This window comes from Streptomyces sp. NPDC050625, assembly GCF_040654755.1.
Taxonomy (GTDB): Bacteria; Actinomycetota; Actinomycetes; order Streptomycetales; family Streptomycetaceae; genus Streptomyces.
Genome location: NZ_JBFAIQ010000015.1, coordinates 57,672 through 113,141, shown reverse-complemented (window position 1 = coordinate 113,141; position 55,470 = coordinate 57,672). Strand labels below are relative to the sequence as shown.

At 69.9% G+C, this 55,470-nt stretch carries 53 protein-coding genes and 3 pseudogenes (2 of these 56 running past the window's edge); 22 read left to right on the top strand and 34 right to left on the bottom strand.

All coding sequences use genetic code 11. The features are described 5' to 3' along the window. The 3 genes from AB0I54_RS28870 to AB0I54_RS28860 all read left to right on the top strand — a co-directional run. Positions 1-254, top strand: partial view of an acetylxylan esterase gene (locus AB0I54_RS28870; RefSeq protein ID WP_363299083.1) — the end only. It extends 715 nt beyond the left edge of the window; 254 of the gene's 969 nt are visible here — the last part of the coding sequence; its start codon lies off the left edge, out of view; its stop codon occupies positions 252-254. 139 nt (positions 255-393) lie between these two features. Further along, positions 394-1,560, top strand: a complete 1,167-nt coding sequence (locus tag AB0I54_RS28865; protein WP_363299082.1) for a serine hydrolase domain-containing protein — start codon at positions 394-396, stop codon at positions 1,558-1,560. A 145-nt stretch (positions 1,561-1,705) separates the two neighbouring features. After that, positions 1,706-2,449: a GntR family transcriptional regulator gene (locus tag AB0I54_RS28860; protein WP_363299081.1), complete on the top strand. Its 744-nt coding sequence runs from the start codon at positions 1,706-1,708 to the stop codon at positions 2,447-2,449. A 27-nt stretch (positions 2,450-2,476) separates the two neighbouring features. On the opposite strand, the gene AB0I54_RS28855 is transcribed toward AB0I54_RS28860, so the two are convergent. After that, positions 2,477-3,202, bottom strand: coding sequence for a class I SAM-dependent methyltransferase (locus AB0I54_RS28855; protein WP_363299079.1), 726 nt, complete (start codon positions 3,200-3,202; stop codon positions 2,477-2,479). A 100-nt stretch (positions 3,203-3,302) separates the two neighbouring features. On the opposite strand from AB0I54_RS28855, the gene AB0I54_RS28850 reads away from it, so the two are divergent. Beyond that, positions 3,303-3,701, top strand: a complete 399-nt coding sequence (locus AB0I54_RS28850) for a nuclear transport factor 2 family protein (RefSeq protein ID WP_363299078.1) — start codon at positions 3,303-3,305, stop codon at positions 3,699-3,701. Here the strand turns inward: AB0I54_RS28850 and AB0I54_RS28845 are convergent. Next, on the bottom strand, positions 3,670-4,920 hold the full coding sequence (locus tag AB0I54_RS28845; protein WP_363299159.1) for a cytochrome P450: 1,251 nt from the start codon (positions 4,918-4,920) through the stop codon (positions 3,670-3,672). The genes AB0I54_RS28850 and AB0I54_RS28845 overlap by 32 nt on opposite strands. A 489-nt stretch (positions 4,921-5,409) precedes the next feature. Here AB0I54_RS28845 and rho point away from each other — a divergent pair, with 489 nt between their 5' ends. Together rho and AB0I54_RS28835 are read left to right on the top strand one after the other, a co-directional pair. Then, a complete protein-coding gene (gene rho, locus AB0I54_RS28840) occupies positions 5,410-6,558 on the top strand; it encodes a transcription termination factor Rho (RefSeq protein ID WP_363299077.1) in 1,149 nt (382 codons plus the stop codon). Positions 6,559-6,660: 102 nt separating this feature from the next. Further along, positions 6,661-7,512: pseudogene (locus AB0I54_RS28835) on the top strand (D-alanyl-D-alanine carboxypeptidase); the annotation flags it as partial. A gap of 11 nt (positions 7,513-7,523) precedes the next feature. On the opposite strand, the gene AB0I54_RS28830 reads toward AB0I54_RS28835, so the two are convergent. The 15 genes from AB0I54_RS28830 to AB0I54_RS28760 form a co-directional block, all read right to left on the bottom strand. Then, on the bottom strand, positions 7,524-8,900 hold the full coding sequence (locus AB0I54_RS28830; RefSeq protein ID WP_363299076.1) for a glycosyltransferase 87 family protein: 1,377 nt from the start codon (positions 8,898-8,900) through the stop codon (positions 7,524-7,526). Beyond that, positions 8,897-10,291, bottom strand: a complete 1,395-nt coding sequence (mptB, locus tag AB0I54_RS28825) for a polyprenol phosphomannose-dependent alpha 1,6 mannosyltransferase MptB (RefSeq protein WP_363299075.1) — start codon at positions 10,289-10,291, stop codon at positions 8,897-8,899. The genes AB0I54_RS28830 and mptB overlap by 4 nt, the downstream gene beginning before the upstream one ends. 137 nt (positions 10,292-10,428) lie before the next feature. Continuing rightward, positions 10,429-11,358, bottom strand: coding sequence for a glutaminase (locus tag AB0I54_RS28820; protein ID WP_363299074.1), 930 nt, complete (start codon positions 11,356-11,358; stop codon positions 10,429-10,431). A 59-nt stretch (positions 11,359-11,417) separates the two neighbouring features. Beyond that, a complete protein-coding gene (gene aspA / locus AB0I54_RS28815; RefSeq protein WP_363299072.1) occupies positions 11,418-12,830 on the bottom strand; it encodes an aspartate ammonia-lyase in 1,413 nt (470 codons plus the stop codon). 132 nt (positions 12,831-12,962) lie between these two features. Next, positions 12,963-13,979, bottom strand: coding sequence for an asparaginase (locus tag AB0I54_RS28810; RefSeq protein ID WP_363299071.1), 1,017 nt, complete (start codon positions 13,977-13,979; stop codon positions 12,963-12,965). Positions 13,980-14,023: 44 nt separating this feature from the next. Beyond that, positions 14,024-15,463: an amino acid permease gene (locus AB0I54_RS28805; RefSeq protein WP_363299070.1), complete on the bottom strand. Its 1,440-nt coding sequence runs from the start codon at positions 15,461-15,463 to the stop codon at positions 14,024-14,026. After that, a complete protein-coding gene (locus AB0I54_RS28800) occupies positions 15,460-16,137 on the bottom strand; it encodes a FadR/GntR family transcriptional regulator (protein ID WP_363299158.1) in 678 nt (225 codons plus the stop codon). The genes AB0I54_RS28805 and AB0I54_RS28800 overlap by 4 nt, the downstream gene beginning before the upstream one ends. Positions 16,138-16,319: 182 nt before the next feature. Next, positions 16,320-17,156, bottom strand: a complete 837-nt coding sequence (locus AB0I54_RS28795) for an undecaprenyl-diphosphate phosphatase (protein WP_363299069.1) — start codon at positions 17,154-17,156, stop codon at positions 16,320-16,322. 72 nt (positions 17,157-17,228) lie between these two features. Then, positions 17,229-17,603, bottom strand: coding sequence for a fluoride efflux transporter CrcB (gene crcB, locus AB0I54_RS28790; RefSeq protein ID WP_363299068.1), 375 nt, complete (start codon positions 17,601-17,603; stop codon positions 17,229-17,231). A 2-nt stretch (positions 17,604-17,605) separates the two neighbouring features. Continuing rightward, complete coding sequence (locus tag AB0I54_RS28785; RefSeq protein WP_363299067.1) at positions 17,606-17,980, bottom strand: DUF190 domain-containing protein; 375 nt, start codon at positions 17,978-17,980, stop codon at positions 17,606-17,608. Further along, complete coding sequence (gene crcB, locus AB0I54_RS28780) at positions 17,977-18,438, bottom strand: fluoride efflux transporter CrcB (protein ID WP_363299066.1); 462 nt, start codon at positions 18,436-18,438, stop codon at positions 17,977-17,979. The genes AB0I54_RS28785 and crcB (AB0I54_RS28780) overlap by 4 nt, the downstream gene beginning before the upstream one ends. A 77-nt stretch (positions 18,439-18,515) precedes the next feature. Continuing rightward, positions 18,516-19,484 carry an SMP-30/gluconolactonase/LRE family protein gene (locus tag AB0I54_RS28775; protein ID WP_363299065.1) on the bottom strand — a complete coding sequence of 323 codons (969 nt, stop codon included), beginning with the start codon at positions 19,482-19,484 and terminating at the stop codon, positions 18,516-18,518. A 63-nt stretch (positions 19,485-19,547) separates the two neighbouring features. Next, positions 19,548-19,835 carry an ArsR family transcriptional regulator gene (locus tag AB0I54_RS28770; protein WP_363299064.1) on the bottom strand — a complete coding sequence of 96 codons (288 nt, stop codon included), beginning with the start codon at positions 19,833-19,835 and terminating at the stop codon, positions 19,548-19,550. Between the two features lie 212 nt (positions 19,836-20,047). Continuing rightward, on the bottom strand, positions 20,048-21,610 hold the full coding sequence (locus AB0I54_RS28765) for a glycosyl hydrolase 53 family protein (RefSeq protein ID WP_363299063.1): 1,563 nt from the start codon (positions 21,608-21,610) through the stop codon (positions 20,048-20,050). A gap of 112 nt (positions 21,611-21,722) precedes the next feature. Beyond that, positions 21,723-23,744: a beta-galactosidase gene (locus tag AB0I54_RS28760; protein ID WP_363299062.1), complete on the bottom strand. Its 2,022-nt coding sequence runs from the start codon at positions 23,742-23,744 to the stop codon at positions 21,723-21,725. A gap of 237 nt (positions 23,745-23,981) precedes the next feature. Between AB0I54_RS28760 and AB0I54_RS28755 the strand changes: the two genes are divergently transcribed. The 4 genes from AB0I54_RS28755 to AB0I54_RS28740 are packed head-to-tail and all read left to right on the top strand — an operon-like array spanning position 23,982 to position 28,154. After that, the gene (locus tag AB0I54_RS28755) at positions 23,982-25,301 is read left to right on the top strand and encodes an extracellular solute-binding protein (RefSeq protein ID WP_363299061.1); all 1,320 of its coding nucleotides are present in this window, start codon (positions 23,982-23,984) and stop codon (positions 25,299-25,301) included. Further along, positions 25,298-26,224, top strand: coding sequence for a sugar ABC transporter permease (locus AB0I54_RS28750; protein WP_363299060.1), 927 nt, complete (start codon positions 25,298-25,300; stop codon positions 26,222-26,224). Before AB0I54_RS28755 ends, AB0I54_RS28750 begins: the two co-directional genes overlap by 4 nt. After that, entirely contained in the window at positions 26,221-27,126 is a 906-nt protein-coding gene (locus AB0I54_RS28745; RefSeq protein ID WP_363299059.1) for a carbohydrate ABC transporter permease, read from the top strand. Before AB0I54_RS28750 ends, AB0I54_RS28745 begins: the two co-directional genes overlap by 4 nt. Next, the gene (locus tag AB0I54_RS28740) at positions 27,123-28,154 is read left to right on the top strand and encodes a LacI family DNA-binding transcriptional regulator (protein ID WP_363299058.1); all 1,032 of its coding nucleotides are present in this window, start codon (positions 27,123-27,125) and stop codon (positions 28,152-28,154) included. Before AB0I54_RS28745 ends, AB0I54_RS28740 begins: the two co-directional genes overlap by 4 nt. A 327-nt stretch (positions 28,155-28,481) precedes the next feature. On the opposite strand, the pseudogene AB0I54_RS28735 reads toward AB0I54_RS28740, so the two are convergent. Together AB0I54_RS28735 and AB0I54_RS28730 are read right to left on the bottom strand one after the other, a co-directional pair. Then, positions 28,482-28,658: pseudogene (locus AB0I54_RS28735) on the bottom strand (response regulator); the annotation flags it as partial. Between the two features lie 65 nt (positions 28,659-28,723). Then, complete coding sequence (locus AB0I54_RS28730; RefSeq protein WP_363299057.1) at positions 28,724-28,954, bottom strand: hypothetical protein; 231 nt, start codon at positions 28,952-28,954, stop codon at positions 28,724-28,726. A 519-nt stretch (positions 28,955-29,473) separates the two neighbouring features. On the opposite strand from AB0I54_RS28730, the gene AB0I54_RS28725 reads away from it, so the two are divergent. Together AB0I54_RS28725 and AB0I54_RS28720 are read left to right on the top strand one after the other, a co-directional pair. Beyond that, positions 29,474-29,824, top strand: coding sequence for a VOC family protein (locus AB0I54_RS28725; protein ID WP_363299056.1), 351 nt, complete (start codon positions 29,474-29,476; stop codon positions 29,822-29,824). Positions 29,825-29,911: 87 nt separating this feature from the next. Next, positions 29,912-30,319: a MarR family transcriptional regulator gene (locus tag AB0I54_RS28720; RefSeq protein WP_363299055.1), complete on the top strand. Its 408-nt coding sequence runs from the start codon at positions 29,912-29,914 to the stop codon at positions 30,317-30,319. Here the strand turns inward: AB0I54_RS28720 and pqqB are convergent. Beyond that, positions 30,316-31,212 (bottom strand): pyrroloquinoline quinone biosynthesis protein PqqB, encoded by an 897-nt coding sequence (gene pqqB / locus AB0I54_RS28715; RefSeq protein WP_363299054.1) that lies wholly within the window; start codon positions 31,210-31,212, stop codon positions 30,316-30,318. The genes AB0I54_RS28720 and pqqB overlap by 4 nt on opposite strands. Before the next feature lie 58 nt (positions 31,213-31,270). After that, positions 31,271-32,383, bottom strand: coding sequence for a hypothetical protein (locus AB0I54_RS28710; protein WP_363299053.1), 1,113 nt, complete (start codon positions 32,381-32,383; stop codon positions 31,271-31,273). Between the two features lie 519 nt (positions 32,384-32,902). Here AB0I54_RS28710 and AB0I54_RS28705 point away from each other — a divergent pair. Continuing rightward, positions 32,903-34,330 carry a family 2B encapsulin nanocompartment shell protein gene (locus tag AB0I54_RS28705; protein ID WP_363299052.1) on the top strand — a complete coding sequence of 476 codons (1,428 nt, stop codon included), beginning with the start codon at positions 32,903-32,905 and terminating at the stop codon, positions 34,328-34,330. Here AB0I54_RS28705 and AB0I54_RS28700 read toward each other — a convergent pair. Continuing rightward, positions 34,327-34,962, bottom strand: coding sequence for a MerR family transcriptional regulator (locus AB0I54_RS28700; RefSeq protein WP_363299051.1), 636 nt, complete (start codon positions 34,960-34,962; stop codon positions 34,327-34,329). The two genes, AB0I54_RS28705 and AB0I54_RS28700, sit on opposite strands and share 4 nt — an antisense overlap. 121 nt (positions 34,963-35,083) lie before the next feature. On the opposite strand from AB0I54_RS28700, the gene AB0I54_RS28695 reads away from it, so the two are divergent. Next, entirely contained in the window at positions 35,084-35,542 is a 459-nt protein-coding gene (locus AB0I54_RS28695) for a DUF3291 domain-containing protein (protein ID WP_363299050.1), read from the top strand. Positions 35,543-35,545: 3 nt separating this feature from the next. On the opposite strand, the gene AB0I54_RS28690 is transcribed toward AB0I54_RS28695, so the two are convergent. Next, positions 35,546-36,520: a threo-3-hydroxy-L-aspartate ammonia-lyase gene (locus tag AB0I54_RS28690; protein WP_363299049.1), complete on the bottom strand. Its 975-nt coding sequence runs from the start codon at positions 36,518-36,520 to the stop codon at positions 35,546-35,548. Between the two features lie 118 nt (positions 36,521-36,638). On the opposite strand from AB0I54_RS28690, the gene AB0I54_RS28685 reads away from it, so the two are divergent. Further along, positions 36,639-37,322, top strand: coding sequence for a helix-turn-helix transcriptional regulator (locus AB0I54_RS28685; RefSeq protein WP_363299048.1), 684 nt, complete (start codon positions 36,639-36,641; stop codon positions 37,320-37,322). Between the two features lie 77 nt (positions 37,323-37,399). On the opposite strand, the gene AB0I54_RS28680 is transcribed toward AB0I54_RS28685, so the two are convergent. Continuing rightward, positions 37,400-39,031, bottom strand: coding sequence for a sigma-70 family RNA polymerase sigma factor (locus AB0I54_RS28680; protein WP_363299046.1), 1,632 nt, complete (start codon positions 39,029-39,031; stop codon positions 37,400-37,402). 347 nt (positions 39,032-39,378) lie between these two features. Here AB0I54_RS28680 and AB0I54_RS28675 point away from each other — a divergent pair, with 347 nt between their 5' ends. The 3 genes from AB0I54_RS28675 (at position 39,379) to AB0I54_RS28665 (ending at position 41,340) form a co-directional block, all read left to right on the top strand. Then, on the top strand, positions 39,379-39,504 hold the full coding sequence (locus AB0I54_RS28675) for a hypothetical protein (protein WP_363299165.1): 126 nt from the start codon (positions 39,379-39,381) through the stop codon (positions 39,502-39,504). Between the two features lie 132 nt (positions 39,505-39,636). Continuing rightward, positions 39,637-40,632 (top strand): hypothetical protein, encoded by a 996-nt coding sequence (locus tag AB0I54_RS28670; protein WP_363299045.1) that lies wholly within the window; start codon positions 39,637-39,639, stop codon positions 40,630-40,632. Positions 40,633-40,845: 213 nt separating this feature from the next. Further along, positions 40,846-41,340, top strand: a complete 495-nt coding sequence (locus tag AB0I54_RS28665; protein WP_363299044.1) for a hypothetical protein — start codon at positions 40,846-40,848, stop codon at positions 41,338-41,340. Positions 41,341-41,705: 365 nt separating this feature from the next. Here the strand turns inward: AB0I54_RS28665 and AB0I54_RS28660 are convergent, their stop codons facing one another. The 5 genes from AB0I54_RS28660 to AB0I54_RS28640 all read right to left on the bottom strand — a co-directional run bounded on the left by AB0I54_RS28660 (position 41,706) and on the right by AB0I54_RS28640 (position 45,441). Further along, a complete protein-coding gene (locus tag AB0I54_RS28660) occupies positions 41,706-42,179 on the bottom strand; it encodes a sigma factor (RefSeq protein ID WP_363299043.1) in 474 nt (157 codons plus the stop codon). Between the two features lie 204 nt (positions 42,180-42,383). Then, a complete protein-coding gene (locus tag AB0I54_RS28655; protein ID WP_363299042.1) occupies positions 42,384-42,563 on the bottom strand; it encodes a hypothetical protein in 180 nt (59 codons plus the stop codon). Between the two features lie 216 nt (positions 42,564-42,779). Further along, complete coding sequence (locus tag AB0I54_RS28650) at positions 42,780-43,571, bottom strand: alpha/beta hydrolase (RefSeq protein WP_363299041.1); 792 nt, start codon at positions 43,569-43,571, stop codon at positions 42,780-42,782. Positions 43,572-44,368: 797 nt separating this feature from the next. Next, positions 44,369-44,809, bottom strand: a complete 441-nt coding sequence (locus tag AB0I54_RS28645; RefSeq protein ID WP_363299040.1) for an Rrf2 family transcriptional regulator — start codon at positions 44,807-44,809, stop codon at positions 44,369-44,371. A 425-nt stretch (positions 44,810-45,234) separates the two neighbouring features. Further along, a complete protein-coding gene (locus AB0I54_RS28640) occupies positions 45,235-45,441 on the bottom strand; it encodes a hypothetical protein (RefSeq protein ID WP_363299164.1) in 207 nt (68 codons plus the stop codon). Between the two features lie 92 nt (positions 45,442-45,533). Here AB0I54_RS28640 and AB0I54_RS28635 point away from each other — a divergent pair. Beyond that, positions 45,534-45,662: pseudogene (locus AB0I54_RS28635) on the top strand (ABC transporter substrate-binding protein); the annotation flags it as partial. Positions 45,663-45,859: 197 nt separating this feature from the next. Here AB0I54_RS28635 and AB0I54_RS28630 read toward each other — a convergent pair. Together AB0I54_RS28630 and AB0I54_RS28625 are read right to left on the bottom strand one after the other, a co-directional pair. Further along, positions 45,860-48,187 (bottom strand): MMPL family transporter, encoded by a 2,328-nt coding sequence (locus tag AB0I54_RS28630; RefSeq protein WP_363299039.1) that lies wholly within the window; start codon positions 48,185-48,187, stop codon positions 45,860-45,862. A gap of 85 nt (positions 48,188-48,272) precedes the next feature. Next, entirely contained in the window at positions 48,273-48,731 is a 459-nt protein-coding gene (locus tag AB0I54_RS28625) for a group III truncated hemoglobin (RefSeq protein WP_363299038.1), read from the bottom strand. Positions 48,732-50,296: 1,565 nt separating this feature from the next. Between AB0I54_RS28625 and AB0I54_RS28620 the strand changes: the two genes are divergently transcribed. Next, positions 50,297-50,710, top strand: coding sequence for an SsgA family sporulation/cell division regulator (locus AB0I54_RS28620; RefSeq protein WP_363299037.1), 414 nt, complete (start codon positions 50,297-50,299; stop codon positions 50,708-50,710). A gap of 225 nt (positions 50,711-50,935) precedes the next feature. Here the strand turns inward: AB0I54_RS28620 and AB0I54_RS28615 are convergent, their stop codons facing one another. Then, positions 50,936-51,166: a hypothetical protein gene (locus AB0I54_RS28615; RefSeq protein ID WP_363299036.1), complete on the bottom strand. Its 231-nt coding sequence runs from the start codon at positions 51,164-51,166 to the stop codon at positions 50,936-50,938. Positions 51,167-51,310: 144 nt separating this feature from the next. Then, a complete protein-coding gene (locus AB0I54_RS28610) occupies positions 51,311-52,549 on the bottom strand; it encodes an FAD-dependent oxidoreductase (RefSeq protein ID WP_363299035.1) in 1,239 nt (412 codons plus the stop codon). A 152-nt stretch (positions 52,550-52,701) separates the two neighbouring features. Between AB0I54_RS28610 and AB0I54_RS28605 the strand changes: the two genes are divergently transcribed. Beyond that, positions 52,702-53,169, top strand: a complete 468-nt coding sequence (locus tag AB0I54_RS28605; RefSeq protein ID WP_363299034.1) for an Rrf2 family transcriptional regulator — start codon at positions 52,702-52,704, stop codon at positions 53,167-53,169. A 272-nt stretch (positions 53,170-53,441) separates the two neighbouring features. Here AB0I54_RS28605 and AB0I54_RS28600 read toward each other — a convergent pair whose 3' ends face one another. Further along, complete coding sequence (locus tag AB0I54_RS28600) at positions 53,442-54,347, bottom strand: ROK family protein (RefSeq protein ID WP_363299033.1); 906 nt, start codon at positions 54,345-54,347, stop codon at positions 53,442-53,444. A gap of 200 nt (positions 54,348-54,547) precedes the next feature. Between AB0I54_RS28600 and AB0I54_RS28595 the strand changes: the two genes are divergently transcribed. Continuing rightward, positions 54,548-55,470: the 5' portion of a Gfo/Idh/MocA family oxidoreductase gene (locus AB0I54_RS28595; protein ID WP_363299032.1), read on the top strand. The gene runs 148 nt beyond the window's last position; 923 of the gene's 1,071 nt are visible here — the first part of the coding sequence; its start codon is at positions 54,548-54,550; its stop codon lies off the right edge, out of view.

The following is a 55,470-nucleotide window of genomic DNA, read 5'->3' as shown; positions in this document are numbered from 1 at the left end:
GCGGCCGGTTCGACGACGTGCTGCGTACGCTCTCCTACTTCGACGGCGTCCACTTCGCGTCCCGCGGCCGTACCCCCGCGCTGTTCTCGACGGCGCTGGAGGACCAGACGTGCCCGCCGTCGACGGTCTTCGCCGCCTTCAATGCCTGGGCGCACGACGACAAGGCCATCGAGGTGTACGACTTCAACGACCACGAGGGCGGCGGCCCCTTCCACCAGGCCGAGCAGATGCGCTGGCTGCGGTCGCACGCCTGAGCGGCGCACGACGGGCAGGGGAAGCCGTTGTTCCTCTGACCGGCCGGCACCTTCCCTCCAGTCCGACCAGTCGGTACGTTCAGGGGGCCCGGACCGCAGCAGCGCGGCCCGGGTTTCCCCCTGCGACGACGGAGGGCCCATGTCCGAGCACGAGCCAGACGTTCACGGTCACTGCGACGCGCGCTTCGCGGCGGTGCGGCTGGCGTTCGAGGAGAACTTCCGGGACCGGGACGAACTGGGTGCCGCGGTGGCGGTGACGGTCGACGGCGAGACGGTGGTCGACCTGTGGGGCGGCTGGGCGGACGCGGCACGCACGCGCGCGTGGGAGCGGGACACCGTGGTCAACGTCTGGTCGACGACGAAGGGCCCGACGGCGCTGTGCGCGCACATCCTCGCCGACCGGGGACTGCTCGACCTGGACGCGCCGGTGGCCGCGTACTGGCCCGAGTTCGCCGCCGCAGGCAAGGAGAAGGTCCTCGTACGGCATCTGCTGTCGCACCGGGCCGGGCTGTCCGGCCTGCGTGAACCGCACTCCCTGGAGCAGCTCTACGACTGGGAGCTGACGACTGCGCGGCTCGCGGCGACGGAGCCCTGGTGGGAGCCGGGGACCGTGTCCGGGTACCACGCCCTGACCTACGGCCACCTCGTCGGCGAGGTCGTACGGCGGGTCTCGGGGCTGCGCCCCGGGGCCTTCCTGGAGCGGGAGGTGACCGGGCCGCTCGGTATCGACTTCACCATCGGCCTGCCGCAGAGGGAGTCCGGGCGGGCGGCCGAGCTGGTGCATCCGCGGGCGGTGAACTCCAGCGAACAGGCCGCGATCTTCAGCCAGTTGACGCCGGCCGCAATCGCGGCGCTGGCCAATCCGCTCGCCGGCGCCGCCGAGGCCAACACGCCCGCGTGGCGGGCGGCCGAGATCCCGGCCGCCAATGGCCACGGCACGGCGCGGGCCGTGGCCGCGCTGTACGGCGTCTTCGCCGGACGGGGCAGCCACGGCGGCCGGCGCATCCTGTCCGCCGAGGCGGCCGAGCGGGTGCGCGAGGGGCAGGGCAGCTGCCGCGACCTCGTACTCGGGGCCGGTTTCGAGCACGAGACGGAGGTCGGGCTCGGCCTGTGGCTCAGCGGACCGAACGGTTCGTACGGACCCGATCCGCGGGCTTTCGGACATGACGGCTTCGGCGGCTCCTGCGGTCTTGCCGACCCGGACGCCGGGGTGTCGATGGGCTACACGATGAACCGGATGGGGCCTCATATCGCCGACGACCCACGGAAGATGGCACTGGTCGACGCCCTGTACCGAGCGCTCTGACACGGACCGCGCGCGGTTCGGTTTCGGCCGAACCTCCGGGCTGCTCTTCCCTGATGGTTTAGACCAATGCTAGATGTGGTCGCGCAATGAGCCCGCACGGCTACGTCGTGTGACCAAACGTCTTGTGACCAACAGGAGGCGCGGCATGGCCCGCACCACCCCTCACGACCACCCGCAGACCGACGACCAGCCCCTGTACTGGCGGATCGCGACGAAGCTCCTGGCGGAGCTGCGCGACGGAACCGTACCGCCGGGTGAACGGCTGCCGGGCGAGCGGCAGTTGGCCGAGCACTTCGGGGTCAGCAGGGAGACCGTCAGGCAGGCGCTGGAGGTGCTGCGGCGGGACGGTCTGGTCGCCACCGACCGCCGCGGCAGCCACGCCACACTGGCCGGGCGACCGGTGGAGGACCCGGTCTCCCTCGCCTTCCCGGTGGGCGTTCGGAGCGCGGACCCGTGTGCGGTGGACCGGGCCACCGTGACCTGGGAGGCACCGCCGCCGGAGCATGCCGCGGCCCTGGGGCTCGCCCCGCACCGGCCGACGCTGGTGCACCGCTACGAGTCGGCCGCGCCCGACGGCCGCACCCTGCGCGCCGCGGTGACGTCCTTCTCGGCGGTGGCGCTGTCCGAGGTGGAGGAGCTGGGCCGGTACCGCGACCGCGCCGACGGGTCGGCCGCCGCGCAGCTGCGACGGGCCTACGACTGGATGCGCAGGGCGGGCCTGGCCCTGCACCACCGGGACTCCATCACCCAGGCCACCGACGCCGCCTCGGTCCGGGTGACCCGGCGCGTGCACGATCAGTACGCCCGCCCGCTGGAGATCACCGACCTGGTGGTGGACGCCCAACAGGACGCGCTGATCTACGAGTTCACCCTGCCGGCGGCGGGCTGACCACGCCCGCGCCAGGCACGCCGCGGGCTACGGCAGCCGTCGCGCCGCCACCAGCCGGGCGCGGGGGCTGCCGTCCTCGCGCCGTCCGAACTCCGGCAGGGGGTACAGGTCCACCGCGAATCCGGCGCGCTCCAGCTCCCGCAGCACACTCCCGAACCGGAACGCCCGGTAGTACATGACGAAGGGCGGCCGCCACACCGCGTTGCGCACCCGCATGACCGCGTCGAAGCCGAGCAGGATCCAGAAACCCGGACGGGACGGACGGGGCGGGGCGAGCACGGGGAACGCGAAGCGACCGCCCGGCCGCAGTACCGAGCGGACCTGGGCGAACAGCCCCGGCAGCTCGCGCGGCAGAAAGTGGCCGAAGGCCCCGAAGCTCACCACCAGGTCGAAGGCGGAGGCGAAGGGCAGGGCACGGGCGTCCCCGCGCACCCAGGCGATCCGCGGCTCCTCCGGACGGGGCTGCCGCCGGGCGACGTCGAGCATCCCGGCACTGAAGTCGACGCCCGTGACGCTCTCCCGGCACACCCGCGCCAGCACGTCCGTCCCGGCGCCGGTGCCGCAGCACAGGTCGAGCCCGTCCGTGAAGGGGCCGAGCCCGGTGAGCGCCTCGGCGACGGATTCCAGCACCGAGTCCGGCGTACGGAAGGGGGTGTGGTCGAACTTGGGCGCCAGCAGGTCGTAGCCGCGCTCGACGGACGACAGGGCCTGGACGGCGAGCTCGCGGAGGCTGGGTCCTTCGGGGCTGAACATTCGGCCAGCCTAGGGGGCGGTGCTGTTCCTGTGGACACGATAACGAGCGCAGCCTATTCTCATCGGCATCTAATCAACTAATTGACTATGAGGTGAGCCGATGCGAGCGTTCCGTGAGGCGGTCGAGGCCCGCGATCTCGATGCCGTCGAGGCGCTGCTGGCGCCGGACGTCGTCTTCACCAGCCCGGTCGTGTTCAAGCCCTACTCCGGCAAGGCCATCACGGCGGCGATCCTGCGCGGGGTCCTGCGGGTCTTCGAAGACTTCCGGTACGACCGTGAGCTCGCCGGCGCCGACGGCCGCGACCACGCGCTGGTGTTCACCACCCGGGTCGGCGACCGGGAGATCAACGGCTGCGACTTCATCCATGTGAACGAGGACGGCCTGATCGACGAGTTCATGGTCATGGTGCGCCCGCTGTCGGGCGCCCAGGCCCTGGCGGAGGCCATGGGCGCGCAGTTCGACCTGATCACCGAGGAGGCGGAGGCGCGATCGGCGTGAGCGCAGCGCCCCGCAGACGCACGGGAAGCGTCCGCACACTGTTGCCGACGAAACTGGCGTGACGGGTCAGCTCTCTCTCGGGCACGGCGAGGGCCAGGCCGGGGAAGCGGGTGAACAACCGCTCCAGTGCGACGGTGGCCTCCAGCCGGGCCAGCGGCGCGCCCAGACAGTAGTGGGCGCCGTGCCCGAGCGAGAGGTTCCGTGCGGCGTCCGGGCGGGCGGCGCGGGTGACGTCGAACCGGTCGGCGTCCGGCCCGTGCGCGGCGCGGTCGCGTCCCGCGGCGGAGTACCCGGCGAGCACGGGCGTGCCCCGGGGGATGAGGGTGCCGTCCAGGGGCAGGTCCCGTACGGGATACCGGAACGGGAAGTAGCTGACGGGAGCGTCCCAGCGCAGCGTCTCCTCGACGACGTCCAGCCAGCTCGCCTCCCCCTTCCGGACGAGCGCGAGCTGACCGGGGTGGCCGCACAGGGCCCGTACGGCGTTGGTGATCAGGTTCAGCGTGGTCTCGTGCCCGGCGATGATCATCAGCACCAGGGTGCCGATCAGCTCCTCCTGGCCCAGCCGGTCGCCGTCCTCGTCGCGGGCGGCGATCAGGGCGCTGGTGAGGTCGTCGCCGGGCCGCTCGGCCTTGGCCGCGGCGATGGCGGCCAGGATGCCGACGAGTTCACGGTTGGCGGCGACGGCCTCACGGGGTCCGATGTCGGTGGCCACGACCTGGCTGCACAGTCGGTGCAGCCGGTCCCGGAACTCCGCTTCGACGCCGAGGAGTTCACTGATGACACCCATCGGCAGCGGCAGCGCGAAGTGCCGCCTGAGATCGGCGACGCCGTCACCCGCCTCCGCGGCCCGCGCAAGGTCGTCGAGCAGCGAGGCCGTCAACTCCTCGATCCGGGGCCGCAGTTCCTCGACCCGGCGGGGGGTGAAGGCCCGGCTCACCAGCGACCGCAGCCTGCGGTGGTCGTCGCCGTCGGCGGTGGTCATGCCTCGCACGGTCGCGAAGGTCGCGAGCGGCCAGCCCTCGGCGATCCGTCCCTCGCGCAGTGCGGTGAAGTGCCGTGCGTCCTTGGCGACATCGGGGTGCTGAAGGAACTCCCTGAGCGCCTCGTGCCCGAGTACGGCCATCCCCTCGATGTCTCCCGGCAGCACGACCGGCGCCACGGCACCGCGCGCCAGCAACCGCGCGTTGTCGGCGTGCGGGCAGCCGCCGCCGGGGTCCATGCGGTGCGGCGGTATGGCGGGCGAGGTCTCCACCGGGTGCTCTCCTGAGGGCCGTACGACCGGACGCGACGTGCCCGATCGTAAGCTCACCCGACCTGTTTCCGAACCGGGATTCACGACAACTCGTCCGGCTCGTCCGAGTCATCCGGCTCATCCGACTCATCCCGCCGACAGGGGAATAGCTCGCGCCGACAGCGCGTTGAAGACAACTGACCGGCGTGCCGCCGCATCGAGTGGTACTCTGCGGGCAGCACTTGTGTACGCCCCCTTGTGGGCGCCGGTGCCAGTTTCTCCTCATCGCCCCGATCCGTCCGTCGATCCCGGTCGGCGCGCATCGGTTTCCCAGCACCACCTCGCGTCTCTCGTGGCCAAGCGTGTCCGAGCGCGTCCGAGGTGCTGTTCCCGCCGCCCGGAGGCATGGACGTACGCCTCCCTCTCGCGGCCCTCTCCCCCTTTTCCTCATGTCTTCCGTCCGTGAAGGGACCATCGATGACCACCACACTCGAACAGCCCCCTGTACAGCAGCAGCCCGCGACACCCCGGACCGTCACCGGTGTCCTCGACATCGACGCCGGCGGAAAGGGGTACCTGCGCGCCGAGAGCTGCCTGCCCTCACCCTCCGACCCCCAGGTCGGGGCCGCACTGATCCGCCGTCACGGTCTGCGCAAGGGCGACCTCGTCGAGGGCGTCCGCGGAGCGCAGCGCTCGCTCACCGAGGTCGGGCGCGTGAACGGCCGTACGCCCGAGGAACTGCGCGGCCGCCGGCACTTCCGGGACCTCACTCCCCTGCACCCGCGCGAGCGGATCCGCCTCGAACACCCGGCCTCCGGCCTGGCCGGACGCGTCACCGACCTGTTCGCGCCCGTCGGCAAGGGCCAGCGCGGGCTCGTCGTGGCCCCGCCGAAGACCGGCAAGACCGTGCTGCTCCAGCAGATCGCGGCCGCCGTCGCCGGCAATCACCCCGAGTGCCGCCTGATGGTGGTGCTGCTCGACGAGCGCCCCGAGGAGGTCACCGAGATGCGGCGCTCCGTGCGCGGCCAGGTGTACGCCTCGACCTTCGACCGTGCGCCCAAGCAGCACATCGCGCTCGCGGAACTCGTGATCGAACGGGCCAAGCGGCTCGTCGAGGACGGCGAGGACGTCGTCGTCCTCCTCGACTCCCTCACCCGGCTGTGCCGGGCCCACAACAACGCGGCGGCCTCCGGTGGCCGCACCCTGAGCGGCGGCGTCGACGCGGCGGCGCTGCTCGGCCCCAAGCGGTTCTTCGGCGCCGCGCGCCGGGCCGAGGAGGGCGGCTCGCTCACCATCCTCGCCACCGCCCTGGTGGACACCGGCTCCCGTGCCGACGGCTTCTACTTCGAGGAGCTCAAGAGCACCGGCAACATGGAGCTCCGCCTGGACCGGGAGCTCGCCTCCCGCCGGGTGTTCCCGGCCGTCGAACTCGGCACGTCCGGCACCCGCCGCGAGGAACTCCTGCTCTCCCCCGCCGAGTTGACCGCCGTACGGGGTCTGCGCCGGGCCCTGCAGTCCCGGGACGGCGGTCCGGCGAACCTGGAGACCCTGCTGGAGCGGATGCGCGCGACCCCGGACAACGCGACCTTCCTGCGCCGCGTCCAGCCGACGCTGCCGACGGGCTAGCGCGCGGGTTCGCCGTACGGCCCGTGCGGCATCCGGGTTGTCGCTGACACCGTCCGGCCCTGGCAGCGCGCTGAACAGCGGCACCGTTTCTACGTTGACCATATGACTATCGGATTCTCATCCCGGGTGGCCGTGTCAGCCTGTGCCCTGTGCGTGGCGGGCGTCCTCGCGCTCACGCCCGCCGCGGCCGCATCCCGCACCGGAACGGCGGTACCGCAGCCGGCGGTCCTGTACCGGTCCGGCACACAGGTCAGAGCGCACCCCGGGGTGCCCGAGGTCCCGGCGGTCTCCGCGCTGTCGTGGCTGGTGGCCGACGCCGGCACCGGCGAGGTGCTGGCCGCGAGCGACGCGCACCGCAAGCTGCCGCCCGCCAGCACCCTGAAGACGCTGTTCGCCCTCACCGTGCTGCCCGTCCTGCCCGGCGGCATCCAGCACACGGTGCGGCCGGAGGAACTGGCGGACGTCGGCGAGGGCAGCAGCCTGGTCGGGGTGGTGGAAGGACGGACGTACCGGGTGGCCGACCTGTGGCGCGGGGTCTTCCTCAGCTCGGGCAATGACGCCGTGCACGTGCTGGCCTCGCTCAACGGCGGCGTGCGCGGCACCGTCGCCGGCATGCAGGCCAAGGCCCGCGCCCTGGGAGCCCTGGACACCCATGTCGTCTCGCCCGACGGCTACGACGCGCCCGGCCAGGTGTCCTCGGCCTACGACCTGGCGGTCTTCGGCCGGGCCGGACTGCACAACGCCGACTTCGCCCGGTACTGCTCCACCGTCGACGCCCGGTTCCCGGACGGCGCTGGGTCCTTCGACATCGAGAACACCAACCGGCTGCTCACCGGCGAGGACGGCGTGGCGCGCTACCCCGGTCTGATCGGCGTCAAGAACGGCTACACCAGCAACGCCGGCAACACCCTGGTCGCCGCCGCCCACCAGGGCGGCCGCACGCTCGTGGTGACGGTGATGAACCCTCAGGAGGGCGGCGGGTTCGCCGTGTACGAGGAGGCGCGCGCACTGCTGGACTGGGGTTTCGCGGCCGCCGGGCGGGTCGATCCGGTGGGCTCGCTGGACGGGCTGCGGGCGAAGCCCTCATCGGCCACGGGCGCGGTGGCGGCGGCCGCGTCCTCGGTTCCCGACGGCGATTCCGACTGGCCCGGCACCGGCGTCATCGCCGGCGCCGCCGGTCTCGGCGCCGGGGCCTTGGCGCTGGCGCTGCGGGTCAAGGGCGGCCGGTCCGCGCGCGGCTGACCGGCCGGCAGCCCGAGGAGCAGGCCCAGTGTGATCCACGTATAGACGTTGCTGCCGAGGAATCCGTCGATGCCGGAGGCGTCCTCGAACCACAGCCACACCACGCTGGTGCACAGCACCGCGTACAGGGCGCCCGCCACCCGCGGGTGCCCGGCCCGGACCAGCACGGCGAAGGACGGCAGCAGCCACACCAGGTGGTGCACCCAGGTGATCGGGCTGACCAGACAGGCGGCGAGACCGGTGAGGGCGAAGGCGGCCGTCCAGTCCCCCGCCGTGACGGCCCGGCGCGTCCGCCACGCCCACACGCACAGCACGAGCAGGACCGCCGTCGCCCACAACGGGCGGTCCGCGGCGCCCAGCCGGGCAAGTACGCCCTGCAGCGACTGGTTGGACACATAGTCGAGGCGGCCCACCCGGCCGGTGTCCCACAGCGCTTCGGTCCAGTAGAAGCGCGAGGCCCCGGGATCGGCCAGGGCCGCGAGCGCAGTCGCGGCCACGGCGACCCCGGTGGCCAGACCCGCGGCCCGCCACCGGCGGGCGAGCAGCAGCAGCCCGATGAAGAGGGCGGGCGTGAGCTTGATCGCGGCGGCGAGGCCGATCCCGGCACCCGCCCAGCGGCTGCGGCCGGTCGCCAGCAGCAGTCCGTCGCCCAGCACGAGTGCCAGCAGCAGGAGGTTCACCTGGCCGAAACTGAAGGTGTCACGGAGCGGTTCGTACAGCGCGAGCCCGCAGGCGGCCAGCGCCCAGCCGTACCAGCCGTACCGTCGCCACTCGGTTCCGGCCAGGATGCGCAGCACGAAGGCCAGCGCGGCCAGGTTGAGCAGCACGGAGGCGACGATCGCCGTGCGCAGTCCCACGAAGGCCATCGGCAGCATGACGAGCGCGGCGAACGGCGGGTAGGTGAAGCCGTAGGCCGTCCCGGGCACCAGGTAGTCGTAGATCCGGCCGCCGTGGTGGACCCAGGTGTTCACCGTTCCGTAGTAGACCCGCAGGTCGAACCAGTCGCGCAGCAGTGGCACGGTCGCCGTGAACACGGTGACGACGGCGGCGAGGACGACGATCAGGACCAGCCGGCCGCGTTCGGTCTGGGGCGCTCTCATGCCGTACGTCCCAGCGCCGGGGCCTGCGCCGCCTGGTGGGCCTGCCACAGGACGACCACCGCCAGCACGCCGCCGGAGACGGCGAGCACCAGTTGGCCGATGTCCGCGGGCCCGCCGCTGGGCAGGACGGCGAGCGCGAGCACCCCTGCCAGGGCGGCCACCCGGTGCCGTACCGACGTGCTCGGCGCGGCGGCCGCGATCAGGAACAGGCCCCACAGGGCGTACCAGGGGCGGATCGCCGGGCCGAAGGCGGCCACCGCCAGCAGGCTCAGCCCGAGCGCGTACACCGGTCGCGGACGCAGCCGCAGCCAGATGAACAGGACGGCGACGGCGGTGACCACGAGGCCGAGCGTGTGCCAGACGGGAATGGCCAGCGGCGCCAGATCGCTGCCGAGGTGGTCGAGCAGGGCGCCGGTGGCCCGGCCGAGCAGGCTGGTGAGCGCCCAGTTGTGCGCGGACACCGGGGTGTCCAGGGCGCCTATCCAGCCGTAGCCCGTGCCGGCGACGGCTGTGGCGGCGACCGTGGTGGCACCGGCCGCGGCGCTCGTCGTCAGGACCGCCCGCACCGGACTTCGGCCCGCCCGCGCCTGGACGACCACGATCGCCAGCAGGCCGAGCGCGGCGGGTGCCTTGACCAGCGCGGCAAGGGTCACGAGCACGGCGCCCAGGACGGGCCACCGGCCGAGCGCGGCGACCAGGCCGACCCCGAGCAGGCCCAGCATGATGGCGTCGTTGTGGGCGCCCGCGACCAGGTGCAGCAGGACCAGCGGGTTGAGGGCGCCCAGCCACAGGGCCGCGGCCGGGTCGGCGCCGCTGTGCCGGGCCAGCCGCGGCAGTGCGGCCGCCATCAGGGCCACCCCGAGCAGGGCGACCAGCCTCATCCCGACGAGCCCGGCGGGCAGTTCGCCGCGGGTCAGTCCGGACAGGGCCGAGGCCATGGCCAGGAACGCGGGGCCGTACGGGGCCCCGGTGTTGCGCCACACGGGGGCGACCTCGTCGGCCAGCGGACCGCCGAGCACGGCGGGCCCGTGCGCATACACGTCCATGTGCGCGTCGACCATGGCACCCTGCGCGAGATAGCTGTACACGTCCCGGCTGAACAGCGGCGGTGCGAGCAGCAGCGGGGCCGCCCAGACGGCCAGGACGAGCAGCAGGGCGCGCGGGGCCGGCGGCTCGGCGCCGCGGACGAGACGGCCGAGCAGCACCCAGGCCGCGATCAGCAGGACGACGCCGAAGTACACCCCGACCAGACCCAGGGCCGCCTGCGCCGAGGCGGGGGCCAGCAGTTCCCGGACGGGCAGGGCGCCGGCGGTCTCACCCCCCAGCGCGAGGAAGGCGGTGCCGGCCAGACCGAGTATCTGGCAGCGGCGGAGATCGACGGGAAAAGCCATGGCCAACACTGGGGAAGCGTGTCAACGCCGAATGGCCGGAAGGCGACGCCCCACCCTCCGGCGGGCGGCCTGCACGTGACCGGAGCGTGATCGGCGACGGAAAACGGCTGGAACGCCGCAACGGAAAGGCTCGTGGATCAGAACACCGACAGTCCGGTGAGTGTCGTGAAGCGGTCGAGGGCCGCCACTCCCGCGACCGAGTTGCCGCGCTCGTCGAGCCCCGGGCTCCATACGCACAGCGTGCACCGGCCCGGTACGACCGCGATGATTCCGCCGCCGACACCGCTCTTGCCGGGCAGGCCGACCCGGTAGGCGAATTCGCCCGCGGCGTCGTAGGTACCGCAGGTGAGCATCACCGCGTTGACCTGCTTGGCCTGGCTGCGGGTGAGCAGCCGGGTGCCGTCGGCGCGGATGCCGTGACGGGCCAGGAAACCGGTGGCCAGGGCGAGGTCGGCGCAGGAGGCGGCGATGGAGCACTGCCGGAAGTACTGGTCGAGCAGGACCGGCACCGGGTTGTCGATGTTGCGGTACGACACCATGAAGTGGGCGAGGGCGGCGTTGCGGTCGCCGTGTGCCGTCTCGGAGGCGGCGACCTCCTTGTCGAAGTCCAGGGCGGGGTTGCCGCTCTCCGCGCGCAGGAAGGCCAGAAGCTCACCGGCCGCGTCTGAGGTACGGGTCTGGAGGCGGTCGGTGACCACCAGGGCGCCCGCGTTGATGAAGGGATTGCGCGGGATGCCGTTCTCGTACTCCAGCTGGACCAGGGAGTTGAACGGGTTGCCGGAGGGCTCGCGGCCCACGTGCTCCCAGAGTTCGTCACCTTCGCGGGCCAGGTCCAGGGCGAGGGTGAAGACCTTGGTGATGGACTGCGCCGAGAACGGCTGCCGCCAGTCCCCCACCCCGTAGACCGTGCCGTCCAGCTCGGCGACGGCCATGCCGAAACGGCGTGGGTCGCAGGCCGCGAGCACCGGGATGTAGTCGGCGGGACGCCCGCGGCCGGGCGTCCGCTCCATCTCCTCGGCGATGCGCTCCAGGACCGGCAGGAAGGTGCGGGACGACGTCGTTGTCATGATCGCTATTGTGCCTCCGTGCCGGTCCCGGCGCGTAGTCGCCGGTGCGGATCAGCAGGTCAGGGGCGGGGTGCGCCGCTGCCCGCGAGGATCTCGGGACGCAGCAGGTCCGCGAGGGTCTCGGCGGGCAACAGTCCCTTCTCCAGGACGAGTTCGGCCACGCCCCGGCCGGTGACGAGGGCCTCCTTGGCGATGTCGGTGGCCGCCGAGTACCCGATGTGCGGGTTGAGGGCGGTGACCAGGCCGATGGAGTTCTCGACGCTCGCGCGCAGCACCTCGGTGTTGGCGGTGATCCCGTCCACACAGCGCTCGGCGAGCGTGACGCACGCGCTCTGCAGGTGGGTGATGCTCTCCGACAGGGAGTGCAGGATGATCGGCTCGAAGGCGTTCAGCTGGAGCTGGCCGGCCTCGGCGGCCATGGTGATGGCGACGTCGTTGCCGATCACCTCGAAGGCGACCTGGTTGACGACCTCGGGAACGACCGGGTTGACCTTGCCGGGCATGATGCTCGAACCGGCCTGCACCGGGGGCAGGTTGATCTCGCCGAGGCCCGCGCGCGGCCCGGAGGACAGAAGACGCAGGTCGTTGCAGCTCTTGGAGAGCTTGACGGCGATCCGCTTGAGCACGCCGGACATCTGGACGAAGGCGCCGCAGTCCTGGGTGGCCTCGACCAGGTTGGCGGCGGTCACCAGGGGCAGCCCGGTGATGCCGGCGAGGTGCCGGCGGGCGGACTCGGCGTATCCGGCGGGGGCGTTGAGCCCGGTGCCGATCGCGGTGGCGCCCAGGTTGATCTCATGGATCAGCTCGACCGCTTCCGCGAGCCGGCTGCGGTCCTCGTCGAGCATGACGGCGTACGCCGAGAACTCCTGCCCGAGCGTCATGGGCACCGCGTCCTGGAGCTGGGTGCGCCCCATCTTCAGGACGTCCCGGAACTCGACGGCCTTGCGGGCGAAGGAGTCCTGCAGCAGCGCCATGGCCTTGAGCAGTCCGCGGACGGCGAAGACGGTCGCGATCTTGACGGCGGTCGGGTAGACGTCGTTCGTCGACTGGCCGAGGTTGACGTCCTCGTTGGGGTGCAGGTGCCGGTACTGGCCCTTGTCGTGCCCGAGCAGTTCCAGCGCCCGGTTGGCGACGACCTCGTTGGCGTTCATGTTGGTCGAGGTGCCGGCGCCGCCCTGGATGACGTCCACGACGAACTGGTCGTGCAGCTTGCCGGACCGGATCTCGCGGCAGGCGGCGACGATCGCGGCCGCCTTCTTCGGCTCCAGCAGGCCGAGTTCCTCGTTGGCGAGGGCGGCGGCCTCCTTGACCGCGGCCAGCGCGTCGATCAGATGCGGGTAGACGGAGATCGGCGTGCCGGTGATGGGGAAGTTCTCGGTCGCGCGCAGGGTGTGGACGCCCCAGTACGCGTCGGCGGGGACGTCACGGTCGCCGAGCAGGTCGTGTTCGCTTCGGGTGGCGACGGTCGTCATGGTGGTGCGGCCTCTTTCTGAGGGATGGGGACGAGCGCCCCGGAGGGGGCGCGGGGTACTGCGCGACCGGCCATGGACACCGGCCCTGGCCTGTCCGCGGTCGAGAAGGTGGCTGTCGTTTGCGGCGGAGCGCTACGCGCAGGCCGGCAGCTGGACCGGATCCAGCGCCCGCACCGGTCGTACGCAGCCGACCGGCTCCCCTCCGCCGAGCAGCGGTTCGCCCGCGAACTCGGTGAGGAGCGCGGGGTCGACCCCGGCGCGGGCGAGGGCGGCCGCGGCGACGGGGACGCGGGCGCGGTCGGCGCCGTCGGCGATCTTGACGGCGACGGCCCAGCCGTCCGGCAGGGCCGCGACCTGGACGCCCTCGAAGCCGTCCTTGGCGAGCAGCCCGGGCACGGCCCGCATCAGCGCGGCCACGTCCCGGCCGGAGCCGGAGGCCATCTCGGCGTGCTCGCGCATCGCGTCGGCCACCCGGGCCTCGGGGGTGCCGGGCGGCGCGGTGGTGATACGGGCGAGCGCGCGAGCCAGGCCGTGCAGGGAGACGGAGAACAGCGGGGCGCCGCAGCCGTCGACCGTCACGCGGGCGATGCGCTGGCCGGTGAGGTCCTCGACGATCTCGGCGATGGCCTGCTGGAGGGGGTGGGCCGGGTCGAGGTAGTCGTCCAGGGACCAGCCGTTGAGCTTGGCGGTCCAGAGCATCGCCGCGTGCTTGCCGGAGCAGTTCTGGGCGAGCCGGGAGGGCAGCCGGCCCTCGCGCACCCAGGTGTCCCGGACGACGGGGTCGTACGGCATGTCGGGCACGTTGCGCAGGTCGTCCTCGGCGAGGCCGGCCAGTTCGAGCATCCGCCGGGTACCGGCGAGGTGGAGTTCCTCGCCGGAGTGGCTCGCGGCCGCCAGCGAGAGCAGGTCGCCGTCGAGCGGCAGACCCGCCCGGAGCATGGCCACGGCCTGGACGGGCTTGAGGGCCGAGCGCGGGTAGAAGGCGGCCTCGATGTCGCCGAGCTGGAACTGGACCTCGCCGTCGGCGCCGAGGACGACGACGGAACCGTAGTGGATGCCCTCCACGACCCTGCCGCGTATCAGGTGGGCGACGGGAGCGTGGAGGGGCTCACGGACAAGGGGTGCGTCCGCGGGTGAACTGCTGTACATGACTGCCCGGATCACTGGTGGGTTGGAGTGGACCGGCGCGGGGTTCACGCGCCGGTTCCGGCGGACTTGCGCGCCGTGCGGCCGCGGACGGCGTACCAGCCCGCGACCAGCGCCCCGACGATCAGCGGCAGGCACAGCACGGTGGTGCGTCCGGCGCCGCCGTCGGCGTACATGAGGACCAGGACGGAGGCGAGGAAGGCCAGCGTCACGAGTTCGGTCCAGGGGGAACCCGGCAGTCGGTAGCCGGGCCGGGTCAGCTCGCCGTTCTGGGTCTTCCGCCAGAACAGCAGGTGACAGAGCATGATCATGCCCCAGGTGGAGAGGATGCCGATCGCCGCGAAGTTCAGCACGATCTCGAACGCGTCGGCGGGGACCACGAAGTTGAGGCCGACACCGAGGACGCAGATGCCGCTGGTGAGCAGGATGCCGCCGTACGGGACCTGGCTGCGGCTCATCCTCGCCGTGAACCGCGGGGCGGAGCCGTTGACGGCCATCGACCGCAGGATGCGACCGGTGGAGTAGAGGCCGGAGTTGAGGGACGACATCGCCGCGGTCAGGACGACCAGGTTCATCACGCCGCCGGCCGCCGGGACACCGATGTGGGAGAGGACCGTCACGAAGGGGCTCTCGCCGGCCGTGTACTTGTTCCAGGGCAGCAGCATCGAGAGGAGGACGACCGAGCCGACGTAGAAGAGGCCGACTCGCCACATGATCGAGTTGATCGCCTTCGGCATGATCTTCTCGGGGTTCTCGGTCTCACCGGCCGCGACGCCGACCAGCTCGACGGAGGCGTAGGCGAAGACGACGCCCTGGATGATCAGCAGCATCGGCAGCAGGCCGTTGGGGAACACGCCGCCGTTGTCGGTGATCAGGGACGGGCCGGGGGTGGCGCCGTCGACGGGGTGCTGGGTGACCAGCAGGAAGATGCCGATGCACATGAAGACGACGAGCGCGCCGACCTTGACGATGGCGAACCAGAACTCCAGTTCGCCGAAGATCTTCACCGAGATCAGATTCACGGTGAGCACCACGGCCAGGGCTATCAGCGCGATCACCCACTGCGGGATGTCGGAGAACATGCCCCAGTAGTGGGTGTAGGTGGCCACCGCGGTGATGTCGGCGATGCCGGTGGTGGCCCAGTTGAGGAAGTACATCCAGCCCGCCGTGTACGCGCCCTTCTCCCCCAGGAATTCCCGGGCGTACGACACGAAGGCGCCGGAGGAGGGCCGGTACAGGACGAGTTCGCCGAGGGCCCGCACGACGAGGAAGGCGAAGATGCCGCAGACCGCGTACGCGATGAAGAGGGAGGGTCCCGCGTCGGCGAGCCGGCCGCCCGCGCCGAGGAAGAGGCCGGTGCCGATGGCCCCGCCGATGGCGATCATGTTGACGTGCCGGGACTTCAGGGACTTGCTGTAGCCGGTGTCTCCGGCGTCGACATGACCGGACGACGGGCGCGTCTCGTCTTTGAGGTGCTGCTCGCTCACGCCTCGGCTCCGCCTTTCGTGGGGGTGTCCGTGCGCCCGGAGCGCACGATGTCGGTCAGGGTGGTCTCGACGCGGTCGAGGTGGTGGGACATGGCCTCCACCGCGTCGAGCTCCGAACCGTCGGTCAGCGCCTCGACGATGGCCCGGTGCTCCCGGTTGGACTGCTCGCGGCGGCCGCCCAGTTGGTTGAGGAAGGCCGACTGACGCGCCAGTGCGTCCCGGATCTCCTCGATGACCCGGCGGAACACCGGGTTCTGGGCGGCCTCGGCCACGGCCAGGTGGAAGAGGGTGTCCATCGCGACCCACGCGGTGGTGTCCGTCTCCCGCTCCATGCGGTCCAGCAGGTGGGCCAGGTGGTCCAGGTTCTCGGGGGTGCGGCGCAGGGCCGCGTACCCGGCGACCGGGACCTCGATGTGGCGGCGCACCTCCAGCAGGTCGCTGGCCGCGTAGTCGCCGAAGGTGGGGTCTTCGACGGCGCTCGCCACCACGAAGGTGCCCTTTCCGGTCCTGGAGACCGTCAGGCCCATCGTCTGCAGGGCCCGCAGGGCCTCGCGGAGCACGGGGCGGGAGACTTCGAGGGTGCGGCAGAGCTCCGCCTCGGAGGGGAGCTTGTCGCCGATGGCGTAGTCGCCGCGCTCGATGGCACCGCGGAGGTGGGCGAGGACCGCTTCCATGGCGCTGACGCGCCGCGGTCCCGCTCCACCTGTCTGGCTGTCTGACAGGTTCACGGGAGAGATGTTCCGGGTGGGCGACGCCTGATGTCAAGGGAGCCGAAAGGAAAAATTCAACGGGCGTGAAGCCTGTAAGCAGACTTCACGCCCGGGGCGCGGGGCCGACCGGATCCGGCGGCCGCGGATCAGCTGTCGATGACACCGCCCGCGAGCAGGCCGAACAGCGCCACGCCGACGACGATGCGGTAGAGCACGAAGGCGTTGAAGGAGTGCTTGGCGACGAACTTCAGCAGCCAGGCGATGGAGGCGTAGGCGACGACGAAGGAGACGACCGTGCCGACGACCAGTGGAGCGGCGCCCACGCCGGCGCCCAAGGCGTCCTTCAGCTCGTAGAGGCCGGCGCCGGTCAGGGCCGGGATGCCGAGGAAGAAGGACAGGCGGGTGGCGGCCACACGGTCCAGGTCCAGGATGAGCGCGGTGGACATGGTGGCGCCGGAGCGGGAGAAGCCGGGGAAGAGCAGGGCGAGGATCTGCGAGCAGCCGACCAGCATCGCGTCCTTGAACGAGGTGTCGTCCTCACCGCGCTTGTGGCGGCCCATCTGGTCCGCCGCCCACATCACGGCACTGCCGGCGATCAGGGAGCCCGCGACCACCCAGAGCGAGGCGAGCGGACCCTCGATGAGAGGCTTGGCCGCAAGGCCGACCGCGACGATCGGAATCGTCGCGTAGATCACCCACCAGGCGAACTTGTAGTCGTGGTGGTAGCGCTCCTGAGGGTTGCGCAGACCGCGGCCCCAGGCGGAGACGATCCGCACGATGTCCTTGAAGAAGTACACGAGCACGGCGGCGATGGCGCCGACCTGGATGACCGCCGAGAAACCGACGACGGACTTGTCGTCGACGGGGATGTTCATGAGCCCCTCGGTGATCTTGAGATGACCGGTGGAGGACACGGGAAGGAATTCGGTCACCCCCTCGACGACTCCGAGGACGACGGCCTGACCGACAGAGATGGCGCTCATGGGTTCCAGTTCTGAGGAGTTGGTCGACAGTGCTGTAGACAGTCTCACTGTGCGCGGGCGTCTGACAAATGCCTACGCCCACAGCACTCCGGCGATCGACACTCCGGCGAAGGCCGCCCCGAGACCCGCCACCACGCTCGCGACGACGTTGGCGGCAGCGTAGAGCCCCGCACCCGCCTCGGAAAGCCTGAGCGTCTCGTAGGAGAAGGTCGAATAGGTCGTCAGGGCCCCGCACAGCCCCGTCCCCAGCAGCAGTTGCAGGTGCGGGCCCGCGGCGCCCGCCGAGACCGCGCCGGTCAGCAGGCCCAGGATCAGACAGCCCGTGACATTCACCACGAAAGTGCCCCAGGGGAAGACCGAGTCGTGCCGGGACTGCACGGTCCGGTCGGTGAGATAGCGGAGTGGAGCGCCGACCACGGCCCCGAGGACGACCAGCAGCCAGTTCACAACTACTTCTTACCCTTCGAGTCCGTTTTGCCCGGACTGTCCGCACGGCCGACGTACCGGATGACCTCGCAGTCGTCGAGGGTGACCAGCCCCTCGCCGACGAGTTCGTCGAGCTGCGGCAGGAACGCCCGCACCCGCTCCTCGGTGTCCACGATCACGACCGCGACCGGCAGGTCCTCGCTCAGCGACAGCAGCCGCGACGTGTGGATCATGGACGAGGCGCCGAAGCCCTCGACGCCGCGGAAGACGCTGGCGCCCGCGAGACCGGCCGCGCGGGCGCGGTGCACGATCTCGGCGTAGAGCGGCCGGTGGTGCCAGGTGTCGTTCTCGCCGATGTAGACGGTCAGGCGCAGGGCGCGGCCCGTCAGCCTGGTCATGGCTGCCTCCAGGTCAGGACACGGCGGGCCGCGACGGACGCGAGCCACACCGCGGCGAGGGCCGCGACCGGGGTCGCGGCGAGATAGGCCAGCCCCGTGGCGGGGTGGCCGCTGTCGGCGAGCTTCTGGATGTCGACGGTGTACGTCGAGAAGGTGGTGTAGCCGCCGAGAACTCCGGTGCCGAAGAAGGGCCGCACCAGCCGATGGGCGGCCCAGACGTCCGTGATGATCACCATGAACACGCCTATCACGGCGCATCCGACGACATTGGTCACGAACGTCGCCCAGGGGAAGCCGCCGGGCTGCGTGGGCCACCACAGGGTCAGGGCGTAACGGGCCGTCGCGCCGAGCGCGCCGCCGAGCGCGACCACGGCGACGACGGGGACCTGGGCGCGGCGGGCCGAGCGCCTCGCGGGGCTCGGCCGGACGCGGAGGCTCTCGGCTTCCGGGGCGGTCATGGTCGTTCGTCTCCTGTTCGGCCCCACTGCCGGGTGATCACGGCGGGTGAACAGGGTACCGCCCGGCCTGTGCCGGGTCACTTCGCGACGGGACCCTCGCACACCGCCACGCCGCGTTCCCAGATGCTCCCCAGGATCAGGTGTCCGTCGGTCTCGCAGACGCTGGTGACCATGCGGTAGCCGGAGTGGCGGCGGGCGAGGTGGTGGACGACCCGGCCCTCGTCGTCGAGCGCCAGGACGCCGATCGTGCCGGTCGGGCGGTACGGGGCGCGTACCGCGACCCGGGCCGCGGCTCGGCGCACGGCGGGCGGGGTCCGGTGCAGCAGGTCCAGCGGGGGTACGCGCGGTCCGGCGAGGGCCACCCAGATCGGGCCGCCCCGCCGGTCGCGCCAGAGGTTGTCGGGCATGCCCGGCAGGGCGTCGGCGAAGGGTTCGCCGCGTCCGGCGTGGGGTCCGGTGAGCCAGTAGCGGGTCAGGCGGTACGCGCTGGTCTCGGCGACGACCAGGAAGGACTCGTCGTCGGCGACCGCGAGGCCGTTGGCGAACTGAAGCCCCTCCAGCACCACTTCGGGGGTCCCGCCACCGGGCGGGAGCCGCAGCAGGCGTCCGGTGCCGCTGTGCTCGACGACGTCGCCGATCCAGTGCTCCAGGGGGTGGCGGCGGCTGGAGACGGTGAAGTACACGCTGCCGTCCAAGAGGGCGACGGCGTTGCTGCAGAACCGCAGCCGCTCCCCCGCGACCGAGTCGGCGAGGACGCGGACGACGCCGTCGCCGAGGCCGACGCGGAGCAGGCCGCGTTCTGCGTCGCAGACCAACAGGTCGCCGTCCGGGAGGAGTTCGAGGCCGAGCGGACGGCCACCGGTCTCGGCGAGCACCTCCACGCGGGCCGTGGCCGGGTCGGTGAGTCCGTCGAGGCGCAGGATGCGGCCGTCCTCGACACCGGTGAGGACGCGGCCGCGGGCATCGGTCACCACGTCCTCGGGGCCGTGGCCGCCGATCGCGACATGGTGGCGGGGGACGAGTGGGGTGGGACGGTCCTGGCCCATGTGCGCCTGCCCTTCACGGTAGGAGGTCCGCCCATCCTGGCAGCCGATCCGTGCGGCCGAGGGCTACCAGCCCTTCTCGAAGATGCGGGCCACCTCGGCGACACGGACGTCGTCGCGGCGGTAGTACGTGCGGTACCGGACCCTCTTGGTCCGCAGAAGGCCCAGGCGGGTGAGGAGCCCGAGGTGTGTGACGGCGACGCGGCGGGGCACGCCGAGCTTGACGGCGACGGCCCGTGCGGTGACTCCGTCCTCGGCCGGGTCGCCGTGGCGCTGCGGCGGGAAGTGTGCGGCCGGGTCCTTCAGCCACTCAAGGATGTCCAGGCGCCTTACGCCGACGGGATTCCTCAGCAACTCGTCGCCTCCGTCCTGGCCTCGTACGCGCCTGTTCCACTGTCCCGCAGTACGGTCCGCCGCGTCCGGGACTGCGCGACCCTTGTCCGGTACCGAACCGTCGTACGGCAGAAAGCTGTTCTGTCCTGGTACCCAGGACCGGCGCCGGTACCCGGGAGGACGCCGAAGGGCCCGGCCGTCCCCTATTACGGCCGGGCCCGGTCGGTGATGGCTCAGCGGTGGCCGAACCACGTCATGGAGGAGAGCGCCCTGTCGTCGTAGCCGAACAGCGCCTGGTTCTCCCAGCCGTTGCCGGAGGTGGCGTCGGCCGGGTCCCAGCCGTTGCCGGTGACGGCGGTCCAGGTGGCCTCCCAGTAGAAGACGCCGAGGCCGCGGCCGTTCGGGACGGCTTCCACGATGCTCGCCACGTCGTTCATCCACTTGGTCTGGCCGGCCACGGTCGCCGGGTAGCCGGAGACCAGCTCACCGGTGGTGTCGATCTGGTTGGTGAGCGCGTCGTCGCTGTCCAGGCGGAAGGGGTAGGCCGTCTCGGCGACGAACACCGGCTTGCCGTAGCGGGCGGCGGCGTCGTCCAGGGTGGTCTGGAAGTCGGAGAGCGGGCCGTGCCAGTAGCCGTAGTAGGACAGGCCGATCGCGTCGAACTTCACGCCCTTGGCGACCGCGTTGTCGAACCACCACTCGGTGCCGGCCTTGTCACCGCCCTTGGCCAGGTGCAGCGCGACGACCGTGGACGAGTTGACGGCCTTGACCGCGTCGTAGCCGGAGTTGAGCAGACCGGCGAGCTGCGTCCAGTTGCCGGTCGACCCCTCGGACCACAGCATGCCGCCATTGATCTCATTGCCCACCTGGACCATGTCGGCCGTGGTGCCTTGAGCCTTCAAGGCGTTCAACACGTCGTACGTGTGGTTGTACACGTCTGTCTTGAGTTGACTGTACGAGTGGCTCGCCCAGGCGGCCGGCTTGGTCTGTGCGCCCGGGTCGGCCCAGGTGTCGGAGTAGTGGAAGTCGACCAGGAGCTTCATGCCCTGGGCCTTGATGCGCTTGGCCATGGCCAGCACGCGTGTCTTGTTGTTGTAGCCGTCGGCCGGGTTCACCCAGACCTTCAGCCGGGCGTAGTTCATGCCGTACGACTTCAGGATGGCGAGGGCGTCCCCGGTGCTGCCGGAAGCGGTTCGGTAGACGCCGCCCTTGGCCTCGCTCTTGGCGAGGGAGGAGATGTCGGCACCGTGGATCGACGTACTCGTCGTACCGGACGTGAAGGTCAGATCGTCAACATTGATCCAGTTGCCCGCGTTCGCGTCACTGTTGACGCTGATCGTGCACTGGTTGTTGGTCACCTTGATCGGCGTGACGATACGGATCCAGCCACTGGACGAGATCGGCAGATCGGTGCGCTGTTCCGAACTGCCGCAATTCCTGAGGGCTATGTAGGCCGAGTTCTGCCCGCCGCCGGAGCGGACCCAGGCGGTGAGGGTGTAGGTGCCGTTGGTCAGACCCGACAGGTACTGGTAGGTCTCCACCTTGTAGGCGGAGGACGCGTAGTGGGTCAGCCGGTAACTCCCGCCGTGACCACCGGACTCGGTGAACGAGGCTGCGGTGTCGCCGTACTCCGACCAGCCGCTGGGCACGGCCGCGCCGGTGCCGTCGGACTCGAAACCGCCGTTGGTCAGGGTGCTCGCCGCCTGGGCGCTCTGGGCGGGCAGGGCGGTGAGGGCGAGCCCGGCCGCGAGCGGCAGCAGCAGGGCTCCGATGGTGCGTCCGGGATGGAACTTCATCGTCCGTCGTCCCTTCGACGTAACTGGGGTGGGGGTGTGCTCCGATGGGGGCCGGAGGACAAGCCCCTCCGCCCGCGGCTCGACCGGCTCGCGCGGGCGGAGGGAAGCCGGCTCAGCCGTCGAGGCGTACGACCCGCACGGCCCCCGCGGGAACGGCGAGGCGGCCCGCGGCGCGTTCGCCCGTCAGCAGTTCGGTGCCGTGCGCGTCCAGCGGCACCTTGGCGTCGGTGGCGGTGTGGTTGATCGCGAACAGGAAGCTGCCGGACTCGCCGCTGCGGCGCACCACCTCGACGTCGCGCGGCAGATCGGCGCAGGGGGCGATGCGCGCGTCCTCGGCAGCCCAGCCGATCAGGGCGTCCAGGCCGTGCGCGTCGAGGCGGGTCGACACGTACCAGGCGGTGCCCTCGCCGAGCCGGTGCCGGGTGACGGCCGGGTGACCGGCCGCGAGCCCGTCGGCGTACGTCCACACCGTCTCGGCGCCGCGCGGCACCACGAACTCCGTCCACACGTCCCCCGTGAGCTCGGAGCTGTCGCGTCCGGTGACCCGCACCCGCTCGTCCTGGAGCAGCGGCGAGAACTCCTCCACGGTCAGGCCCAGGACCTCGCGCAGCGCACCCGGGTAGGCGCCCCGGTGGACGGCGTCGTGCTCGTCGACGATGCCGGAGAAGTAGGAGACGACGAGCGTGCCGCCGTTCTCGACGTACTCCCTGAGGTTGTTCCCGGCCGCCTCCGTCATCAGGTACAGCGCGGGAACGACGACAAGGGGATAGGCCGACAAGTCGGCTTCCGGGTGGGCGAAGTCGACCGTGAGGTGGCGGTCGTAGAGGGCCTCGTAGAAGGCGTCGGCGCGCTCGCGCGGGTCGTGGTCCTCGCTGGGGCGCCACTGGAGGTTCTGCGCCCACCAGGACTGCCAGTCCCACAGGACGGCGGCATCGGCCCGCGTACGGGTGCCGCGGACCGGCGCCAATGAGTCCACAGCGGCGCCGAGTTCGACCACTTCGCGCCACACCCGTGTCTGGGTGCCGCCGTGCGGCAGCATCGCGGAGTGGAACTTCTCGGCGCCGCGCCGCGACTGACGCCACTGGAAGAACATGGCGCCGTCGGAGCCTCGCGCCACATGGCCGAGGGAGTTGCGGGCCATCTGGCCGGGGGCCTTGGCGGGGTTGCGGGGCTGCCAGTTGACACCCGAGGTGGAGTGTTCGAGCAGCAGCCAGGGGGCGCCGCCGGCGACGGAGCGGGTGAGGTCTGCGGCCATCGCCAGGTTGACGTGGGTGCGACGGCCGTCGGTGATCAGGTAGTGGTCGTTGGTGACGAGGTCGACCTCACGGCCCCAGGCCCAGTAGTCCATGGAGTCGCACTGGCTGAGCGCGGTCATGAAGTTGGTGGTGACCGGGATGCCCGGCGAGAGGCGGTGCAGGATGTCCCGCTCCGTGCGGAAGTTCTCGCGGACGGTGGCGTCGGCGAACCGCCGGTAGTCGAGCGCCTGGGCGGGGTTGCCGACGGTCGGGGTCGCGCGCGGCGGGTTGATCTGCTCCAGGTCCGTGTAGTGCTGTCCCCAGAAGGCGGTGCCCCAGGCCTCGTTGACGCCTTCGACGCTCCCGTAGGTGTCCGCCAGCCAGCGGCGGAAGTGGGCGGCGCAGGGGTCGCAGTAGCAGGCCGAGACGGGGACGCCGTACTCGTTGTGCACGTGCCACAGCGCGAGCGCGGGGTGGTCACCGTAGCGCTCGGCGAGCTTCGTGGTGATGCTCGCGGCGGCCGCGCGGTAGTCGGCGTTGCTGTGGCAGATGGCGCCGCGGGAGCCGAACTCGTAGCGCACGCCCTCGGCGGTCACCGGCAGTGCCTCGGGGTGGGCCCGGTAGAACCACGCCGGGGGCACCACTGTGGGTGTGCCGAGGTCGACGCGGATGCCGTTCTCGTGCAGCAGGCCGAGGATCCGGTCCAGCCAGCCGAAGTCGTACGCGCCGGGTGAGGGCTCCAGCAGCGCCCAGGAGAAGATCCCGACGCTGACCATCGTGACGCCGGCCTCCCGCATCAGCCGGACGTCCTCCTGCCAGACGCTCTCCGGCCACTGCTCGGGGTTGTAGTCCCCACCGAAGGCGAGCCTGGTGAGGCCCCTGGGGGTGGTCTCCGGCATGGATCTCTCCCGTTTAATCGATCATTTGGGAACGTGCACACACATCATTGGCGGCGCGAGCCCAACATAACCGCACAGCAACAACCATTGACAAGTGTCTGGGATGTTTCTCTACTGTGAACGCTCACAGAAGCAGGACAGGGACTCGCGGCAGTCGAGGACCCGTCTTATGTGAACGCTCACATCTGCATGGCAGGTCTCCGCAGCGGGCGGGGACCCAGGTCAGGGGAGAGATCCATGCCGCACACGAAGCGCCGTCGCCTCGTGACAACCGCCGTCGCCGTCTCGCTCGGCGCCTCCGCCCTCGCCGCCTGCGGCTCGTCCGACAGCGACAGCAAGACCGAGTCCGGTCCGGTCTCGCTGACGTACTGGACCTGGACGCCCGGCATGGACAAGGTCGTGGACCTGTGGAACGCGGGGCCGGGGAAGAAGGACCGGATCACGGTCACGGTGAAGAAGCAGGCCTCCGGCGACTCGCTGGTCACCAAGATCCTCACCGCGCACAAGGCGAAGAAGGCGCCCGACCTGGTGCAGGCCGAGTACCAGGCGCTGCCGACCCTGGTGAGCAATGACGCGCTGGCGGACATCTCCAAGGACGTCGGCGACGCGAAGAACAAGTTCGCCGACGGCGTCTGGCAGCAGACCACGCTGGGCACGGACGCCGTCTACGCGGTGCCGCAGGACATCGGCCCGATGATGTTCTACTACCGCCAGGACCTGTTCAAGAAGTACGGCCTCAACGTCCCCACCACCTGGGAGCAGTTCGCCGAGACCGCCCGCACGCTGAAGAAGAAGGCCCCGGACAAGTCCCTGACCACCTTCTCCGCCAACGACTCCGGCCTCTTCGCGGGGCTCGCCCAGCAGGCCGGCGCCAAGTGGTGGACCACCTCCGGCGACAAGTGGAAGGTCGCCATCAACGACGCGGCCACCCAGAAGGTCGCCAAGTTCTGGGGCGGGCTGGTCAAGGACGGTGTCATCGACAACCAGCCGATGTACCAGCCGGCCTGGAACAAGGCGCTCAACACGGGCAAGGAGATCGCCTGGGTCAGCGCCGTGTGGGCACCGGGCACGCTCACCACGGCCGCGCCCGACACCAAGGGCAAGTGGGCCATGGCCCCGCTCCCCCAGTGGTCCGGAACCGAGAACGTCACGGGCAGCTGGGGCGGCTCCTCCACCGCCGTGACCACCGACTCCACGCACCGGGCCGCCGCCGCCAAGTTCGCCGCGTGGCTGAACACGGACGGCGAGGCACTCAACGCCCTGGCCAAGGAGGGCGGCATCTACCCGGCCTCCACCTCCGCCCAGCTCAGCGGTGCGTTCGTCGCCCCGCCGGAGTACTTCTCCAACCAGGCGGACTTCTACGCCAAGGCGGCCGACATCGCGAAGACCACCGCGCCGTCCGCATGGGGCCCGAACGTGAACGTCGCCTACGCGACCTTCAACGACGCGTTCGGCGTCGCCGCCAAGGACAAGTCGGACTTCGTGGCCGCCCTGGACAAGATGCAGGATGCCACGGTCGCCGACATGAAGAAGCAGGGCTTCGGGGTCTCTCAGTGACACGCGCCGCAAGCCGGAAGGCATACGGGGTCAAGGGGGCCCCGTATGCCTTCCTCCTCCCCGCGACGATCCTCTTCGCGCTGTTCTTCGCGCTGCCCATCGGGTACGCGGTCTGGCTCAGCTTCCGCAAGGTACACGTCTCCGGCCTCGGCCTCGGGGCGCACGCCCGCAGCGAGGTCTGGGCCGGCTTCGAGAACTACACCGGGGCGTTCCACGACAGCGAACTGCTGCACGGCGCGCTGCGCGTGCTCGGCTACGGCTGCATCGTCGTCCCGGTGATGCTCGGCCTCGCGCTGCTGTTCGCGCTGATGCTGGACTCCGACAAGGTGCGGCTCGCCCCGTTCACCCGGCTCGCGATCTTCCTGCCGTACGCCATCCCCGGCGTGGTGGCCGCGCTGATGTGGGGCTTCCTGTACCTGCCGGACGTCAGCCCCTTCTACTACGTGCTCGACAAGCTCGGCCTGCCGCAGCCCGGCCTGCTCGACGGCGGTCCGCTCTATCTCGCCCTGTCGAACATCGCGGTCTGGGGCGGCACCGGCTTCAACATGATCGTCATCTACACCTCGCTGCAGGCCATCCCGGCCGAGGTGTACGAGGCGGCGAAGCTGGACGGCGCCACCCCGCTGCAGATCGCGCTGAAGATCAAGATCCCGATGGTGGCGCCCTCGCTGGTGCTGACCTTCTTCTTCTCGATCATCGCGACGCTCCAGGTGTTCAACGAGCCGACCACCCTCAAGCCGCTCACCAACTCCATCAACACGAGCTGGAGTCCGCTGATGAAGGTGTACCAGGACGCCTTCCACCGCGGCGACATCTACTCCGCCGCCGCCGAGGCGACCCTGATCGCGCTGGCCACGCTGGTGCTGTCCTTCGGGTTCCTGCGGGCCGCGAACCGTCGCAACAAGCAGGAGGCAGCGCGATGAGCTCTCTTGCCGTCCGCAAGGCGGCCCCGGCCGCCGGCACCACCCCCGGCACCGCACAGGGCCCACCGCTGCGCCGCCGGATCGCGCTGGTGCCGACCGTCACCCTGCTGATCGGCGCCGTCTACACGCTGCTGCCGGTCGCCTGGGTGGTGATCGCGGCCACCAAGTCCGGGCGCGAGCTGTTCTCCACCTTCACCTTCCTGCCCGGCACCGGTTTCACCGACAACATCAAGGACCTCGACGCCTACCGCGACGGCATCTACTGGCAGTGGATGGGCAACTCCGCCCTGTACGCCGGGCTCGGCGCCCTGCTGTCCACCGCCGTGTCGGCGTTCAGCGGCTACGCGCTCGCGACCTACCGCTTCCGGGGCCGCGAGACGATGTTCAACGTGCTGCTCGCGGGCGTGCTGATGCCGCCGGTGATCCTCGCCGTTCCGCAGTACCTGCTGCTGGCCAAGGCCGGCCTCACGGACTCCTACGTGTCCGTGCTGCTGCCGCAGGTCCTCTCGCCGTACGGCGTCTACCTCGCGCGGATCTACACGGCCGCCGCGGTGCCCGCCGATGTGGTCGAGGCGGGACGGATGGACGGGGCGAGCGAGTGGCGCATCTTCACCCGGGTCGCGCTGCCGATGATGATCCCCGGCATGGTCACGGTGTTCCTGTTCCAGTTCGTGGCCGTGTGGAACAACTTCCTGCTGCCGTACATCATGCTCAGCGACGACGAGCGGTTCCCGCTCACGCTCGGTCTGTACACGCTCCTGGAGCAGGGCTCCAACACCCCGGCCCTGTACACGCTGGTGATCACCGGCGCGTTCCTGGCGGTCCTCCCGCTGATCGCCCTCTTCCTGGTCATTCAGCGGTTCTGGAGTCTGGATCTGCTGTCCGGAGCCGTAAAGTCATGACCATGGGCAATCCGGGGGGACGGCGGAAACCGCCGACGATCCACGACGTGGCGCGCGAGGCGGGCGTCTCGCGGGGCACCGTCTCGCGTGTGCTCAACGGTGGGCACTACGTCAGCCCCGCCGCGCAGGAGGCGGTGAACGCCGCCATCCGCAGGACGGGGTACGTCGTGAACCGGCACGCCCGCTCCCTGATCACCGGACGCTCGGACTCGGTCGGCTTCCTGCTGACCGAGCCGCAGGAGCGGTTCTTCGAGGACCCCAACTTCAATGTGCTGCTGAGCGGCTGCACCCAGGCGCTGGCCGCGCACGACATCCCGCTGCTGCTGATGCTGGCGGGCACGAAGGACGAACGGCGGCGCATCACCCGGTACATCACGGCCGGGCATGTCGACGGTGTGCTGCTGGTCTCCAGCCACTCCGGCGACCCGGTCGCGGAGGAGCTGCGCGAGGCGGGGGTGCCGCTGGTCGCCTGCGGCAAGCCGATCGGGCTGGGCTCCAAGGTGAGTTATGTGGCCGCCGACGACCGGGACGGCGCCCGTGACATGGTGCGCCATCTGCTGTCGCTGGGCCGGCGCAGGATCGGCGTGGTCACCGGCCCGCTGGACACCCCGGGTGGTGTCGAGCGCCTGGCCGGGTACAAGGAGGTGCTCGCCGAGGCGGGCGTCGAGATCGACGAGCGGCTCATCGTCTCCGGGGACTACAGCCGGGCCAGCGGTGAGGCGGGCGCGGAGCTGCTGCTCGACCGGGCGCCGGACATGGACGCCGTGTTCGTCGCGTCCGACCTGATGGCACAGGGCGTGCTCACCGTGCTGCAGCGGGCGGGCAGACGGGTGCCGGACGACATCGCCGTCGGCGGTTTCGACGACTCCCCGGCGGCCACCGCGGTCAGCCCGGCCCTCACCACGATCCGCCAGCCGTGGGACCGGATCAGCAACGAGATGGTCCGTGTACTGCTCGCTCAGATCGGGGGCGAGGACCCGGCGGCGGTGATCCTGCCGACGGAACTGGTGCGCCGCGAGTCGACCTGACGGGCGGGTTCCGTGTTGGACAGACCGCGGTCCATCAGGGTCGGCACCTCCAGTTCCCTCGGGCTGAGCGCGGCGAGGCCGGTGGGTACGGTGGGCCCACGCTCGCCCTTCGCGGCACAGCGCTCGACGAGCCGCGGGGTGATCGACGGCCGCTGTCAGGCCCCGCCGATGGCGACGAGCCGTACGGCCGCCGCCAGAGGTTCCGGGGTGACGTCCTTCGGCAGGCAGCCGCTCGCCCCGAGCGAGAGTGGAGCGGCCCAGGTCAGAGGTCGCCAGCATCAGCACGCGGCCGTCCGGGTCCTGTTCGAGGATGCGCCGGGTCGCCTCCAGGCCGTCCATGGTCGGCATGCGGATGTCCATCGGGACGACGTCCGGCCGCAGCTCAGGCGCCGCGGCCACCGCCTCCGCGCCGTCGACTGCCTCGGCCACCACGTCGAGGCACCGGGCCGTCGGAATCAGCCGGAAACCGGTCCTGGTCAGCGTCCGGTCGTCGACGATCAGCACACGCGGCACCCGCTCGGGCCCGGCCTTGGGCCGCCTGGGCGGGCCTTCCGCATGCGCGGCGGCTGTCACGGGCGACCCACAGGCATGCGTACCCGGACAGGGCAGCCGCCGCCGAGGCGTCGGCGGGCGTCCAGGTCACCGCCGTACACCGCGACCCGCTCCCACGGGCCCAACAGGCCGAGCCCCGCGCCGTCGTGGCGCCCGGGCACGGGCGGCCGCACGGTGGCGGAGCCGGTCAGCACGCTGGTGCCGGTGCTGAGGACCTCCACGCGCAGGGCGTGGCCGTCGTCGCGCAAGCTCACCTCCGCCCTGCCGCCGTCGCCGCCCCGCGGGAAAGGGCGCAGGTCGACGGCGATCCGTACCTCGACAGACAGTCCCGCGCACGCTGGGGCCGGTGCTGAGGACCTCCACGCGCAGGGCGTGGCCGTCGTCGCGCAAGCTCACCTCCGCCCTGCCGCCGTCGCCGCCCCGCGGGAAGGGGCGCGGGTCGACGGCGATCCGCACCTCGCCGGACAGTCCGGCGCACGCTGGTGCCGGTGCTGAGGACCTCCACGCGCAGGGCGTGGCCGTCGTCGCGCACGCTCACCTCCACCCTGCCGTCGTCGCCACCCCGCGGGAAGGGGCGCAGGTCGCAGGAGATCCGCACCTCGCCGGACAGTCCGGCGCACGAGATCCGGTCCACCAGCGGCCCCAGCCTGTCTGGGGCGAAGGCGGGAACCGGTCAGGATCGGAGAAGCGGCCCCGCACTCCCCGGCTCTAGCGTGGGACCACCGACGGATCACGTCGGTCCCGCACCACGAAGGAGTGAGTTCACCATGACCGCCGGCCTCCAGACGATCATCTACCCCGTCAAGGACATCGCGCGGGCCAAGGCCCTGTTCAGGGCGCTGCTCGAAGTCGAGCCCTATGCGGACGAGCCGTACTACGTCGGCTTCAAGGACGCCGGGCAGGACGTCGGCCTCGACCCGAACGGGCACGCCAAGGGCATGACCGGGCCCGTGCCGTACTGGCACGTCTCCGACATCCGGGCGCGGCTCGCGAGCCTGCTGGAGGCGGGCGCCGAGCTGCTGCAGGACGTGCAGGACGTCGGTGGCGGCCGGCTGATCGCCTCGGTGAAGGACGCCGACGGCAACCTCGTGGGGCTCCTCCAGGACGCGGCCGCCTGAGTCCCCCCGCCCGGGCGTCGGACGTCTGCTTGCACCCGCACTAGTTGCACACTCAACGATTGGCCGAATCGGTGTTACCGTGCGGGTATGGCAGTCACAACGGCCGAGTCCCGGCTCGAAGAGCGCTGGCGGGACATCCTGTCCGTGCACGCGCGCACGATGTGCGAGATCGACCGGGCCCTGCACCCGCACGGCCTGGGCGCGAGCGACTTCGAGGTGCTCGACATCCTGGCCTCCGAGGCGCCCCGCGAGGGCGACCAGTGCCGGGTGCAGAACCTCGTCGGACGGGTCCATCTCAGCCAGAGCGCGCTGTCCCGGCTGATAGCCCGCCTGGAGAAGGACGGCCTGGTGGAGCGCTCCGTCTGCGCCGAGGACCGGCGCGGGGTCTGGGTCACGCTCACCCGCAAGGGCCGTGACCTGCACACCGAAGTGCTGCCGCTGCAACGCGCCGCGCTGGCCCGCACCCTGGAGGGCGCCGAGGAGAGCACCGGCTAGACCACGAACTCGGCCCCGTCCGGCAGCACTTCGACGCCCTTCTCGGCCACCCTCGACCGAGCCCGTGAGGCCGGGTCGAGCAGCGGGTTCGTGTTGTTGAGGTGGGTGTAGATCCGGCGCGGGCGAGGATGGCGGGCCAGCGCGGCGAGGCTGCCGTGCGGACCCGTGACGGAAAGATGCCCCATGGCCCCCTGCCCGGCACCCGACCGCACCGCCGCGCCCATCTCGTCGGCGGCGAAGAACGTGCCGTCGAACAGCACACAGTCCGCCGCCGCGCACAACTCGTCCAGGGCGGGCGACCAGGCGGCCACGCAGGGCGCGTAGACCAGGACTCCCCCGGTGGCCAGGTCCTCCACGCGGTACGCCGTCACCCAGCGGTCGTCCGGCTCCCGCACGGGGGCCGGTACATACTTCGGGATCTTGTCCCCCACCGGGTGTGCCGTGACGACCAGGCCGCCGGCCAGCACGAATCCGCCGTCGGCCAGGCTGTCGGCCCATTCCCAGGGGGCATAGCGGTCCAGTGCCGCACGGGCCGGAGCAAGCACGGCACGCACCGGCGGGGCCGCGTACACCTTCAGGTCCACGGCGCCGCGCAGCACCGTCAGACCGGTGACATGGTCGGCCTCGGCATCGGTCAGCAGCACACCCCGCAACGGTGTGTCGCGGGGGCCGAGGCCCGGCCACAGCGCCGGGGTGGCGGTGAGCTGGGTGCCGATGTCGGGCGAGGCGTTGAGCAGCCACCAGTCGCGCCCGTTGCCCGTGAGGGCCAGGCATTCCTGGGTGCGGGGAGGCAGTTTGCCGTCCCGGGCGGCCGTGCACAGCGCACAGGCGCAGTTCCACTGCGGGAAGCCACCGCCCGCGGCCGTGCCCAGCAGGACGACCCTCACGACCATCCGCTCCTCTCGCTCTCCCGGTCCCTCCGCTGGGATCTTCCCTCCGGAGGCCGGTGGACTACCCCTCGGCAGGGGGCAGTTCCGGCCGACCTTCGCCGGGACGCCGGTCCACCGGGCGCCGGGGCGGGATCGGACCGGCCGAGAAGTCGCGCGGGCCGGTCCACAGGGCCGGGACCGCGTCGCAGCGGCGGCACAGCTCGTAGACGATCGCCTCGTAGTTGACGCGCCAGCCCCGGAAGTGCGGCCAGGCGTCCCTGGCCGACCGCTCAGCCAGGAAACCGGCCGTCTCCACTCTCGCCACCGCCTCCTCGAACTCCCCGAACGTGAGCCGGATCGAGGCGTCCGGTGCCGGGTCGGCGTCGAACGGGATGCGCAGCGAGCGGGCGATGTCGCGCAGGGCCGTGAACCCGGCACGCAGCACGAGCCGCGCCTCCGGCGGCGCGACGCGCGGGGCCAGGGAGAGCTGCATGGCCGCCGCGTCCATGACGGCGACGAGCCCGACCAGCGCGCTGCGGTGCGGGCGCGGGGAGCGGAAGGTCAGCAGGATCGGGTACGTGGAGTGGCTCTCCCCGATGTCCGAGGCCAGCCGCTCCCAGGCGCGGTACAGCTCGGGCAGCGCGCCCTCGGTGTCGACCAGCCACTGCCGGGCCAGCACCTCGGGGCCCCAGGCGGGCTCGCCGGCCCGGGACTGGAGCAGGGTGACCTCCAGTTCGCGCCGGTTGTAGGCGCTGTAGAGCGTCGGCAGGTAGGCGATCTGCAGGGCGATGACGACGGGTCCGGTGGCCGCGGCGCCGAAGTCGAGCGCCGACAGCTTCAGCCGGGCGCCGCTGGCGAAGCCGAGGGTGAACAGGCTGCTGCCCGCCTCCCGGAAGGCCGCGGCCCAGGACAGCGGGGACAGCGCGTACAGCAGGAGCCCGAACGCGAGCAGGGCCCCGCCGAGCCAGGTGGCGAGCATCCCGATCAGCATCAGCGGGGCGAGCCAGGTCTGCGCGCGGTCGACGGCCTCGTATCCGCCCCCTCGCTGGGTCAGCCGCAGCAGTCTGCGCAGCACCCACCACAGACGGAACACCAGCCCGGAGTACAGCCCGCGGGGCACCACCAGGGTGCGCAGGATGCTGCCGAGGACCAGTGCGAGCACCAGCGCCCCGGCCGCGCCGGAGATCCATGCCATGCGGTCATTCTGAACGGCGCCCGGCTCCGGGGACGCGGGGAGCACCGCAGACGGGTCATGGGCGCCGTACGGAGTGCGGACAACGGCCACGCATTACGGAGTGTCCCGGTCACGCCCGACGCCTACGGTGTGCTCGCGGTGAACGGAGATCGCCGCAGGGATGAGCAGGGTCGGCGCCGCTCATCCTCGTTCGGGTGGAGCGGGGGCGCGGGAGTGCGCGACGGTCGCCCGCACCTTCGGGCCCGGGTCACTCCCCCGTGAACACGGCGGCCGGGCCCACCAAGTGGGTCCCGTTCCCGGTCCGGCACACGCCCGAGCCCCGCCCCGCGGCCGAGGCGGATACCGCCAACCGGGTGGCCGCGGTGGAACCGGGGGTGGTGCGGGGGCAGTTCACGGCAGGTCATGCCTCGCACGCCCTCCCAAGTCATCACTCGTCGTGACCGGTTCCGGGTAGCTGTAGACACGGAGGGTGACGGTAGGCACATGAGCCGTCACCGGTGCTACAGGAGAGAAGGAACCATGTCGGTCGAGACCGGTACGACCCCTGCAGCGGGTGCCGAGGAGCGGGAGCCGCAGAGCCTCGGTACCGCCGCGGCACGGAATCTCACGACGACGACCAAGTCCGAGCCCCAGATGCAGGGGATCAGCTCACGGTGGCTGACGCGCATGCTGCCCTGGGTGGACGTGCCGGGCGGCACGTATCGCGTCAACCGGCGGCTGGCGTATGTGCTCGGTGACGGACGGGTGACGTTCGTCAAGACCGGCGCGCAGGTCAGGGTGGTCCCGGCGGAGCTGGGCGAACTGCCCCTGCTGCGCGGGTTCCCGGACGGTGCCGCACTGCAGGCGCTGGCGGCACGGTTCGAGCAGCGGGAGTACGCGCCCGGCCAGGTGATCGCCACGGCGGGCCGGCCGGCCGACCATGTCTACCTGGTCGCGCACGGCAAGGTGGAGAAGATCGGCGCGGGCCCCTACGGCGACGAGACGGTGGTCGGCCTGCTCGCCGACGGGGACACCTTCGGCGGCCAGGTGCTCGCGGGCCTGGACGGCGCCTGGGATTTCACCGCCCGCGCGGCGACCGCCACCACCGTGCTGGCGCTGCCGCACTCGGCGTACCAGGAGGTCGCGCAGCGGCACGGCGATCTGCGGGCGCACGTGGATCTGGCCCGGCGGGACGGTCACCGGCCGGTCAACGGCTCCGGAGAGGCCGAGATCGCGCTCAGTTCGGGGCACTCGGGCGAGCCGGACATCCCGGGGACGTTCGTGGACTACGAGGTGGAGCCGCGCGAGTACGGGCTGAGCGTCGCGCAGACGGTGCTGCGGGTGCACACCCGTGTCGCCGATCTCTACAACCAGCCGATGCACCAGACCCAGCAGCAACTCCGGCTGACCGTCGAGGCGTTGCGGGAGCGGCAGGAGCGCGAGCTGGTCAACAACCGGGACTTCGGGCTGCTGCACAACGCCGACTACGACCAGCGGATCTCCACCCGTTCCGGGCCGCCGACGCCGGACGATCTGGACGAACTGCTGAGCATGCGGCGCGAGACCAGTTTCCTGTTCGCGCATCCACGGGCGATCGCCGCGTTCGGCCGCGAGTGCAGCAAGCGGGGCCTGTACTTCGGCGGTGTCGAGGTGAACGGCCACAGACTGCCCGCCTGGCGCGGGGTTCCCCTGCTGCCGTGCGGCAAGATCCCGGTCACCGAGGCCCGTACGTCGTCGATCATCGCGATGCGCACCGGCGAGGACGACCAGGGCGTGATCGGCCTGCACCAGACGGGCCTGCCGGACGAGGTCGAACCGGGCCTGAACATCCGCTTCATGGGCATCAACGAGCAGGCGGTGACCTCCTATCTGGTGAGCACGTACTACGCGGCAGCGGTGCTCGTACCGGACGCGCTCGGCATCCTGGAGAACGTGGAGGTCTCCCGCCGCGACACCGACCGAGGCTAGGCGGGTGAGGGTCCGGGGCCGGCGTGGCGGTGGGCCGACTCGTTCTCCTGGGCCATGCGTCTGAGCGCCATCAGCGCGGGCTCCAGGAGGACGGTCAGCAGCAGGGCGCGTTCGGCTGCCTCCAACGGATCCTCGATTCCGTCGAGTTGGTCGAGGTCGAGGACTGCGGTCCGCTCCGCCAGCCGCGCGTACGGCAGCAACGTACGCCGGTCCAGGGGGACTCCGAGCGAGCGCAGTGAGGTGAGGGTCTCGGCGAGCGTGGCACGGGCGGGTGCCGACCGGTGCACGTCCCAGCCCAGCTCCTCGACCAGCTCATCGACTTCGGCCGCGGCGGGGGCCTGCTCTCCTGGCTCCCCGGCCGGTCCGATCGAGCCCAGGGCGAGGCCGAGCGTGAGGTGGGTGTCGTCCGCGCTGCGGGACAGGGCGTCCAGCAGTTCCCGGGTGGTGCCCACGGACAGCCCGCGCACCCCGGTCAGCGCCCGGATCAGACGGAGTCTGCGCAGATGGTGGTCGTCGTACTCGGCCTGGGTCGCTGCGGTCGTCCGGCCTGGCGGGAGCAGGCCCTCGCGGATGTAGTACTTGACGGTCGAGACGGAGACGCCGCCGCGGCGGCTCAGCTCGGACATGCGCATCGAAATCGGCCTCGCTCTGGAAACTGGATACCTCTACTATCTAATCTGGATAGCAGAGGTATCCAATAGAGGTTCCTCTCTCCCGTCGTGCTCCGACCCCTGACCCGAGAAGGCGGCAGCCATGCCCACTCTGCGTTGGACCACCGTCGACAAGCCCGCACCGGACGCCGAGGCGTTCGTCATGGCGTCACGTCTGGAGGTTCGCAGGCTCTCCGATGTACCTCGCTTCTTCCTGCGCTCGCTCGCCACATGGAAACAGGTGACCGGCGCGCCCGGTGCGTACGGCGCCTCGCTGATAGCCCAGCCCCTCAAGCGCACCTTCTGGACCCTGTCGGCCTGGCAGGACAAGGACGCGCTGTACCGGTACGCGAAGACCGAACCGCACCGGTCGATCATGACCGGACTGCGCTCCTCGATGAGGGCGTCGGTCTTCACCTTCTGGCAGATACCGGCGTCCGACCTGCCCATCGACTGGTCGGAGGCCCGCCGCCGACTGGCGGAACAGGAACAGGAACAGGAAGGGGGGCGGGAGCAGGAGCAGGAGCGGGAACAACAACAGCAGCGACAGGCCGGTTCGTGATCCTCAGCCGCCGAGGAGTTCCGCGAAGCGCTGGGCGCCGATGTTGCCGCCGGACAGGATGACCCCGATCCTGCGGGGAGCCGGGCCGAGGTCGGTGCGGTGGGCCAACAGGGCGCCGAGCGCGCTTGCTCCGCTGGGTTCGACGACGATCTTCATGCGCTCGAACGCGAAGCGCATGGCGTCCCGGATCCGGTCGTCGTCGACCAGGGCGATGCCGTCCAGCAGACGCCGGTTGATGGAGAAGGTGAGTTCTCCGGGGATGTCGGCGGCCTGACCGTCGGCGATGGTGCGCGGCACGGGAATGGAGACGCGCCGCCCGGCTTCGAGGGACCGCTTGGTGTCGTCCCCGGCCTCCGGCTCGACCCCGATGACACGGATGTCCGGAAGGAGCCCCTTGGCCGCGGTGGCGCTGCCGGCGATCAGACCGCCGCCCCCGACCGGCACGACCAGGGTGTCCAAGTCCCCTACTTCCTCGATGAGTTCGAGCGCGGCGGTGCCCTGCCCCGCGATGACATGCGGATGCTCGTACGGCGGCACGAGCGCCAGGCCCCGCTCGGCCGCGAGGGCCTCCCCGATCGCCTCCCGGTCGCCGGTGTAACGGTCGTAGGTGACGATCTCCGCCCCGTAGCCCGCGGTGGCCTCCAGCTTCGAGCTGGGCGTGTCCTCGGGCATCACGATGACGGCGCGGGTGCCGAGTTCCCGGGCGGCCAGGGCGACGGCCTGCGCGTGGTTGCCGGAGGAGTAGGCGGCGACCCCCTTGGCCAGTTGCTCCGGGGACAGCCTGGACACGGCGTTGTACGCACCGCGGAACTTGAAGGCGCCGACGCGCTGGAAGTTCTCGCACTTGACGAAGACCTGGGCTCCGACCAGCGCGTCCAGTGTGCGGGAGCGCAGTACGGGCGTGCGGTGGGCCACTCCCTTGATCTGCGCCGCGGCGTCCTGGACGTCCTGCAGGGTGACGGGCTGGGCGTCGGGCATGGTCGTGGTCCCTTCGACGGTCCGGAACATCGGCTCTGGAATTATTGTCCAACACCTATACTGATTGTCCAGACCCGCCACCGGGGCAGGGTGCGTGACGCGGCGCGAGGGGTGTGCCATGCCGGCCGACGAGCAGGACGCGATCATCGCCGCGCTGACTCCGGTGATCGACGGGATCGCCGCGAGCCTCGGATCCTTCTGCGAGGTGGTGATCCATGACTTCCGCCGGCCCGAACACTCCGTCGTCGCCCTCGCGGGATCGGTCACCGGACGGGGCGTCGGCGGGTCGATGAGCGAGATCGGCATGCAGATCCTGGCCCGCGGTGACGAGGCGCGCGACGAGCTGAACTACATCACCCGCACGCAGGACGGGAAGTTGGTCAAGTCGTCCACCATGGTGCTGCGCGATTCGAGCGGTGCGGTGTTCGGCGCGCTGTGCATCAACCTCGACGTGACCGCCGTGAACCAGGTGCACGCCCTGGTCGGCGAGATCGCCGGCGTCACCGCGCCCGCCACCACGCTCCCCACCACCACCTTCGGCGACGACATCGGCACGGTGCTGGACGCGATCGTCGACGCCCGCCAGCTGCGCCAGAACAAGCCCTGGCCGCAACTCGGCCGCGAGGAACGCGTGGAGCTGTTCCGCGACCTCGACCGGCGCGGTGTGTTCGCCGTACGGGGCGCGGTCCAGCAGGTGGCGACCCGGCTCGGCATCTCCCGCGCCTCCGCCTACAGCTACCTCGCCGCGGCCCGGAACACCGATGAGGACGGCACTGCCGACCGCCCGCTGTCGACCGGCTGACGGCAGCGCGCTCGGTCCACGTCGGTCGGTGTGAACTCGCCGGAGGCCGTACCGCGCCGTACCGGGTACCACACACCTCACAGCTTGGCGCCGAAGTCCTGGGTCCACCACGGGCCGCCCGAACCCTTGTGGACGCCCACGCCGATCTCCTTGAACGAGCAGTTGAGGATGTTGGCCCGGTGGCCGGGGCTGTTCATCCAGGAGTCCATCACGGACTCGGGGGTCTGCTGGCCCTGGGCGATGTTCTCCCCGTAGGTGGACCAGCGGTAGCCCGCCGCGGTGATGCGCTGCCCGGGGTCGACGCCGTCCGGGTTGGTGTGGTCGAAGAAGTTGCGGGCTGCCATGTCGTCGGAGTGGGCCTGCGCGGCCTTCTCCAGTTGCGCGTTCTCCGTGAGGGGACCGCAGCCTGCGCTCGCCCGCTCCTTGTTCACCAGCGCGACCACCTGCGCAACGGTGCCCGCCGGGGCCGACTGGGTCTGCGGGGTGCTGGCCGGAGTCGGAGTCGGCCGGGCGGACTGCCGAGTCGGCGGCACGCTCTTCTTGACGGGCTTCGGGGTCTTGGAGGCGCTCGCCTTCTTCGACTTCGAGGCGGACGGCGACGGGGACGCGGAGGCAGACGGGGAGGTCTCTACGGCGCTCGGTGCCGAGAGGTCCACCACGGGGGCATCGGCCGTCTGCGCGGTGGTCGAACCGTCGGACCCGGCGTCCGTGCCGAAGTACCACAGGCCGCCGCCCGCCACACAGGCCGCCACCACGGCACCGCCGACGGCCCGGCGCCGGACGCGCCGGCGTCGCCGTGCCTCGCCACGGGAATTCGAACGGCCGCGCCCGGCGCGGTGTCCGGCTCCCGTGCCCTCCGTGGCGTGACGTGCGGAGACACCGAGCGCGGAGACCGACCCGACCTGTGCCATGGAGTCGGAGGCGGAGAGCACCTTCTCCAGCAGCGCGGGCGCCGCGGCGACCAGCGCCAGACCGGCCAGCAGTCCCTCGGCCGGCATCAACCCGCTCCACAGGCCGGAGCAGCGCGCGCAGCCACGGGCGTGCCGGGCTATTCGTTTGCGCCACAGCGCCGAGGGCCGGCCGTCCCAAGTGCCCAGCATGCCCCGCAGTTCCTCGCACGGCGGCTGCGCGTCGAGTGCCCGGACCACCACGCGGGCGGCCTCCAGTTGCGCCTTCATCCGCTGCACCCGGACCGCCGTGTGCTGCGGCGACAGCTCCAGGGCCGCGGCGACCTCGGCCCGGGTCAGTTCACCGGCGCACTCCAGCCACCACAACGACAGCAGCCCCCGGTCGTCCGGCTCCAGCCAGCGTGACGCCCGGGCGGTCTCCTGACGCTGGCCGGACAGCTGCAGCTGCACCATCGTCAGGTCGACGAAGTCGGCGCCCGGATCGGCGAAGTCCTGGGCGTCCTGAACGGCGCCCGGCGCGACCTGCCGGTCCTGCCAGTGGGCCCGGACCTGATTCATCGCGATCGCCACGAGCCAGGAGCGGAAGCGCTCGGGGTCGCGCAGTCCACCCAGCCCGTCGAGTGCGCGGAGCATGGTCTCCTGCACCACGTCGTCGACGTCGACCGAGCCGTTCAGAGCCCGCCCCACGACGTTGTAGACCAGCGGGAGGTACGCACTGACCAGGGCGTCCTGAGCCTCGGGGTCGCCCCCTCGGGCAGCGGTCACCAGTGCCGCGGTCTCCACCGGGTTCTGTGTGCTCATCAAAAAACTTCCCTGTCCTCGACGCCGAACGATGCTGTCCGATGCATGGGAGATCGTTCGGTGAGCCTCGGATAACAGTTCTTCGGACACATATTCCACGAGAGGTTCACCGCGGGGGCACAGGGAGGAGAACGGAGTGCAGGACGTCACATCACGGGAGGACGCCGCGCGGGCCGTCCTCTTCATGTACCGGGTGACGCCGACGCGGGTTCAATGAGCGGGCATGGTGGCCGCATGCATAGCCGCGCCCCGAACTATGTTGCCCCGCCATATGTGCGCCTGATTCGCGGATTTCTACGGTGTGCCGACACCTACCCGTCCCCACCGCACACGAGGAAGTGGCGCACATGGCCTCCGCAGCATCCGCTCCCCCGACACCCGCCAACCTGAGGCGCATCGTCGCCGCCAGCCTCATCGGCACCACCATCGAGCGGTACGACAACTCACGGATCGCTGCAGCAGGCGAGGTGTAGCTCACGAGACGGTGCCTTCGACCTCGTGACCTGCCCGGCGGACCGGTGATCGTGTGCCCGCCTTACTGAGGCAACGCAAGCGCCCATGCGTACTTGCGTGCGCCCATGCTTGCGCTCGTACGGTGCCGAGCCATGTCAGCATCTGTGGAAGAGGTACTCGACCGGCTCAGCACAAAGATCTCAGTCCGTATCAATTCGACCGCCGCTCTGGTTACGGACATGGACAAGGCGGCCGCCGCCATCGATCGACAGCGCGCACGCAAGCAGGACGAGAAGGAACCGAGTTCCCGTAAGCCCGAACTCGGACCGTTACGAGGCGCCGACCGGCAGGATCTCGTCTCCACCCCCTGGGACCTGCTGAGCGTCTTCGCGCGAGCCACCACCCTCGCCCGTCACGGACGCGGTAGAGGGCTGGCCGAACACTGGCAAGGACTGAAGTATTGCCAGGCCATGGCCGCCGGCCCCAGCGGCCACCTGGCCCTCACCGACGACGGCCAGAGCCCGGAACTCTCCTACAGGGCCATGCAGGCACGGGAACTGGGGCGGGCCTTCGGGCTCGCCGTAGCCGAACGCACTGTGCGGAACCGCTTCCCGGACCACATGATCTCCACCCTGGACGCGGAAGCCGTACTCCTGGCCGGCTTTGCACGCTCCGGCCCTCGACCGTCCCTGGGCGCCCGGCCGCGACCCGACTTCTTCATCGAAGCATGGCGCCTGGGCGGGCGATCCCGCGTCTTCGTGGTGACGGTCACCGGCAACCATCAGAAGGCCACCAAGCGCACCGCGAAGGCCGACCGCTCGGCATTCAAGCAACTGGCCAGGGGCAGCGAGCGCGCCGAGCACTTCCACCTCGCCGAGTGGAACACCACGCCGTGCCTCTTGATGTCCACGGAACTACTCGCGCTAGACGGAATCACCGTCAACGCTCTGCGGGCGCCGGGCGAAGGACTACTGCCCGCGAGGCCGGCAACAGGGCGAGGAAGCGCGGACGCAGGGCTGTGGGAACGGAACCTCGCGTATGCAATCATCGCGCTCGCGCGACGCCGTCTGAACGTCCTGTGGGCCCTCATACGCGGCGGTCGCACCTTCGCGACCACCCCACCACCGCCCCCGGCCGCACTCGGCTGAGATGCTCACGCGCTGTCACCGACACCAGTTGACAGCTTCATTGGGAATCAGTAGTGCAGCTCCACTGGCTCGTGCGCGGGGCTGGAGCACGGCACCGGCCGATCATGCGGGGCGCATGTCCTGGTGAGGCCTGCCGGGTCTCACCAGGCATCGAGCCCAACATCCTCATGGGTACTATGCGTAATGTCATTCGATTCAAGGGAGTGAACGGTTGTGCCCAGCCAAGCAGCCGCCACGCTCCGCTCGCGGTACCTCGAACAGGCCGCGTCGGATCTGGAGGAGAACAGGCGCCTTCAGCGAGAGCTCGCCGAGAAGATCGAGATGCTGAAACAGGAGGAAGAACTCCTGATCGACATCCTGGCTCTCACGGAACGTTTCCCGCAGGTCGCGGACTCACCGGCGTCCCCGGTACCAGCGGATTCCAAGGGCGCTCCCCCGCGGGAGAGGCGGAGTGCCGACGAGACCGATGTGAAGAGCCGCACACGTCAGCCGCTGCTCGGTGACCTGCTGACCGAGCTGCTCGGGGGACATCAGCAGCCCCAGCTCGCCCAAGACCTGCGCAAGGAGCTTCTGAACAAACATCCGGACAGAGAGCCGTCACCACAGGTCGTGCGGAACACTCTGGAGTCGCTCGTCGCCAAGGGCCGGATCCAGCGGCACAAGCAGAAGCGGTCGGTCACGTATACCCTCATCGGATCCGACGCGTAGGAAGCAAATAACCCGCGGACGGGCCGGGAGGCGCATGTCACAACGTCGGACAAGCCACGTCATGAACTCACCGGAGGAGAAACCCGTGATGTCCGACAGAAGTCTCCGTATGGTGGTGGCGGTCGCGCGGTCTGTTCGTCGTGGCCGCCTGAGGGCACGTGTGAACACGTCGCAGCGCGGTCGGCGCCTGGCGCGGGCGGGCATGTAGAGGACGCGATCACACCCCGCTGTCAGCGCTCCCTGCCCCGCAGGTCGGTTCGTTGCGGGCCCAGGCGCTTGGACGGTTCGAAGAGGGTGGGCACCGCGGAAGCGAGCAGGGCCGTATGCATCGACGTCCAACTGTCTCCCGGTGGGACCGGGGAGAATCAACACATCCTGGCGCGCAGCCTGTTGAGGGCGCAATGCTGACGGAACTTCACGGTGCCGGCCGGTATCCCGAGGATCTGCGCGGTCTCTCCCACGGTCTTGTCGGAAAGATAGATGTGCTGGAGAACCTGCCTGTGTTGGTTGGACAGGTGATGCAGCAGCGCCGTCATCTCGACGGCGGACAGCACATAATCCGCGTGATCGGTAGATGGCGAGGTTCCTGGGCACGGGAGCAGCCACCCCCGTACGGATCCCTCGGTACTCACGAGGCGATCGGCGTGGTGCCAGGCCCGGACAAAGGTCTCCTGAACGATGTCCTCTACCGCGTGATGGTCGTTCAGCAGTTTCTCGGCGTAGGCGAGCAGTGCCGTGCCGTGCTCCAGGATGAGAGTTTGCAGGTGGTTCCGGCTTGATGTCTCCGAAGCAGCACCCGTTATTTCCGTGATCTCGTCCCTGAGTGACTGACGGCACATGAGGAGCACATGAGGGGCTGGGTACTCGCCCGTTGTGGGGTGTGCGCCGGGGTGGAGTTCCAACAGAGCCCGGCTACGCAGGGCGTTGCGGCGGGGTGTGTGAGTGTGTAGGTGACGTGAGTGAGACAGTGGTGGGTGGTGACAGAACGTCAGCGGTGGAGTCGGGTGTGATGTCGGCCTCCGATGACGAGGAGGTAGGTGTCCTTACAAACGATCCGGACGAACGCCCGGGCCGGGGTTGCCGGTGATGGCGAGCCCGTCGATGGGGATGTCGTCGGTGCCTTTGAGGACTGGTCGGTCGGCGCCGGCTCGTGGCAGCGCGACGAGGCGGTTGAGTGATCCGCTGACTCCGACCACGATGCGCAGCGGCGATGGGCTGCCCATGAGGCTCCTTCTCCTGGCCCAATTGCATGCCTGGCCCTCACTCCAAGCCGCCACCCAGGAGACCGGCAACATTTTCGAGCCACCGAGTGACGGTTGTCCCGGTCGTTGAGGTGATGCAGGGCGTCACAGACATGACGGGACAGCCCTCCTGGACGTGACTAACGCATGTCACAACTGCAACAGAAAGCACCTTCGAGCCAAAGTAGCCCGACGCCCCTACGCGCCGCCCAGGACGAAGTCCCGGACGGCGGCGGTGAACGACTCAGGGGCCTCGACGTGCCCGACATGCCCGCTGTTCTCCAGCGTCACGAGTTGCGAGACCGGGATGATCTCGTTGAGTTCGTGTCCCAGTCGGGGTCCGTCGCCGATTCCGCGTCCTCCGACGATCACCATGGCCGGCACGGTCAGCGAGGCGAGCTCGGCCCGGTCGTCCATGATCTCGGGCACGAGGTACTCGTCCAGCCCCGAGATGAACGTCGCGTGGAGTCCGTCCTTGAGGAACTCGGGCTGGTCGTCCTTCCTCCACTGGCCGGTGAACTGGACTAGCAGCGTCAGCAGATGTTCCGCCTCCGAGTGGAAACCGGCCCTGTGGACCGGAGCCCCCTCGTACAGCACAACTCCGGCCAGCCGTTCGGGACGATGCAGGGCGTGGTGGGCGGCGACGAGGGCACCGTGGGAGTGACCCAGGAGGTGGACCCTGGGGGCACCGAGCCGATTGATCGTCACCTCCAGGAAGCGGCTGTAGCGATCGCGGGTGTAGCCGTGCGGGTGCGAAGGAAGACGGTTGTCCGGGCTGGTGCCGATGGGCTCGACGTAGACCATCGTGAGGCGCTCTTCCAGCGCCGGCACTCGCATGTAGTCCCAAGCGATCCCGGGGCCGCCCGGGTGGACGACGCACACGGGACCGCTGCCGAAGACGTGGTAGCGCTGGGTGATGCCGCCGATGTTGAAGGAGTGGGCGCCGGGAGCGAGGGGCCCTGAGAGCGAGGCGGTCGGGACGGTGCCCATGGGGTCTCCAACAAGTGAGGGATTACCTATCACCGGCACGAGGTGGCCCAGGGCCTGAGGTCGAACAGAACGGTGTGATACACATCACTGCCGTGTCGAGCGTGCCTCGATGTGCCCGTCGAGTCCAACAGGCTTCTGGATGGGCGGCTTTATAGGAGAGCGGCTGCCAGTTGGCGAACTCGTTCTGGAGTTCGCTGACCCTGGCCATCGTGAATCCGTAGGCGGCGGATCCCAGGAGACGGACGCTGCGGGCAGCCGCGGACTCGGGCGCGGATTCCCGGATCTCGGACGTCATCGGAGGACTCGCCGCGGCGTGAGCGGGCCAAGGCCGTCCCACTCGCCTTCTCGCTCTATCGGTCCGGGCATTTTTCCTCCAAGGGGGAGCAGAAGTCGGGCGTGCGCTCCGCAGGCCATAAGACCGACCATCGGTGGGCGCCGAACAAGAACGCGATAAATACGCGCTTGCACTTCTGACGACGCAGTCCGGAGTAGCGTGAGGTGACGGTTGTCACATCTATTCGGGTACACGGTCCGGCATCCCACTCATCAGCGCGGGCTCAGAAAAGAAACCGAACAAGCGTGTAGAGCTTCGTGGGCCAGGCGGCGTCGGACAGCGATCCGTATCCGACGACGAGTGCGCCCGGCGTGGCAGGCAGTGCCCGCAGCGCCGGCGGTCGAGGTGACCGACCGGCTGACGTCAGCGGAGGGTACGGTCTCCGGCGCCCACGGCGCCGACGAGCTGGTCGCGGCGGCGTTGGTAGTGGCGGTCGCCTACGGGGAACTGGTGGGCCGGGAGGTCAGCCCCGCGGGCGGCCGAGCGATAGCAGCACGGGGCCGGTCGGCGAGGCGACCAGATCGTCGATGGTGACACCATCGAGCGAGGCGTAGAAGGCTTCCTGCGCCTCACGCAGGGCACGCCGCAGACGGCAGGCGCCGGCAAGGGGGCACCGCTGGTCTCCCTCGCAGGTGACCACTTCCCGGTCGCCCTCCAGCACCCGCACGAGTGCGCCCACATGTGTGGCACGGCCGGTCTCCGTGAGCCCGAGCCCGCCGTTGCGTCCTCGCCGGGCCTCGACCACCCCGAGGTGCTGGAGGTGGGCGACGGCCTTCGCCATGTGTGTGTACGGGACGTTCACGCCGTCCGCGAGCTGCCTTGTGGTCAACAGTTCCTGACCGTCCATCACAGCCAGACGCATCACGGCCCGCAGGGCGAGATCGGTGTACCTGGTCAGTCGCACAACCGCACCCTAGCAATATTGCATCCACCATCTGGATTTACGGGCTGTGGACTGCGTCTCACGGCCCACAGCTCACACGTTCTGGTGCCAAGATGGGGCGCCATGTCCGCTGGGTGGGGTGCCCGCACGGTACGGGCCGGGTTGTTCGCGGCCGTGACCGTGCTGCTCGCCGCCCTCGGCCACACCAAGATGTCCGGGGCGAGCCTGCCACCATCGGCCCTTGCCGTCAGCGCGGTTGCCGTCGCCCGCACGGGCTGGGGGCGCTGCACATCGTCTTCTCCCTGGCCCAGTCACCGTCCGCGGGCCCGGCGACATCCGGTGCCGGGATGGGGTCGATGCACATGCACGCGGCCCACGTGTCCGCATCGGGCGGGACACATGTTGGCCATTCTCTGTCCGGCTCGCCGACGTTCGGCATGCTCACCTCACATCTGTTGGCCGCGGTGCTGAGCGGTCTGTGGCTCGCGTACGGCGACCAGGCCACGTTCCGCGTTCTGCGCACTGTGGCGGCCCGGCTGGCGGCACCCCTGCGCCTTGTCCTCGCCGTGGCTCCCCCGGTCGGACGCCCCCTCCCCCTCCCCCTCGCCCTCCGACACCTCTGGAACCCCGTACCGCGCCTTCTCCTCGTCCACGCGATCACCTCCCGAGGTCCGCCCAGGGGATCCGCTGTCGCCTGACGACAGCTGGCACCCACCGGGCGCGCAACAGCGCCCGTTGCCCGGTTTTCTTCGACTACGACGCCGGTACGAAACAGCCCAACGCCGTGTGCAACCGCGAGGTCGCCAACGCCGTGATCACCCTGGCCGGCGCGCGCAACATCTTCGCGGACTGCGACGGCGGCGACCGGCAGGTCGGCGGGCTCTCTGGCTTGTTACATGAACGACGGCGCGGACATGGCGCAGCGCGACAACTCCTGCTGATTATGATCCAAGTCACACAAACCCGAGGGCCGGCCACATACCTCACGTTGTTCCTGACATGACTCGGCGTTGTGGGCACCCGGGGCCCGGCACCCACAACGCGGAGCACAGGTGGTCGCGGGCTAGCCCGTCAGCTTCCTACCCTGTCCGTCGTCGTCACGGGTTCGCCCTGCTCACCCGGTGCCTCGGAGGGGCGGGCGTTCTCGGCGCCCGGAGAGACCTCACGTGTCTCCCCCATCGGTTCGTCCGACTCCCGGAGGCCGAAGCGGTCGTGGAAGCGGCGCAGCGGCGCCGGGGCCCACCACGTGGCACGGCCGGTGAGGCACATGATGGACGGCACCAGCAGACTCCGTACGACCATGGCGTCCATCAGCACCGAGAGCGCGATACCGAGGCCCAGCATCTTCGAGCCGGCGACTCGTCCGCTGCCGATGGCGATCATCACGACGGACAGGATGATCGCCGCTGCGGTGATCAGGCCGCCGGTCCGCTGGAGTCCGAAGACAACGGCCTCCCGGTGGTCACCGGTCTTGTCGTACTCCTCCTTCATACGGGACAGGAGGAAGACCCCGTAGTCCATGGAGAGGCCGAAGGCCACACAGAACAGCAGGACGGGCAGTGTCGTCTCGATGTCGCCGGTCGCGGTGAAGCCGAGCAGGTCGGACAGGTGTCCTTCCTGAAACACCCAGACGAGGGCGCCATACATGGCGGTGAGGCTGAGGGCGTTGAGGATGACGGCCTGGATGGGGATGAGCACCGAGCCCGTCAGCAGGAAGATCAGCACCAGGGTGATGACCACAAGGAGGGCCAGCGCCCAGGGCATCCGCTCCGCGATCGCGTCCTTGGAGTCGACCAGGGAGGCAGCGGGGCCGGTGACGGAGATCTCCGGGGCCTCGGCACTGTCCGAGAAAGGTGTGTCACGTATGTCGCGCACCAGGTCCTGGCTGGCGGCGTCCACGGGCTCGCTGGCGGGCACCACGGAGATCAGGGCGCGGGGGGAGGAGGCGTTCTCGTCGAGCGCCGCGGCCGGCTCCCCGACACGCTCACCGGCCTTGTACTGGCCCGCCGGCCCGTCGACCTGGACCACGTCGGGCAGACGGGAGAGCTCGCTGCTGTAGGTGCCCAGGTCCCGCACGGTGGACGTGCCGTCCGCATAGACCAGCACCAGGCCACTCGGGCTGCTGGTGAACTCCCGACGGATCTCGTCCTGAACGACGCGGGACGCCGCGGACGTGGGCAGCTGCCGGTCGTCGGTGGTGCCGAAGTTGACGTTGAGGAAGGGGGTGCCCAGCAGGACGAGGAACACCGTGGTCCCGACTGCGAAGAGCGGGGCACGTCGCATGACGAGCCTGGCCATGCGAGCCCAGCCGGTGGACTTCTCGGCCGTTGCGGTACCCGCGGGCTTACGGTTCCACAGTCGCCGCATGTCGAGGGAGTTGACCCGGTGGCCGAGGAGCAGCAGTGCGGCGGGAAGGATGACCATCGCGGCCAGCGCGGCGAGGACGACCACGGCGATGCCCGCATAGGCACAGGAGCGCAGGAAGCCATGGGGGAACAGCAGCAGCCCGAAGAGCGACACGGCCACGGTCAGTGCCGAGAAGAGCACCGTGCGGCCGGCCGTGCGCACGGTGACCGCCACGGCCGCCCGGGGATCGGTGCCCAGTGCGAGTTCTTCGCGGAAGCGGCGCACGATGAACAGGGCGTAGTCGATGGCCAGACCCAGGCCCAGGGCAGTGGTCAGGTTCTGGGCGAAGACCGATACGTCGGTGAAGGCGGTGATCCCGCTCAGTGCCGCGTTGGTGCCCAGCACTGCGACCACACCGACGGCGAGCGGCAGCAGGGCTGCGATCGCACTGCCGAAGACCATGATCAGCAGGATGAGGGTGATCGGGAAGGCGATGAGTTCCGCCTTGAGGAGGTCGTCCCGGACGATCTCCTGCATCTCGTAGCGCACGGCTACCGGACCACCGATCGAGACGTCGACCGGACCCTGTCGGCCACGGAGTTGCGGCTCGATCCGGTCCAGCACCTCGAAGGCTTCCTTGTCGTCGCCCTCGACGTGCGCCGTGATCATCCCCTTCTGGCCGCCGTCGGAGCGCAGAGCCGGGGACTTCGACGTCCAGTACGAGTTGATGCCGGTGATCTCGGACTCTTCACCGAGCTTCTTGGTCAGGTCCTCCGCAGCCGCAGCGACTCCGGTGCCGTCCACACCGGCGCCACCCGTGTCCAGCAGCAGCACCAAGTTGGGCTGCGAAGCGGGGAACTCGCGCTCCAGCGTCTCCGTCGCGTGCGCGGACTCGGAATTGGGGTCCTCCCAGCCACCGCTGCTCAGCCGTTCGGTCACACCACTGCCGGCGATGACGACCAGGACCGTGAACAGAAGAACAATGAGTAGGGAGAGGCGTGGCCGGGCCGTCACAGCCCGGGTCCACCTCCCCGGAGCACGATCGGCAGACATAGCGGATGTTTCCTTCCAATGTGACGAGTTACTGTCGGAAGGTCGACGACGCAAGCCGCTCAGGTGTGAGTCACAGTGCTCCACATCACAGTCGCGGAACCGTCGACGGCAGGCTCAGGAGCCCGCCGCCACAGAGCCTGCGCTGGAGCGACGCGCTGACACGCTGTGCCTGGAGTTTGGCCACCTCAGCCGCCTCCCCCACGAAGAGGGAGTCCACCGTGGCGGTCCAGATGGAGACCCACCTGGTGAAGTGTTCATCGCGCAGGGTTGTCAGCCGGTTCAGTTCCATGTGGGGGCGCAGGGCGTTGCCGTGGTAGGTGCCCGCCCTGAAGAGCACCGACTCCCAGAAGTCGCACATCCTCGGCATGTGTGCGGCCAGGTCCATCCGTGCCACGTCGGTGAAGATGGGGCCGATCAGAGGGTCGGCGAAGGCGGTCCGGTAGAAGGCCTCCACGAGTGTCTCGACGTCTGATCTGCCGGACAACGCCGGCCGTGTCGGCCCGGTCGAGGCTGCCGGGTCGGGGACCTCGGGGTAAGCATTCACTTTCATCCACCTGCCAGGAAGTCGGGCGAACACTAAAGCTACATTTGAGATGTGGATTTAACCGCGTGGCGTTCCTTGCATGCAGTGCGATGTCCGGCCCCGGCGAGTCACTGGGGGGCGATCGGCAGACGTGACGGATCGCGGCCTCACGGGAGCCTGTAGCCGCCAGCTACGTGTGTTCTGGTCGCAGCACGCGACCGGATTCCCATTGACCTGGCCTTGCGTGTGCTGCCAAACGCCTGTGCCCATCTCTGGGACGGCTTCAGCGAGGGCACCATGTTCCAGTCCCCAATCAGCCCCGCGCCCGGGCGGCCGTCACACCCTCGGGTACTCACCTGCTTCGGTAGGCATGAGTGATCGTGTGCTGCCCAGCCCCATGCGGTAACCGAAGGCGTGGAATGTCGTCCCAACCCGGCGACGCGGACCATTGTGGCCAGGAGTGCCAGGGGTGCTGTTGCGGCGGACCACAGCCGCCGGTGGCTGAGTGACCGGGGCTCTCCCGGATCGACAGCTGCCGAGCGACAGAGGCGGTGTCGCAGAAGCGCTGCCGCCATGGGCCGGTCCCCGCCGACGGCCTGTGCCAAGCCCACCTCGCACCTTCACGGCCAGGGCATCCGCGCCGAACGTCCTTGCACCGGTGGCGACTACAGCCGACGACGCCACCGCAAGCACGTCGCAGACCTGGCGCTCCTCCAGCGTGAGCGGCCGAATCGGGTCACCACGTGTTCTAGTCGTGCAGTTGGTCCAGCACTTGCACCCGCACATCATCACGCACAGTTTCGACATTCCCGTTGGCCGACCGGGCAGATGCTGATTGCCATCCGGGGTGGCCTCAACACACTGCGGCAGTCCATGCACCTGGACGTCCTGCTGGTGATCTCCGCCCGCTCGCCCGGTCCGCCTCGCAGCGGATCGGTCCGCTGGGCACACCCCGCAGGGCCGTCGCCATGGCCATCGGCTGGAATGCGGCATCGTCCTGATCGGCCGGTCCCGAATGGGACAGAAGCACGTCGAGGACGCCGTCGCCCGCAAGTTCAAGGACAGCGGCCAGATCCTCACCTTTCACGCACGCAGCCTCGGCGACAACCCCGGCGATGCCAGCGAGTGTTACCCAAGCCTGAATCGGACGGATGCCGTTCGAAACGGGCTCCCTCAACGACACCTTCGGGACACCTCATGCCTTGTACTCCACAGTAGAACTCGACAGTAGTTCTAAAACCCCGGAGCTGTGTGGCGTTGGGGCTATCTGAACGCTTCACGGAGGCTCGAGACCACGTTCGACCTATTCCGCTCAGTCAGCTTTTATTCCCACACATCTCGCATGGCAGACCGACACGCAATGGCCTATGTCACGAAGGCTGGATATTCACTTCTTCTTTGACCAGGCGTAGGTTCTTGGCGGTTGGTGGGAGGTGAAGCCGGCCGCGGAGCAACAGCGAGCGGCAGAGCAGCAGGCCACATCCTGCAGCCTCAACCTCTGCCACGCGAGGTGCACTCCGATGCGGGCAGCCAGCACCACTAGGGGCCCAGGCCCAGCGACGTTTCCCGTTTCATGGAGTAACAGCATGGCTCTCGCCGAACTTGATTGCATCATGCAGCTTGTGGTGCCCCCGGGACAAATCGTCCCTGTGCCCACTCGTCTCTCCTACCGTTCATGGGATCCGTATTCCGTGCACATCACCTTCTCCGTCGAGGGGCACGAGTCAATCCGCTGGGTTTTCGCACGCGACCTGCTTGCGGAGGGTATGGTCCGGCCCAGCGGGCTCGGTGATGTACGGATATGGCCAGGGAACGCTGAGCAGTCAGGACTCCTGTGTCTTCAGTTGTTCTCACCCGAGGGGCAGGCACTGCTCACCGTGCCTGTGGATGTGGTGACGCCCTGGTTGGGGCGGACGTATCACCTGGTGCCGGCCGGCTTTGAGGAAGCATCTCAGGATCTCGACAGCGAACTGTCCTGGCTGCTGGGCGAAGTCGCCTGACGACACCGGACACTGGAAGCGTGGGCTGCCCGATGGTGGACTGCCCTGCCTTGACTCCCACGTGATCGCCGTCTCCGGAGACACGATAGGTGTGCTGAGCAGGATGTGGCACGGGCTGAGCCCGAGCAGGACTCGGAGCGGTAAGGGGACGCGATGGCCGGGCCGGTTTCAGGTATGGGTATGTCGTGAGTCAGCACGCAACCCCGGCAGCCGGCCCGGCCGCTGTCAGGCGCTGACGGATGCCTCCTGCTGGCCTTCGTCCGTGCGCTTGCCGGCGTCCTCCAGCACGATCCGGCCGAGGATCTCGTAGGGCTCCGGGTGCCGCGACCGCAGATAGAGGCCCAGCCCGATACCTGCACAGAAGACGAGGCCCACGATCCAGGGGATGGCCTTGAAGAACAGCGAGCCGGCTGCCATTCCCGCGGAACCAGTGCCGGTCAGGACTTGGCTGGGCACCGGACGCGCCTGGTCTCCCTACGTGCCGCGGTCCGGCGCACAGGGAGACCAGTGCCCGCACGCTCGACCGGGCGGGTGTCGAGGCCGGTGCCCAGACCAACGCGCCGGGCCGGTTGACCACCACGAGGGCGGCAGCGAGGGTCTTCAGCAGCTCGGCACTGCTGCCCTCTGCTCGTTCGCGCCGTTGGCGAGGCGTCCTGCGTGCGCGATGATCGTCTCCGGGTCGTCGACCGGCGGGTAGATCCAGGATCCGTTGATGATCTGTTTGCGGGCCTTGCCCTCCTCTCCGGTCAGCTCGATCACACGGGCCCAGCCCCGCGTCTCGACGGCATGGCCGGGCCCGAGGTCCAGACACGTGGTGTAGGGGTCGGGCTCGAAGTGAAGGGGCTCGGCGCCAAGGATGTCCGCCACCACGTTGTGTCCCGCGAACTTCCCCATGGGCGTTGCATGCTGGCAGCTCTGCATCGTGTGGTGGCCTTCTTCGGCCACCGCCGCAGCAGTGTCGCCGGCCGCGTAGACGTCGGCCACGCCCTTGACCCTGAGGTGGACGTCGACGCTCAGCCGACCCAGGCCGTCGCGCTCGCCCGGGATTTGCGTCGTCAGCGGGCTGGCGATCGTGCCGCCCGTCCACACGGCAGTGACCGCTGGGATCACTTCGCCGTCCGAGAGGATGACCTGGTCGGGGGTCACGGACTCCACCGTGCGGCCCAGTCGGCTCTCGACCTTCAGTTCGTCAATGACTGACTCGATGTACGGGCGGGGCCCAGCGCCGAGTTCCGGGCCCAGGACGTCGGCGCGGTCGACCAGGACGACGCGCACCTCCTCGCCCGCCCCGTGCGCATCGGCGATGTGGTGCAGTCGCTCACCCATGGCCGTGGCGACTTCCAGGCCGGTGAAGCCGGCGCCGACCACCACGACGGTGTAGCGGCCGGCCGTCGCCGCGCGCTCCGGCAGGCGCCGCAGATGGTGGTGGAGCGCCGCCGCGGCCGGCAGGGTGTCTACGTCGAAGAGGTTTTCCGAGCCGACGAACGGCGCACGCACCAGCCTGCTGCCCGCAGCCAGGACCAGCTTGTCGTAGTCCAGCTCCAGATCCTCGCCGAGGCGGGTGACGGCGCGGACGGTGTGGGTGGCTGTGTCGATGCTCGTGACGGTTCCTGTCAGTCGGCGGACGCCGATGGGACCCAGTACACGGTCGAGAGACAGGCGCATGCGCTCCGGATCGTCCTCGTACAGCCGGGGCCGGAGAACGAGGTCGTCGCCCCCGCTGATCAGTGTCACGCGGATGTGGTCGCCGGCCTTGCCCGCGGCCCGGGCGGCCCGCACGGCACCGGCAGCGCTCCAGACGCCCGCGAATCCGCCGCCGATCACCAGGATGTGTGTCATGTCTTGTGCACCTCTCTGGGAGTACCCGAGGCCGGCCATGGGCGAGGACGACCCGAACCTGGACAGTAGATATCCTGGATGTTCCATGTCAAGGTTCCGGTTCGTCTGCCTGTTGGCTTCACGGCTTCACCAGGACATAAAATGTCCACATCATGCGAATGAGTAAGGGCGTCGAGTGGGCCCTGCACACACTGCTGAACCTCCACATGGCCGGAGGCGGCCCGGTGGGGAACGGGCAACTCGCCGCAATGCACGGGTTGTCGGCCACCTACTTGAACAAGCAGTTGCAGCTGCTGGTCAAGGCAGAGTTGCTCACATCCATCCCCGGCGCGCACGGCGGGTTTCGGCTGGCGAGAGGGCTCGAGCGGATCACCCTTCTCGACGTCGTCCAGGCGATCGAGGGTGACGTCAGACTCTTCCATTGCGCCGAAATCCGTTGCTGCGGCCGAGCGGGAGAGATCGAACCGCAACCCACGGAGGCCTGCCCGGTCAAGGCGGCCATGGTCCGCGCGGAGGACGCCTGGCGGCAGGCGCTAGCGGCCCAGACTCTGGCCGAGATCCAGGCGGAATTGGACAGGCGCCCCGCCATCGCCCGTGCGGTGCACACCGCATTGAACTGAGCGGTTGCCGACGGATCGGCGGGCAAGTCACACGAAGGCCACGTGCAGCGAGTCGCGCCGACGGCTCGTTGGGCGCCGGCATTGCCCGCTTCGTCGTTGTCCTACAGCTCCGCACGCACGTGCGCGCGACCGCGACCGGGATCCCCAGGGACCCCTGGATCTCGGGCCAACCGTTCCCGGCCAGGGGGTAGCCGGTGGCCCGCCGCGGCTGCGGTCCTAGTGGTAACGGAGCTCTCCTTCGCGAGATGAATCCCTGACGTCCATGAGAGGGGTCAGCAGTGCGCGGATCCGTGGATTGTGGCGGCGAGGTCCGCGGCTCCGATGACACCGGAGTGGATACCGAGCTCCGCGGGCCTGACCGTGACGTGTCCTCGGCTGGAGGAGGGATGGAACGCGGCAAGCGCCGTGTCCACGTACTCGACGAAGCGTTTGTCGCTCCCCAGCCCGCCACCGAGTACCACCTCTCCCGGATCGAGGAAGGCTGCCATGGTCGTGAGCCCATGGGCGAGGTGCCCACTGACCCACTCGACGATGTGCACGGCGGCCGGGTCACCGTCCGCCGCAGCGCGGAGCACCTCTTCGCCCGTGACCGGTCCCGGACGCCAGTTCCGGCGCCGGGCTTCGGCTCGGAGGGCGGAACCACTGGCGTACTGCTCCCAGCAGCCACTGGCCCCGCACTTACACGGGTGGCCACCGATCACCAGCGGAATGTGTCCGAGTTCCGCGCCCAGGCCGTGGTGGCCCACGAGCAATCGGTTACTGACGACCAAACCGCCGCCTATGCCGGTGCCTATCGTGATCAGCACCGTGTTCGTCCTGCCCCGCCCGGCGCCGAACCGGTGCTCGGCCCACGCGGCGCAGTTTGCGTCGTTCTCGACATGGACCTGCCGGTCCAACGCCGCGCTCAGACGCTGTGCAAGGGACATGTCCGTCCAGCCCAGATTCGGGGCGGTGGTCACGACACGTGTCTTCGGGTCCACACCCCCTGGCAGTGCTACCCCGACATGCGCCACGGGATGCACGGCCAGGTAGCTCCGGGCCACGTCGAGGACCTGCTGGAGTGCGGTTTCCCCCATGCCCGTTACCGGTCGCGACCGCACTTCGTGGACAGTGCCGTCGGAGTGGACCAGCCCACTGGCGATCTTCGTTCCTCCGATGTCGATTCCGAGTGAGGGCACGTCAAGCACCTCGCGGTTGTTGTTGTGCACAGCAGGGCTTTCCGTTCGATAGGGGGGCGGTGAGGTACAAGGTTGACAGCCAGCTTACGATCTGTTCTGGTTGAACTCGAATACTTTCGATTCGCTCTCGGGTTGAACCAAATAGGAAGGTGTCCCTGGTGTCAAGCGCGCAGAGTGTGGCAACGAGGAACGCCAAGGATGTGGCGGTTGAGGTTCAGAGCCGGGCGGACGGGGCCGCGCCCTTCCGCATCGCTCTCATCGGATGCGGACGCATCGCGCAGGTGGCCCACGCTCCGGCCCTGGAAAAGGCCGAGAACATACAGCTCATGGCCGTATGCGATCCCAGCCACGAAGTGGCTCGAGCCGTCGCACAGCGGTACGGCGTACCGATTGTCACGACCGACCCCCAGACCCTGCTTTCGAATCCCGACATCGAAGCGGTGCTCATCGCCGCTCCGGACAGGTTCCATCACCAGCTGGCTGAGGCGGCGCTCAAGGCAGGCAAACATGTCCTTGTCGAAAAGCCCCTGGCCTCGACGACCGAGGACTGCGAGAGCTTGGTCGAGCTGAGCCGACAGTCAGGGCTGAAGCTTCAGGTCGGTGCCATGAAGCGGCACGATCCTGGACTGCAGTACGCCCGTCACTTCGTGGCGCGCAAGCTGGGGGAGGTCCGGTCCTTCAACGCCTGGTACCGCATCGGGACCATCCGGCCGGGAGTCGAGGCGACGCTTTTTCCCCATGTGTTCGCCGACGCGCAGGCGCGGCAGGTGGAGGCCGGTCACAAGGCCGACCGGGAACGCTATCTGCTGGCGACTCACGGCTCGCACATCTTTGACACCGTCCGTTTCCTGCTGGGCGACGTCAGATCGGTGACCGCGATCCACCGGGGATACGGCCGGGACCACGCGTGGAGCCTGCTCGTCACCCTCGCCTCCGGGGCGGTGGGAACCGTTGTGATCACGGTTGACGTGCCAGGAGACGGAGCCGAGGGCATCGAGGTCTTCGGATCCACCGGCCAGATCAGCGTGAACACGCACTTCCCGTTCTTCCGCAGGGCGTCGGACGTGTGGGCGTACAGCGACGCGGACGGGGCGGCCCTCGTCCCGGTCTTCGCCGACACAGA

What these genes read in the sequence shown, in the direction of transcription:
- AB0I54_RS28760 (WP_363299062.1), bottom strand. Translation starts at nt 23,744, where the DNA reads ATGCCGGAGACCACCCCCAGGGGCCTCACCAGGCTCGCCTTCGGTGGG.
- AB0I54_RS28740 (WP_363299058.1), top strand. Translation starts at nt 27,123, where the DNA reads ATGACCATGGGCAATCCGGGGGGACGGCGGAAACCGCCGACGATCCAC.
- AB0I54_RS28710 (WP_363299053.1), bottom strand. Translation starts at nt 32,383, where the DNA reads ATGGCATGGATCTCCGGCGCGGCCGGGGCGCTGGTGCTCGCACTGGTC.
- AB0I54_RS28745 (WP_363299059.1), top strand. Translation starts at nt 26,221, where the DNA reads ATGAGCTCTCTTGCCGTCCGCAAGGCGGCCCCGGCCGCCGGCACCACC.
- pqqB (WP_363299054.1), bottom strand. Translation starts at nt 31,212, where the DNA reads ATGGTCGTGAGGGTCGTCCTGCTGGGCACGGCCGCGGGCGGTGGCTTC.
- AB0I54_RS28670 (WP_363299045.1), top strand. Translation starts at nt 39,637, where the DNA reads ATGTCAGCATCTGTGGAAGAGGTACTCGACCGGCTCAGCACAAAGATC.
- AB0I54_RS28690 (WP_363299049.1), bottom strand. Translation starts at nt 36,520, where the DNA reads ATGCCCGACGCCCAGCCCGTCACCCTGCAGGACGTCCAGGACGCCGCG.
- AB0I54_RS28800 (WP_363299158.1), bottom strand. Translation starts at nt 16,137, where the DNA reads ATGGAAGCGGTCCTCGCCCACCTCCGCGGTGCCATCGAGCGCGGCGAC.
- AB0I54_RS28795 (WP_363299069.1), bottom strand. Translation starts at nt 17,156, where the DNA reads ATGAGCGCCATCTCTGTCGGTCAGGCCGTCGTCCTCGGAGTCGTCGAG.
- rho (WP_363299077.1), top strand. Translation starts at nt 5,410, where the DNA reads ATGACCACCACACTCGAACAGCCCCCTGTACAGCAGCAGCCCGCGACA.
- AB0I54_RS28755 (WP_363299061.1), top strand. Translation starts at nt 23,982, where the DNA reads ATGCCGCACACGAAGCGCCGTCGCCTCGTGACAACCGCCGTCGCCGTC.
- mptB (WP_363299075.1), bottom strand. Translation starts at nt 10,291, where the DNA reads ATGGCTTTTCCCGTCGATCTCCGCCGCTGCCAGATACTCGGTCTGGCC.
- AB0I54_RS28860 (WP_363299081.1), top strand. Translation starts at nt 1,706, where the DNA reads ATGGCCCGCACCACCCCTCACGACCACCCGCAGACCGACGACCAGCCC.
- AB0I54_RS28785 (WP_363299067.1), bottom strand. Translation starts at nt 17,980, where the DNA reads ATGACCAGGCTGACGGGCCGCGCCCTGCGCCTGACCGTCTACATCGGC.
- AB0I54_RS28830 (WP_363299076.1), bottom strand. Translation starts at nt 8,900, where the DNA reads ATGAGAGCGCCCCAGACCGAACGCGGCCGGCTGGTCCTGATCGTCGTC.
- AB0I54_RS28610 (WP_363299035.1), bottom strand. Translation starts at nt 52,549, where the DNA reads ATGACACACATCCTGGTGATCGGCGGCGGATTCGCGGGCGTCTGGAGC.
- AB0I54_RS28810 (WP_363299071.1), bottom strand. Translation starts at nt 13,979, where the DNA reads ATGTACAGCAGTTCACCCGCGGACGCACCCCTTGTCCGTGAGCCCCTC.
- AB0I54_RS28720 (WP_363299055.1), top strand. Translation starts at nt 29,912, where the DNA reads ATGGCAGTCACAACGGCCGAGTCCCGGCTCGAAGAGCGCTGGCGGGAC.
- AB0I54_RS28705 (WP_363299052.1), top strand. Translation starts at nt 32,903, where the DNA reads ATGTCGGTCGAGACCGGTACGACCCCTGCAGCGGGTGCCGAGGAGCGG.
- AB0I54_RS28660 (WP_363299043.1), bottom strand. Translation starts at nt 42,179, where the DNA reads ATGTGCCGTCAGTCACTCAGGGACGAGATCACGGAAATAACGGGTGCT.
- AB0I54_RS28850 (WP_363299078.1), top strand. Translation starts at nt 3,303, where the DNA reads ATGCGAGCGTTCCGTGAGGCGGTCGAGGCCCGCGATCTCGATGCCGTC.
- AB0I54_RS28620 (WP_363299037.1), top strand. Translation starts at nt 50,297, where the DNA reads ATGGCTCTCGCCGAACTTGATTGCATCATGCAGCTTGTGGTGCCCCCG.
- AB0I54_RS28855 (WP_363299079.1), bottom strand. Translation starts at nt 3,202, where the DNA reads ATGTTCAGCCCCGAAGGACCCAGCCTCCGCGAGCTCGCCGTCCAGGCC.
- AB0I54_RS28605 (WP_363299034.1), top strand. Translation starts at nt 52,702, where the DNA reads ATGCGAATGAGTAAGGGCGTCGAGTGGGCCCTGCACACACTGCTGAAC.
- crcB (WP_363299066.1), bottom strand. Translation starts at nt 18,438, where the DNA reads ATGACCGCCCCGGAAGCCGAGAGCCTCCGCGTCCGGCCGAGCCCCGCG.
- AB0I54_RS28695 (WP_363299050.1), top strand. Translation starts at nt 35,084, where the DNA reads ATGCCCACTCTGCGTTGGACCACCGTCGACAAGCCCGCACCGGACGCC.
- AB0I54_RS28820 (WP_363299074.1), bottom strand. Translation starts at nt 11,358, where the DNA reads ATGACAACGACGTCGTCCCGCACCTTCCTGCCGGTCCTGGAGCGCATC.
- AB0I54_RS28865 (WP_363299082.1), top strand. Translation starts at nt 394, where the DNA reads ATGTCCGAGCACGAGCCAGACGTTCACGGTCACTGCGACGCGCGCTTC.
- AB0I54_RS28675 (WP_363299165.1), top strand. Translation starts at nt 39,379, where the DNA reads ATGGCCTCCGCAGCATCCGCTCCCCCGACACCCGCCAACCTGAGGCGC.
- AB0I54_RS28655 (WP_363299042.1), bottom strand. Translation starts at nt 42,563, where the DNA reads ATGGGCAGCCCATCGCCGCTGCGCATCGTGGTCGGAGTCAGCGGATCA.
- AB0I54_RS28700 (WP_363299051.1), bottom strand. Translation starts at nt 34,962, where the DNA reads ATGCGCATGTCCGAGCTGAGCCGCCGCGGCGGCGTCTCCGTCTCGACC.
- aspA (WP_363299072.1), bottom strand. Translation starts at nt 12,830, where the DNA reads ATGACGACCGTCGCCACCCGAAGCGAACACGACCTGCTCGGCGACCGT.
- AB0I54_RS28650 (WP_363299041.1), bottom strand. Translation starts at nt 43,571, where the DNA reads ATGGGCACCGTCCCGACCGCCTCGCTCTCAGGGCCCCTCGCTCCCGGC.
- AB0I54_RS28725 (WP_363299056.1), top strand. Translation starts at nt 29,474, where the DNA reads ATGACCGCCGGCCTCCAGACGATCATCTACCCCGTCAAGGACATCGCG.
- AB0I54_RS28630 (WP_363299039.1), bottom strand. Translation starts at nt 48,187, where the DNA reads ATGTCTGCCGATCGTGCTCCGGGGAGGTGGACCCGGGCTGTGACGGCC.
- AB0I54_RS28685 (WP_363299048.1), top strand. Translation starts at nt 36,639, where the DNA reads ATGCCGGCCGACGAGCAGGACGCGATCATCGCCGCGCTGACTCCGGTG.
- AB0I54_RS28765 (WP_363299063.1), bottom strand. Translation starts at nt 21,610, where the DNA reads ATGAAGTTCCATCCCGGACGCACCATCGGAGCCCTGCTGCTGCCGCTC.
- AB0I54_RS28680 (WP_363299046.1), bottom strand. Translation starts at nt 39,031, where the DNA reads ATGAGCACACAGAACCCGGTGGAGACCGCGGCACTGGTGACCGCTGCC.
- AB0I54_RS28845 (WP_363299159.1), bottom strand. Translation starts at nt 4,920, where the DNA reads ATGGACCCCGGCGGCGGCTGCCCGCACGCCGACAACGCGCGGTTGCTG.
- AB0I54_RS28775 (WP_363299065.1), bottom strand. Translation starts at nt 19,484, where the DNA reads ATGGGCCAGGACCGTCCCACCCCACTCGTCCCCCGCCACCATGTCGCG.